Origin of the sequence: Paenibacillus rhizolycopersici (assembly GCF_014947195.2) — a bacterium.
Taxonomy (GTDB): Bacteria; Bacillota; Bacilli; order Paenibacillales; family Paenibacillaceae; genus Fontibacillus; species Fontibacillus rhizolycopersici.
The window spans coordinates 1-57,671 of record NZ_JADCNN020000017.1 but is presented as its reverse complement, the minus strand read 5'-3'; the positions used below and the strand labels follow the sequence as shown (position 1 = coordinate 57,671).

Below are 57,671 nucleotides of genomic sequence, written 5' to 3'. Positions count from 1 at the left end.
TTGGCAGCGAAAGCAAATCTGAAAGGTTATGTCCCGGCGCCGACAGGTACGGAGTACTACAGCAATATCTATTTCGAATAACAGGCGGTATCTTAACGCCTCTGGCAGGTGAACCTCATCTTGAAAGCTTATGTATTGAAACGAATCCTCATCATGGTTCCTGTCCTGATCGGCATGACGATTATCGTATTTTCCATTATCCATGCGATTCCCGGTGATCCTGCGGAAACGATTCTGGGTCAGAAAGCGACCGAGCAGTCCAAAGAGGCGCTTCGCGAGCAGCTTGGCCTGAACAATCCATGGTATCAGCAGTATTTCGCGTACATGGGGGATTTGCTGAAAGGGGATCTGGGGCAATCGATCCGCACAAGAGTGCCGATTGCCCAAGAGATCACTCCGTATCTGGCGGCAACGGCAGAATTGACCGTGGCGGCCATGGCGTTTGCGATTTTCTTCGGCGTGAACGCCGGCATTATCAGCGCCTGGAAGCAAAACTCTTGGTTCGATTACATCTGCATGCTGATCGCGCTCATCGGGGTGTCGATGCCGATCTTCTGGCTAGGGTTGATGGAACAGTGGATCTTCTCGCTCAAGCTCCATTGGCTGCCTTCGATTGGGCGCATGAATCAACGGGATCCGGTAGAAGCCGTCACCAATCTATATCTGATCGACAGCCTCATCGCGGGTCGATGGGATCAGTTATGGACGGTGTGCAAGCATTTGATTTTGCCAAGTGTGGCTCTGGGTACGATTCCGATGGCGGTCATCGCCCGAATGACGCGATCCAGCATGCTCGAAGTCATGAACTCGGATTTCGTTCGTACGGCTAAAGCCAAAGGGCTGTCGCAATTCATCGTCGTTTATAAGCATGCGTTGAAAAATGCCTTTATTCCCGTGCTGACGGTCATCGGTCTACAAACAGGTGCGCTGCTTGGCGGCGCGGTTCTGACCGAAACGATTTTCGCCTGGCCGGGCGTAGGACGGTACATTTACGAGGCAATCAGCTCGCGTGATTATCCGGTCATTCAGTCCGGCATCCTGATTATTGCCTTTCTGTTCGTCGTCATTAATCTGATTGTGGATTTGCTGTATGCAGCGGTGGATCCGCGCATCCGTTACCGGTAAAGGAGGGAAACCATGGCACAAGCAACTACGGCAACATCTAACGGAACTACCTCCATCCCGACCGAGAAGGTTTCCGGACCTTGGCGCGATGCGTGGAGAGCGTTCCGCAAGAATAAAATCGCGATGGTGGGCCTCATCATGATCGGCTTCTTCATCTTAATCGCGCTACTGGCCCCGGTCATCGCCCCTTATGAATACGATACGCAGGCACTGCGTGATCGATTGAAGGCTCCGTCCTCGGCCCATTGGTTCGGGACAGACGATCTCGGGCGGGATTTGTTTACCCGCGTGCTATACGGCGCCCGCATCTCCTTGTGGGTGGGGACGTTTTCCGTGGTGGGATCGATTATTCTGGGGACGCTGTTCGGCATTTTGGCGGGATTCTATGGCAAATGGATCGATATGGTGATCTCGCGCTTATTCGATATTTTGCTGGCGTTCCCAAGCATTTTGCTGGCGATCGCGATCGTGGCCATTCTTGGCCCGTCTCTGCAGAACGCGCTGCTCGCCATCGCTATCGTTAACATTCCGACCTATGGCCGGCTAGTTCGGGCGAAGGTATTGAGTTTGAAAAATGAAGAGTATATTACCGCCGCTCGTGCAATCGGGATGAAGAACAGCGCGATTTTGCTGCGGCACATCCTGCCCAACAGCTTGACGCCGATTATCGTACAGGGCACTTTAGGTATCGCCACAGCGATCATCGAAGCAGCCGCCCTTGGCTTCCTCGGTCTAGGCGCGCAGCCGCCTACACCGGAATGGGGCAAAATGCTGTCCGACTCGCGTCAGTTTATCGCCACCGCTCCGTGGACGGTCGTATTCCCGGGGGTTTCGATCATGCTGACTGTACTTGCGTTTAACCTGATGGGCGACGGTTTGCGCGACGCACTGGATCCTCGGATGAAGAGTTAAGTTGTTAAGAATCGACTGCCGGGAGGTTTCCCGGCAGTTTTTTTGTGTGCTGTGCCTAATATACGGAGTATGAGTTTGCGGGTATAATTTAGGCGTAAGCTAAAGAGAGTGGCAAGGATGAGGAGGCGGCGGGATGGCCAGAAAAGCTAGAAAAGTGACGATCGTCGGATCCGGTCTGGTCGGCACGGCTTGCGCTTATTCCATGATCAACCAATCGGTCTGCGACGAGATCATGATGATCGATCGGACGTACGATCGCGCGGTGGCGCATGCGCTGGATTTATCGCATTGCATGGATTTTACGCAAGCTCGCACGAAAGTTTCAGCCGGCCGGCTGGAAGATTGCCGCGATATGGATGTGGTTGTACTGACAGCGGGGGCGAATCCGAAGCCAGGGCAAACAAGGCTGGACGTCTTGGAAGAGGCGGAAAAAATCACGCGGGATATCGTCAGTCGCATTGTCGGCGGAGGGTTTGACGGGGTATTTGTTGTAGCCGCAAATCCGGTCGATATCGTCACGTACATCGTGCGCGAGGTATCCGGGTTCCCAAGGAATCGAGTGATCGGTACCGGCACCTCAATCGATTCAGCCCGGCTGAAAACGCTGCTGTCGGAGGTGTTTTCGATCGACCCGCGCAGCGTTAACGGGTACGCGATGGGCGAGCACGGCGAATCGCAGTTTGTCGCCTGGTCGCATGTCACGATCGGCGGGAAGCCGCTGTTGCACATTCTGGAGCAGCACAAGGAGCGGTTCCGCCACGTCGATTTGGACGAAATCGCGCAGAAGACCAAGGACGCAGGCTGGGAAATATTTACGCGTAAGGGCAATACGCAGTTCGGGATTGGCAATGCGCTGGCCTATATCGTGCGATCCATATTGAATGATGAGCATAAGATCATCGCCGTCTCCGCTGTATTGGAGGGAGAGTACGGGCAGACAGGCGTCTGCGCCGGGGTGCCCGCCATCATTGGAGATGGTGGGATCGAAGAGGTGCTGGAGTTGAACTTGACTTGGGAGGAACAGCGAAAATTCGCGCATTCCTGCGGGATTATGAAGACGGCGATCGCCAGTCTTCGCGCTTAATCTGCGGCTGCAGGTAATTGGCAGCCTCTGAGCATCGATCCGAACGGATCGGTGCTCTTTTTTTTCGGCTGAAGAGGTGTGTGCCACCATAATGTAAGTTCCGGGAAGGAGCGTTAATTCATCCTCAAGGAGGTTCTGCCGGAAGGCTTCTTCATTATATAGTAGAAAAAAAGCTGAAGGAGGTCCCGGAAACGACGGGGGACATCGTGATATCCATTCTGGCGGAGCTCGGGGACGATGCGGCCAGCCAGGCGATCGGCATTTTTGTGGAGGGATTTTACGACACGCTGCGTATCTTCTCGGTGAACCCGGTTAGATTGGCGAAGGAGGCCCGGTGAAGAGGGGGGCAGTCGGTTAAACGACGAGCTCATTCCTGGCTATGGTGGATGATAATGGAATGTTTAGGACTTTACAGGAACATACATTCGGTTTATGATGAGAGAAGTTAAGCATAGGGAGGGTATTCATATGCCATTTTGCAAGGTAAGCCAAGCAGAACTTTATTATGAAGAGAAGGGTTCGGGGCGCCCGATCGTGATGATTCACGGTTTCACACCCGATCATCGGCTGATGAGCGGCTGTATGGAGCCGGTGTTCGAGAAGCGTGAAGGTTGGCGGCGGATCTACCTTGATTTACCGGGGATGGGGCGCTCACGCAATTATGCGGATATCGAGAGTACGGACGGGATGCTGGACGCCGTGCTGGAACTGATCGACAAGCTGATCCCCGAATCGAACTTCGTGGTAGCCGGCGAGTCATACGGTGGGTATTTGACAAGAGGGATCATTGCCCGTCGGTCTCAGCGAGTCGAGGGTGCGGCGTTGATTTGCCCTATGGTTGTACCGGACAAGGAGCGCGCGTTACCACCGCATACAGTATTTTACGAGGACCCGATGCTAATTGCCGAACTACAACCCGAGGAGTACGCGGATTTTCGCTCGATGGGGGTTGTTTTAGACCGACGCGCTTGGGAAAGGTATGCCGAGGAGATCGTCCCCGGGTGCCGTCTGGCGGATGCGGCTTTTTTGGACAAGATTCGGAAGCGGTATGGGTTTTCTTTTTCCATCGATCAGGAGGCGTTTGCAGCTCCTTCGTTATTCTTGCTCGGCAAGCAGGATGCGACGGTTGGGTATGCCGATGCGCTTCAATTATTGGAGCAGTATCCACGCGGTACGTTTGCCGTCATGGATCGGGCGGGACACAACCTACAGATCGATCAGGAAAATGCGTTTAACGTGTTGGTGAACGAGTGGCTGGATCGGGTTGAAGAAGCTTGGGATAAGGAATGATGAGTTGAGATCGGGTTGTGGGTAGGCAGACTAGAATACGATTTTGACTGACCCGGGTGAAATTTGGTGGAGGTGTTCCGGAACGTATGAGTTCAAGACCAAGCCTTTAACTCGCGCCGGATGATCCTGCCTGAAGAAAAGTCGCCAATATCGATGTGGACGTGTGGCGTGAATGAATCCGGCAGTCGGTCGAGCATTTGCAGAGGGTGAATCCGAACGAGAATAAAGGGGATTAGCTAGTAAACGGCTCTTTCTTTGTGTCGGAAACGGCGCGGGGACGGGGAGTGGGGCGCAGGGTGGCTGCGTTCGTTTGAAATGTATACGAAAAATCGAATAGAATCTGCGGATTCCAGAGCTTTTGGCGAATTATAGCTGATTTTTCATACATATTTGACCTGGCGGAGGCTAAAAGCCCAAAATCTATATGAAATTTCGTATAGAATTCACGATATCTGCCGTTTTGATCTGAATATAATCGAAATTTCGAATAGATTTCGGCGGCAGCAACGACCAGGCTTCGACGAACCCTTAGGGGTTCTCATCCCAACCTGGGATATATCCAAAAAGAGCACCCATATGGGTGCTCTTTTTGTACCAGTCGGGGTACTCTCGCAGCGCTCGAGACTCCGCTCAACCGCCCCGCTTGGGCGGGCGGCTTCGCTTCGACACCCCCCCACCGGGGGTTCTCATCCCAACCTGTGAACGCAAAAACACTCTCCATTTAGGAGAGTGTTTTTTGTTACGTCCCAGGAGGTGTACTCTCGCAGCGCTCGAGACTCCGCTCAACCGCCCCGCTTGGGCGGGCGGCTTCGCTTCGACGCCCCCCCCACCGGGGGTTCTCATCCCAACCTGTGAACGCAAAAACACTCTCCATTTAGGAAAGTGTTTTTTGTTACGTCCCAGGAGGGATTCGAACCCCCGACCGACGGCTTAGAAGGCCGTTGCTCTATCCAGCTGAGCTACTGGGACATCTTTAATATGAAAAACACAAGCAAAAAATATTATATCATATGAGGTGTACAGGATCAAGAACCATAAGATGAAATTGGCAGGAGCACTACAGACGCATGATCTAGGCGCCAGGGCTACCCGCTCAGACATAAGGTTTTTGTCTTCGCCGGGGACTATGCTATAATCTCAATTAATTGCTATTCGGATGAAAGGAGGTGCCCTTATCAGCAGTTTACGACCCGATGAGAAAGACAACATCGTCTTGTTTCCAAAAACACTGGATTACTATCAGATCGAATTGACCCGCATGCTGGAGACGGAAAGATACGGGGAGGCCGTTGAACTTCTGCAGTTCCTGCTTCAGTGCCAGGGTGAGGATCCACGGCATTACGAGGAATGGCAGGCTTTGCTTGACTGGCTGATTGGCGCATTTCCCGCGCTGAAGAACGGCATGACGGATTCGCAGGGTCTCGAGGATGAAGACGAAACCGAAGAAATGTTGGCACGCCGGCTCGCAGAGGCCAAACTGGCTGAAGATGCGGGTTATGCGGACAAATTATTACATACCGTGAGGGACAAACCGCTATCGGAACAGACGTTTCTGGCTCTTGAACAACTCGCTTACCTGGATCGGCCAGAAGTCGACGATGCGCTGATCGGATGGATTAGCCGGGAGGAGCTTCATCCGCTGCTCCAATACCGGGTGCTGCAAACGCTGCGACGCCGTGGTACGACAGGGACGCTGGTATTTACGCGCGGAGGCGAGCGGGTGGAGGTGGAGATCGAAGCCGTCCCGCTTAAACCGGAGGATTTCCCCCCTGCCGTGCAGTCCGTATTGGACCGCGTAGGAGATCTGACGCAGGTTCATGATCCGACTCTTTTTTATTTTGCCCAAGAGTTATGGTCGCAGTTCGTCATGGCTTTATACGGAACGGTGGATTATCGTTCGCTCCTAAGCGAGGAGGATTCGGTGATCGATATCTGGGCGGCGGCATTACATCAAATGGTAGCGGATAGCTTGTCCGGCAGCCAAAGCGATGAGGAAATTCGCGCCATGTACGGGATTACCGATGGGCTGCGGCTTCGGTATGAGCAGATCTGCCGGTTGCTCGGCAAATTCGTCGCTTCGGGACGGCTTCGCGGAATGTAGCGGGTGGGACAAGAAAGAGGATCATTCTATGAAGCTTGTAAAAATCCGTTTGCCGCGCCCAATACCTGGCTGAGGATCGGCTCTTGTAAAAAGATGTTTTGTTGTTTATAATATAATGGTTATTCTGATCGTGCTCATAGAGACAGCTATACTGGAACCCTAATGCAAGATGCCTCGAAATAGCTGCTTTATTCGCGATTCGGTTTCAGTATTTAAAGTATATGTGAAATTTGGAGGGGAAGGCATAAAATGAAAGCAACTTGGGAAAAAATAGAGAAGAACCTCGGCGTACTCGAGGTTGAAGTGGAGGCGGACCGTGTAGCCGTCGCACTGGATAAAGCTTTTCAAAAAGTAGCAAAGAGAGCGAACGTACCTGGCTTCCGTAAGGGTAAAGTGCCTCGGCCGATTTTTGAAGCGCGTTTTGGCGTGGAAAGCTTGTATCAAGATGCCATCGACATCTTGCTGCCTGAAGTGTACAGCGAAGCTGTAGATCAAACGGATATTTTCCCGGTGGATCGTCCTGAAGTGGACGTTGAGCAATTTGCTAAAGGACAACCTTTCAAGTTCAAAGCAAAAATTACAGTTAAACCTGAAGTGAAACTTGGCGATTACAAAGGCGTAGAAGTTCCTGCCGTTACCGTTGAAGTCAGCGAAGACGAACTCAACAGTGAACTGGAGCGTTTGCAACAACGTCATGCAGAGCTTGTTGTGGTTGACGAAGAACCGGCCCAAAACGGGGATACGGTTGTTATCGACTTTGACGGTTCCGTAGACGGTGTGCCTTTCGAAGGCGGTCAAGCAGAACGTTATTCCTTGGAACTCGGAAGCAACACGTTTATTCCTGGGTTTGAGGAACAAGTGGTAGGTCTGGCTACCGGCGACTTTAAGGACGTAACAGTCACTTTCCCGGACACGTACCATGCCGAAGAACTGGCTGGCAAAGAAGCCGTGTTCAAAGTGAAAGTGCATGAAATCAAACGCAAACAACTGCCTGAACTGGACGATGAGTTCGCGAAAGACGTTAGCGAATTCGATACGCTTGCTGAGTTCAAGGAAGATCTGAAGAAACAACTGAGCTCCCGCAAAGAGCAAGAAGCGAAGTCAACCCGTGAAGGGGCACTCGTTGATAAAATCGGCGAGAATGCGGAAGTGGAAATTCCGGAAGCCATGATCAATGGCGAAGTGGATAACATGGTTCGCGACTTCGACAACCGTCTTCGCTCGCAAGGCATGAACCTGGACATGTTCCTGGGCTTCTCCGGCCAAACGGTGGATGACCTCAGAGGACAAATGCAGGGAGATGCCGAGAAACGCGTTCGCAACAACCTGGTGCTTGAAGCGATTGCGAAGGCTGAGAAGATCGAAGTAACTCAAGACGAAATCAACAAAGAACTGAACGATATGGCGGAAGCTTACAAGCGTACGCCGGAAGAAATCCGCAACATCTTGGCGGCGAATGGTTCTTTGGGCAGCTTGAACGAGGAAATTCTGATCCGCAAGACGATCGAGTTCTTGCTGGAGAACAGCAAAGAAGTTCCAGCCGAGCAAGCGGAAGCAAAGTCTAAAGAAGCTAAACCGGCTGCAAAGAAAACGACGAAGAAATCGACGAAAGCTGAATCGAAAGCAGACGCCGACAAAACCGAAGCCGAAGAAGCCCAAGACGAAGAGTAATTCACTCTAGCCTTGAACCCGCTTCTTTGAATACATCACGATAAAAGTTAGGGCACGTATGATAAAATGCGTGCCTTAATTTTTCATCTCCGAACGATACATTTATTTCCATTACGCACGGGACAAGCCTTAGGTTATATAATGTGTAAAAACAAACATAAACTGTACGGGGCGAAAAATGACATGGGGCTTCGAACATGATAGAATGTTTTACGTAAGCGTAAGGGAAATTGATAAGGAAAAGAGGTTGGTCGCATGAGTCTGGTACCTATGGTCGTAGAACAAACGAATCGAGGAGAACGGTCGTACGACATCTATTCAAGACTCCTTAAAGATCGCATTATTTTTCTCAGCAACGCTATTGATGATGAAGTTGCCAATCTCGTGATTGCCCAACTGTTGTTTTTGGCGGCCGAAGATCCTGAGAAAGATATTCACCTGTACATCAATTCTCCGGGTGGTTCCGTTACCGCGGGGATGGGTATATATGATACGATGCAGTTTATCAAACCTGATGTGTCCACCATCTGCGTGGGTATGGCGGCCAGTATGGGATCGCTGCTGCTGACGGCGGGGGCCCCGGGTAAGCGTTTCGCGCTTCCAAACAGCGAAGTGATGATCCACCAGCCGCTTGGCGGCGTTCGCGGTCAGGCGACGGATATTAAAATTCATGCCGACTGGATCATCAAGACGAGACAAAAACTGAACCAGATCTATGTAGATCGTACGGGTCAACCCCTTGAAAAAATCGAGCGCGATACGGACCGCGACTTCTTCATGAGCGCGGATGAAGCCAAGGACTACGGGATTATCGACAAGGTTATCTCCAAGCCCACTAATCTATAAAGGGGTGTTTACATGTTTAAGTTTAACGATGAAAAAGGACAACTGAAATGCTCGTTCTGCGGCAAATCGCAAGAACAGGTACGCAAGCTTGTTGCCGGACCCGGCGTTTATATATGCGACGAATGCATTGAGCTGTGCACGGAAATCGTGGAAGAAGAGCTTGGCCACGAGGAAGAACTGGATCTCAAGGAAATTCCGAAGCCCAAGGAAATCCGCGATATTTTGGACCAGTACGTCATCGGCCAGGAGCAAGCGAAGAAATCGCTGTCCGTTGCGGTTTACAACCACTACAAGCGGGTGAACACGCAAAGCAAGATCGAGGATGTCGAGCTGCAGAAGAGTAACATTTTGCTGCTCGGTCCTACGGGTTCGGGGAAAACCCTCCTTGCCCAAACGATGGCGAAAATCCTGAATGTACCGTTCGCGATCGCCGATGCGACTTCCTTGACCGAAGCCGGCTATGTCGGCGAAGACGTCGAGAATATCCTCCTGAAGCTGATTCAAGCTGCTGATTATGATGTGGAAAAAGCGGAACGCGGCATCATTTACATCGACGAAATCGATAAAGTGGCGCGTAAATCGGAGAATCCTTCGATTACCCGCGACGTTTCCGGCGAAGGCGTGCAGCAGGCGCTGCTGAAAATTCTGGAAGGTACGGTCGCTTCCGTTCCTCCTCAAGGCGGACGTAAACATCCGCATCAGGAATTTATCCAAATCGATACGACGAATATTTTGTTCATTTGCGGCGGCGCGTTTGATGGTCTGGAGCAAATGATCAAACGCCGGATCGGCAAGAAAGTCATTGGCTTTAATGCGGTCAGCGATGGGCAAAAGGATCTTAAACCGGGCGAATATCTGTCGATGGTATTGCCGGAAGACCTGCTGAAATTCGGGTTGATCCCGGAATTCGTAGGCCGTTTGCCGGTCATCTCGACCCTCGAGCCGCTGGATGAGAAGACGCTGGTTCGCATTTTGTCCGAACCGAAGAATGCGCTGGTGAAGCAATACCAGAAGCTGCTCGAGCTGGACAACGTCAACCTGCAGTTTGAACCGAAGGCGCTGGAAGCGATCGCTCAGGAAGCGATTAAGCGTAATACCGGGGCGCGTGGTCTTCGTGCAATCATTGAGGGCATTATGCTTGACGTGATGTATGAAGTACCGTCCCGCGACGATATTTCCGACTGCGTCATCACCGAGAAGGTCGTTCAGGAGAAAACCGTTCCTGAATTGGCTGCTAAGCCAAACAAAAAACAAGAAGAAAGCGCGTAAGCGGGAAACCGTTTGTTCACGCTAAAATAAAGGTCAAGGTTCTCCACCTTTGCGGTTGTCGTGCCCTCAGAAAGCGCGGCTCCTGCGGGGGTGGAGCTTTGATCGTTATGGGAGAGACCAGACATGACATTCTTGAGACAAGATACGCGGCCGGTCAAAGTCGGGAATCTGACGATCGGCGGCAGCAACGAAGTTATCATTCAAAGCATGTGTACGACGAAAACAGCGGACGTTGAAGCGACAGTCGCGGAAATCCTCCGGTTGGAGGAAGCGGGTTGCCAGCTGGTACGCGTGACGGTGAACAATGAGGAAGCGGCTGCGGCGATCAAGGAAATCAAGAAACGGATTCATATCCCTCTGGTTGCGGACATTCACTTCAACTACAAGCTGGCGCTGCTGGCAATCGAAAACGGCATCGACAAGGTCCGGATTAATCCGGGCAACATCGGCCGCCGAGAGAAGGTTGAGGCCGTTGTTAAAGCTTGTAAGGAACGCGGCATCCCGATTCGGATCGGGGTAAACGCCGGCTCGCTGGAGAACCATTTGCTTGAGAAATACGGTTATCCGACCCCGGAAGCGATGGTGGAGAGCGCTTTGTTCCATATTGGCATTCTGGAGGAGCTGGACTTCCATGATATTATCGTATCGCTGAAGGCTTCGGATGTCCCGATGGCAATCGCAGCCTACACCAAAGCGGCTGAGGTGATTCCTTACCCGCTGCATCTGGGTATTACAGAAGCCGGTACCTTGTTCTCTGGTACGGTTAAGAGCGCAGCTGGTATCGGTGCCCTCTTGTCGATGGGCCTTGGCTCGACGGTACGTATCTCGCTAAGCGCCGACCCGGTAGAGGAAGTGAAGGTAGCGCGCGAGCTATTGAAGACGTTTGGGCTGATCACCAACGCTGCGACGCTCGTCTCTTGCCCAACCTGCGGGCGCCTGGATATCGACCTGTTCTCGATCGCCAATGAGGTTGAAGCTTATATCTCGAACCTGAAGGTACCGATCAAGGTATCTGTACTCGGTTGCGCCGTCAACGGCCCCGGGGAAGCACGCGAAGCGGATATCGGGATAGCCGGCGCACGCGGGGAAGGGCTGCTGTTCCGCTACGGAGAAATAATTCGCAAGGTGCCGGAAGCCGAGTTGCTGAACGAGTTGAAGAAAGAGATCGATCATATCGTTGAGGTGTACGAAGCGACCGGTGAAATTCCGGGACGCAAGGAACACCGGGCCCACGTCCAGTCCTAATTCGAGGTTACCCCAAACCGCAATCTGCTTGATGCAGGCTGCGGTTTTTTTGTATTCCCACTTGAAAATCCTTGTTTTACCTTGGAGCGAAAAGGCTATACTACCAAGTATCAGTCCAAGAGGTTGTTCAAAAAGTCGTCCGACTTCTTGAACAAGCAGTATAAGTGTGGGAGGCGTAACGCGTATGGATTTTAATGTTATCCTGATGGCGGTCCAAATGTTCTTTGCCGTAGTCATCGGGCTTTATTTCTGGAATCAACTGCGTAGTCAAAAAGGGAATCGACTCGCGGTGGACCGGGAATCGCGCAAGGAAATGGAAAAATTGCGCAAGCTTCGGGCTGTCTCGCTCACCAAGCCGCTTGCGGAGCGGACCCGTCCGGCTTCGATGAACGACATCGTTGGGCAGAAGGACGGTTTGCGTGCGCTTAAAGCGGCGCTTTGCAGCGCCAACCCGCAGCATGTGATCATTTACGGGCCGCCAGGCGTAGGTAAAACGGCAGCGGCACGCGTCGTGATGGAGGAGGCGAAGAAAAATCCGGTCTCTCCGTTTAAGACCGATGCGAAATTCATGGAAATCGACGCGACCATCGCTCGATTTGATGAACGCGGCATCGCAGACCCGTTGATCGGTTCGGTGCATGATCCGATTTATCAAGGGGCGGGGGCCATGGGCGTTGCCGGCATTCCGCAGCCTAAGCCCGGTGCGGTCACGAAAGCCCATGGCGGCATTTTGTTTATCGATGAAATCGGTGAACTGCATTCGATTCAAATGAATAAACTGTTGAAGGTCTTGGAGGACCGCAAGGTGTTTCTGGAGAGTGCGTATTATAACTCTGAAGATGCAAATACGCCAGCGTATATTCACGATATTTTCCAAAATGGGCTGCCTGCGGATTTCCGACTGGTAGGGGCGACGACCCGTTCGCCGCAAGAGATTCCGGCCGCCCTGCGTTCGCGGTGCATGGAAATCTATTTCCGCCCGCTGCTGCCGGAGGAAATTGCCCAAATCGCCGAGGATGCCGTGAAGCGGATTGGCTTCCAGCCTTGTCCGGAAGCGGTGGAGGTCATCAAGAAATATGCGACCAACGGCCGCGAAGCCGTTAATATGGTCCAATTGGCCGCTGGCCTTGCCCTCACTGAGAAGCGCGACCATCTGTTGGCGTCGGATCTAGAATGGGTGGCAACGAGCAGCCAGCTTGCGCCGCGGCCGGACCGCAAAATTCCGGCTCAACCTGCGGTTGGCGTCGTCAACGGACTGGCCGTGTACGGCGCGAACATGGGCACGCTGCTGGAGATCGAAGCGACGGCCGTTCCGGCTGAAAAGGGCAAAGGCCTTTACAACATTACCGGCGTTGTGGACGAAGAGGAAATTGGCGGAGGCAGCCGTACGTTACGCCGCAAGAGCATGGCCAAAGGGTCGGTGGAGAACGTTCTGACCGTTCTGCAGCGGATCGGCCTGAACCCATCGAATTATCACCTTCATATCAACTTCCCGGGCGGAACCCCGATCGACGGTCCGTCCGCCGGGCTCGCCATTGCCACCGCCATTGCGTCGGCGATCAAGCAAGTCCCGGTGAACCATCAGATCGCCATGACCGGCGAGCTGGGGATCCACGGCAAAGTGAAGCCGGTTGGCGGCGTCGTGGCTAAGGTGGAGGCGGCGTTTCAGGCAGGCGCGACTACAGTGTTGATTCCGAAGGACAACTGGCAAACGTTGTTCGAAGGGTTGGAAGGGCTGCAGGTCATTGCCGTCGAGACATTAGGAGATGTGTTCCGACATGTCTTTGGTCCCGAAGCGGAGAAGAACCTCGAGCTGCCGATTGGCGGAGAATTGTTTGCCCCGGCAACTGCTCCTGCGCCCTTCCTGCATGCGGAGTCTCCTTCGCAAGGCGGGGCGATGTAACCGGGGGAAGATACGAATTCGATAACGTCCGGCTCGTTTGCTTTCCGGGGGGCGGCTGCCTGAAGCGGTCGCTCCTCGTTGGTGTTTTTATGTAACATTTGCTAAAATAGCAATGATATCAACAGAGAACGTTTGGAGGTGCATAAGCGATGGGACCCCATAAATCCAAAGGCCGGCGTTTCCCGCTGCTGCCGCTGCGCGGTCTGCTCGTCTATCCAAGCATGGTGCTGCATTTGGACGTAGGACGAGAGAAATCCGTGAAAGCGCTGGAAAAAGCCATGGTCGAAGATAATCTGATTCTCCTCTGTTCTCAATCGGAAGTGAACATAGAAGAACCGACCCAAGAAGATATCTTTCGCATCGGCACCGTCGCGAAGGTGCGCCAGATGCTGAAATTGCCTAACGGTACCATCCGGGTGCTGGTGGAAGGCATGGAGCGCGCGGAAATTATCGAATATTTGGATAATGACGAATATTATGAGGTTATGGCCAAAGAACGCCCGGAGGAAGAAACGGTCGATCCGGAAGTTGACGCGCTCATGCGCACGGTTTTAACCCAATTCGAACATTATATCAATTTATCCAAGAAGGTTACGCCGGAGACGCTGGCTGCGGTATCGGACATCGAGGAAGCGGGGCGCCTGGCAGACGTCATTACCAGCCATTTGTCGTTGAAGATCAAAGATAAGCAGGAAATCCTTGAAACGATCGACGTCCGCAAGCGGTTGGAAAAACTCCTCGACATCTTGAATAACGAGCGCGAAGTGCTTGAGTTGGAACGTAAAATCAACCAACGCGTCAAGAAACAGATGGAGAAGACACAGAAGGAATATTATTTGCGCGAGCAAATGAAAGCGATCCAGAAGGAGCTCGGCGAGAAAGAAGGGCGAGCTGGAGAAGCGGAAGAACTGCGGTCCCAACTCGAGGAGAAAGGGCTGCCGGAGAACGTTCGGGAGAAGGTCGAGAAAGAAATCGATCGCCTGGAGAAAATGCCGGCGAGCTCGGCGGAAGGCGGCGTTATCCGCAACTACGTGGATTGGCTGCTTAGCTTGCCGTGGAGCAACAAGACCGAGGATGACCTGGATCTCGCCAAAGCGGAACAGGTGCTGAATGAAGACCACTATGGTCTGGATAAGCCGAAAGAACGGGTCCTGGAATATTTGGCCGTACAGAAGCTGGTCAAAAAATTGAAAGGGCCGATTCTTTGTTTAGTCGGACCGCCGGGGGTCGGGAAAACGTCGTTGGCTCGTTCAATCGCTCGTTCCCTGGGTCGAGAATTCGTCCGTATCTCGCTCGGCGGCGTACGGGACGAAGCGGAAATCCGAGGACACCGCCGCACCTACGTTGGCGCCATGCCTGGCCGGATTATTCAGGGCATGAAAACGGCTGGCACGCTGAATCCGGTGTTTCTGCTGGACGAAATCGACAAGATGGCCTCCGATTTCCGCGGCGATCCCTCGTCGGCGTTGCTTGAGGTACTGGATCCGGAGCAAAATAACACCTTCTCCGATCATTTTATCGAGGTTCCGTTTGATCTTTCGAACGTCATGTTCATCACGACGGCTAACGCAGTGCATAATATTCCGCGTCCGCTGCTCGATCGGATGGAAACGCTGTTTATTCCCGGTTATACGGAACTGGAGAAGCTCCAGATCGCGAACCGATATTTGCTGCCGAAGCAAAAACGCGAGCATGGGCTGGAACCGGAGCAACTGGCGATCGGTGAAGACGTGTTGTTGAAAGTCATCCGCGAATATACCCGCGAATCCGGCGTCCGTAACTTGGAACAACAGGTGGCCGCATTATGCCGCAAAGCCGCGAAACAGATCGTATCCGAAGACAAGGAGCAAATCTCAATCACTTCGGACACGTTGAAGGATTACCTCGGCCCAGGGAAGTTCCGTTATGGCATGGCCGAGCTGGAGGACCAGATTGGCACGGTCACCGGGTTGGCCTGGACGGAGGTCGGTGGAGAAACGCTGGTGATCGAGGTGACGGTCGTGCCAGGCGCCGGGAAGCTCACGCTGACCGGCAAGCTGGGCGATGTCATGAAAGAATCCGCGCAGGCGGCTTTCAGCTATACTCGTTCCAAGGCGGCGGAGCTCGGGATTCCGCTTGATTTTCACGAGAAAAACGATATTCACATCCATATCCCCGAAGGGGCCATTCCGAAAGATGGTCCCTCGGCGGGCATCACGATTGCTACAGCGTTGATCTCGGCTTTAACCAACCGCCACGTCTCCAAGGACGTCGCCATGACCGGCGAAATCACGCTGCGCGGACGCGTGCTGCCGATCGGCGGGTTGAAAGAGAAATCGCTTGCCGCGCATCGGGCGGGCTATCGCAAAGTCCTGATGCCGAAGGACAACGAGCGTGATCTGCGCGACATTCCGGACAGCGTTAAGGAAGATCTGGAGTTCGTGCCGGTGTCCCACATGGACCAAGTGCTCGAGCATGCGCTTGTGGAACATCCTGAAGTGCATTAGCATGAAAGGCGCGGCAGAAGCTTACACCGCGTTCAAGAGAGGAATTGAATGATGAAGGTAACTAAGGCTGAATTTATCATCAGCGCCGTCGGCCCCGATCAATATCCTGAGGACGCCTTGCCGGAAATTGCTCTGGCAGGGCGTTCCAATGTGGGCAAATCGTCGCTGATCAACCGAATGATTAACCGCAAAAATCTGGCACGCACGAGCTCGACTCCCGGCAAAACCCAGCATCTGAACTATTACCGGATCAATGATCGGGTTTATTTTGTGGACGTGCCAGGTTACGGGTACGCTAAAGTATCCAAATCGCAGCGCGAGGTCTGGGGCAAAATGATCGAGAAATATTTGCAGGAGCGGGAGACGCTGAAGCTGGTCCTGCAGATTATCGACCTCCGGCATCCGCCGACCAAGGACGACGAGCTGATGTACGATTGGCTGAAGGCGTTCGATCTGCCCGTTTGCGTCGTTGCGACCAAAGCGGACAAGATTCCGAAATCGCGCTGGCAAAAGCATTTGAAGATCGTTAAGGAAGGGCTAGTGCTGCGGGCGGGCGATCCGCTGATTCTCTTTTCCGCGGAAGAGGGGATTGGGAAGGACGAGCTATGGGCGCAGATCGCGCGCTATGCTGAACTTTCGGAGGAGACAGAGGATAGGATTCCGGACGGCGCGGGAGCCGAAAATGGAAAAAGTTAAGAATTCGATGGATGCGGAAGGGATTCGAAGTAGTTTCAGCAGGAAAGTGAGTATGCAGCGAGATAGTTCAGGATAAAAACGGCTTAGTGCCGTTTTTTCTGAAAAATGGCAAGATTTCGCGTTTTGGCAGCTGAGCGTACGGCAGGAATCGTAGTGTATAATTATGATAAAGCGATTTAAGAATTGAGGAGATTTGTATGGCTCAGCGGTTAGCCACAGAGTATGTCAATGCCAGTATGCGTTTAACGGAAGTCCAGATGTCGCAGTTCGTTCACAAAGTATACGATCCTCACGTACGTCAGCGGGTCAAGGTGCTAGACAACGGTGGGCAAGTGGTCGTGCTGGAGGATGACGGCGGAGAAGAAGTGCATCTGCCATTTGAACGTAAGGACGGTTATTATGTCTGCGAAATGTCTTTCCGCTTGGAAAAACCCCATTTAACGAACGTGATGAGACTGCTGTTCGCAGCTTTTAAAGGCTCCGGCATGGTCACTCGAATTTATAACGGATTCATGATGATGTATTATTATCAGGAAGGTCGGGTTCGCAAAATTGTCGAGTATTCCCGAGACTCCTATAAGCTGGTGTTCGAGTTCAAGGATGCAACGGCAGATCTGCAGCAGGTGTACCGGAATAACGATGTCGAGTTGGAAATCGCCCGTATCCGGAAGGATGTGAATGCACTGCTCGATCAACGGTTTATTGCCAGCGAAGCGGACGTGGATCGCATTGACGATGAATTGCGCCATTGCTCGCGCAGATTGTTCGTTCTCGAAGCTTAAGAAATAACACGGTTCACCCCCTTAGTTGGAGTCACCTGTGGGAGGGCGGCAACATAATGTACTAGTGATAACTACCCTGATATCAGGGTAGTTTTTTATTCCAAGTACCGCGGGCGAAAGCGGCTTTTCCACCAGAAAAAATAAGTTGCATTTGTCCTCAAGAGATGTTATTTTTAATCTCGTTGAAAAGAATATAGGAACCAGGATTCACTCAGGACATGGAGATGTTGCGAGAGATTTTTCCCTCGGGAAGTGAATGACGTAGGTCCTAGCGGATGAAATTTTTCAAACATTTTGTTCCTAGGAAGGGGGAGCCGGAAGATGGAATATTCAACTTTCGGAAGACACGTTGCGGTTGATGCTTGGGGAGTCGACTTTGAGGTGCTGAACAACGCAGGGTTGTTGGAAGCTCACCTGGTGGAAGCTGCAGAAGCCTGTGGAGCCACCGTGCTGTCCATTCAGTCCAGACAGTTCGAGCCGCAGGGTGCTACTGTTCTTGTGATGTTGTCGGAAAGCCATCTCTCGATTCACACGTATCCTGAGAGAGGGTTTGCTGCCATTGATTGCTACACTTGCGGGGAAATGGTTGATCCGCAGCTGGCGATCGATTACCTGGTTACCGTCTTGAATCCAGAGAAAACGTACGCGAAAAAGCTGATTCGGGGTTTGGGCGAGCTGGAAGTCGCCGAACCGGACTCCAATCGGGCCGAATTCGTCTAAACATTGATAGATTTTCAGAAATATGGGTAAAATAGGATAACCATGGACCTTCCATGGTTATTTGTTTTGACGGTATGAAATTCATAAATAATTCATAAAAAACTCATAGAAACTGCCGGGGAGTTTGGAACTACTGTGATATAATTAACATAGTTTGTTTTCGGTAAATGCTATTGACATCTTTTTCAAGGCAGGTGAACTTGCAATGCACATCGTCGTAGTTGGGTTAAACTATCGGACGGCGCCTGTGGAAGTCAGGGAACGCTTTTCTTTTGCGGACAAGGATATGCCGCAAGCGCTGCAGGAGCTCTTACGCACCAAGAGTGTATTGGAAGGCGTGATTATCGCCACCTGCAATCGTACGGAAATCTATGTTGTGGTTGATCGTCTACACATGTGCGGGGCATTCATTCGCAGTTTTATGGAACGTTGGTTCGGGGTTCCTCGCGAAGAATTTACCCGTCATTTATATATGTATGAAGATGAACAAGCGATTCGCCATCTGTTCCGTGTCGCTTGTGGTTTGGATTCGATGGTGTTGGGGGAAACGCAAATCCTTGGTCAGGTGAAGAATGCGTTTCTGGTGTCGCAAAGCGAGAAAGGGACCGGAACGTGGTTTAATATGCTGTTCAAACAAGCGGTAACGCTGGGCAAACGGGCCCACTCCGAGACGGCGATCGGTGAAAGTGCCGTCTCCGTCAGCTACGCGGCTGTTGAGTTGGGCAAGCGGATTTTCGGCAGCTTTGAAGGGAAACGCGTATTGATCCTAGGTGCCGGCAAAATGAGCGAGCTAACGGCCAAGCATCTGAGCGGGGCTGGCGCGGAAGAAGTGCTGGTGGCCAACCGGACGTACGCTCGTGCTCAGGAGCTTGCCGCGAAATGCGACGGCGTGCCTTGCACGATGCAGGAAGCGATGGAGCGACTGGAAGAGGTCGATATTCTGATCAGCTCGACCGGTGCGGAAGGATACGTCATCACATCGGCACAGGTTGCCCGGAGTATGAAGGGGCGGCTAAATCGCCCGTTGTTTATGATCGATATTGCCGTGCCGCGGGATATCGAGCCGGCCATTGGCGAGTTGCAGCAGGTATTCCTGTATGATATCGACGATCTTGAAGGGATCGTGGAGAGCAATATGGAGATGCGCCGTGCGGAAGCGGTCAAGATCGAAGGGATGATCGAGGAGGAGATGGCTGCTTTTGCAACCTGGCTGCAAACGCTAGGCGTGAAGCCGGTAATCCGAGCGCTGCAAGAGAAGGCTTCCGATATTCATGAAAGCACGCTGGACAGTCTCTTTAACAAGTTGCCGGAGCTAGATGAAAGGCAACGCAAAGTCATTCGCCGACTTACCAAGAGCATTCTCAACCAAATGATGCATGATCCGATCAACCGGATCAAGGAACTGGCTGGGGAAAGCCAAGGCACGGATGCCTTGGAGCTGTTTACCCAAATCTTTGCGCTCGAGGAACGTTTGGATGCACCTAGTGAAGCGTCTTCCGGCAAGGAGACTTCGGCGTCACTAGAGTCCAAAGAGATTTTGTCAACCCAGGAGTCCGAAGGCTTAACGGATCTCCAAGGTGTGGCCCCAAGCCGAATCCCTTTTGAGCCGGAGCCTTCGCTGCCACTTGCGAAGGTATCCGTGTGAACTTAATAGGTTAAACTGCGAGAACGCCCTGAGCCCTCTGCCGTATGCAACGAATCGCAAGGCTGATTCGACGCTAAAGCGGATGGCACAGGGCTTTTTTTGAAGGGATGAACATGGAAAAATGCGGCAGGGTAGGGTATGCTATTAACGAGTTGAAGATAAGGATCAGGGGGATACGACATGCCTTATTATGTGCCCGTCCTGTTGAATTTGACCGGTCGGCGTTGCGTTGTGATCGGCGGCGGGCCGGTTGCTGAGCGGAAGGCGATGATGCTGGTTGCTGCGGGCGCGGAAACGGTCGTAGTCAGTCCTGCCATAACGGATGGTCTGCTGCGGCTTCTTAAAGAGCAGCGTCAGGGCGTTTGGATCGAACGCGAGTACCGACATGGGGATCTTGCCGGCGCGTTCTTGGCCTTCGCCGCGACGGATCGAACAGAGGTGAACGCCGCTGTTGCCGCCGAAGCTGAAGCGGAAGGCATTCCGATAAATGATGCCGGAGATGGCGCACGAGGAAATATGATTACTCCCGGCGTTCTACGGCGCGGCGGGCTGGTGGTGGCCGTTTCGACCTCGGGAGCGGGACCGGCGGCGGCGCGGGAACTGATTCGGGAGATCGACCAGCATTTTGGAGAAGATTACGAGCAGTATATTGACTTTTTGAGCTCCATGCGAGCTTTCATTAAAGAGCGGGTCAGCGATCCCGGTAGGCGAAAACGTCTGCTTCGAAGATTAGCTGAGTCCGATATTTTGACCTCGATCCGAGGAGGGGGTTTCCATCGGTGGGACGAAGCGGCGATGATCGCCTGGATCGAGGAACAGACGGAGGAATAAGCATGACAAAGCGAACGATTGTGGTGGGAACGAGACAAAGTCAATTGGCACTGACGCAGACGGGACAGGTCATCGATGATTTGAAGGCGCTCTGCCAGGAGCATAACCTGCCGTATGATTTTGAAATCCGAAAGATTGTAACCAAGGGTGATCGGATCCTGGATGTGACGTTATCCAAGGTCGGTGGCAAAGGTCTGTTCGTGAAGGAAATTGAGCAGGCGATGCTGGACAAGGAAATCGACTTGGCGGTACATAGTATGAAGGATATGCCGTCCGTGCTACCGGACGGGCTAATCAACGGCGCCGTGCCGCGGAGGGTAGATCCGCGGGATGCGCTGATATCGAGAAGCGGCCTGAGCCTTGACGAACTGCCTCATGGCGCCAAAGTTGGGACCAGCAGCCTGCGCCGCGCCAGCCAATTAAAGGCTTATCGTCCGGATCTCGTATTGGAGCCAATCCGCGGGAATATCGATTCCCGTTTACGCAAGTTGGAGGAGGAAGGCTTTGATGCGATTATTCTGGCGGCAGCCGGGTTGTACCGGATGGGCTGGGAGAATCGGATTACGGCATATCTCCCGGCGGAGGTTTGTCTTCCGGCGGTTGGCCAAGGGGCGCTTGGGATCGAATGCCGCGAAGACGACGTCGAGGTTCGCCATCTTTTATCCCTTTACAACGATCCGGACACGGCGGTGACGATTGCCGCTGAACGTCGTTTCCTCGGCGTGCTGAATGGCGGCTGCCAGGTGCCGATTGGGGCCTTCGCGACGTTACTGACGAACGAAGGGACCTCTGATCCAAGCGGCCGCCCGCGTTTGCAGTTGACGGGGATGGTTGGCTCAGCGGATGGCGTGAAAATATTAAAGGAAAGCGCTGAAGGGACAGATCCGACTGAACTGGGCGAACAGGTTGCCGGTCGGTTGATTTCCTTGGGAGCAGCCGCATTATTACAAGAAACCGGGGAGTGATGGAGCATGGCCGGTAAAGTTTATCTGGTTGGCGCGGGACCCGGGGATGCGCGATTGATTACGCTGAAAGGGCTCGATTGCCTGGAGAAGGGCGATGTCATTGTGTATGATCGACTTGCCAATCACAGTCTTTTAAAGAGAACGAAACCCGGAGCAGAGAAAATCTACGTTGGCAAAAGAACCGATCGCCACACGATGAAGCAGGAGCATATCAATCAGCTGCTGGTCGATTTAGCGCTTGAGGGCAAAACGGTGGTTCGCTTGAAAGGCGGGGACCCGACGATCTTCGGCCGCGTTGGTGAGGAGGCTGAACTGCTTCGCAAGCATGGTATACCTTATGAGATCGTACCGGGGATCACCGCCGCGATCTCAGTGCCCGCATATGCCGGAATTCCCGTAACTCACCGGGATATGGCTTCGTCCGTGTCGATCATTACGGGTCATGAAAGCCCGGATAAACTGGATCTATCGATCAATTGGGAAAAAGTGACGAACGCAACCGGTACCTTGGTATTTATGATGGGCGTGGCGAATATCGGACATATCAGCAGACAGCTGATTCATTACGGACGTCCGCCCGAAACGCCGGTCGCCCTCATCCGCTGGGGGACAAGAGCGGAGCAGGAGACGCTGATCGGCACGCTTGCCGATATTGAGCGGAAGGTGCGCGAAGCCGACTTCAAACCGCCGGCCGTCACGGTCGTCGGCGAAGTGGTGGCCCAGCGTGAGCAACTCAAGTGGGCAGAATCGCTGCCGCTGTTCGGCAAGCGGATTCTCGTCACCCGCTCGCGTTCGCAGGCGAGCGAGCTGGTGCGCGGCATCGAGGAGCTTGGCGGAGAGCCGTACGAGTTCCCGGTTATCGACATCGTGATGCCGGAGGGGCGCGAGCTGGCCGACACCGACGAAGCACTAGCCCAGCTGGAACGGTACGATTGGGTGTTTTTTACGAGCGTGAACGGCGTGGAGTATTTCTTCTCGCACCTGGAGAGACTGGGGAAAGATGTAAGGGGGCTGCACAAAGCGAGAATCGCGGCTGTAGGGCCGGCGACGCAAGCGGCGCTGCGCCAACGCGGTATCGCTGCGGAAGGTTTGCCGGGCAAGTTCCAAGCCGAGGGGCTGATGGATACTTACGGCAGTGAGCTGCGGCCGGGGCAGCATGTACTGCTGCCGCGCGGGGATCTGGCTCGTGCCTGGCTGCCGGCTGCTTTGCGTGAGCAGGGATTAACTGTCACCGACGCGGTCATGTACCAAACGGTACCGGCCGGGGAAGCGGACGACGAGCTGCTGAAGATGCTTGAGAAAGGCCGCATCCACGCCGTGACCTTTACCAGTTCGTCGACGGTGACGAACCTGCTGGCCGCTCTAAGCGCGATGGGCGTGGCCGATCCGGCTGCGGCGCTGCGGGGCGCGGAGATCGCTTGCATCGGGCCGGTCACGGCGAATACGGCTAAGGAAGCTGGCCTGAACGTGTCCATTCTTGCAGAAGAAGCGACGATCGACAGCTTGCTTCAGTCGTTGTGCGCTTGGAAAGAACGGAGCGGTCCAGCGGAGTGAAATGATTTTTCAACACGGGGGTTGCCCCTGTGCTGCATATTAGGAGGGTATCAAACATGAATTTTCCGATCATAAGACATCGCCGGCTGCGTCAGTCGGCCGCCATTCGCGGCATGGTACGTGAAACCGTTCTGACGGTGGATGACTTTATCCAACCGATTTTCGTGACCTACGGGAGTGGCGTCAAGAGCGAGATATCGTCAATGCCCGGGGTTTTTCATTTTTCGCTCGACACCTTGGAAGAGGAAGTGAAGGAGATCGTTGATCTGGGCATTCCGGCGGTGCTGCTGTTCGGTATTCCAGAGACGAAGGATAGCGTGGGCACCTCGGCTTTCACAGAGGACGGTATCGTACAAGAAGCGACGCGGGTCATTAAATCGCGGTATCCGGATTTGCTGGTCGTTGCCGACACCTGCTTGTGCGAATTCACGGATCACGGGCATTGCGGGATGGTACATACGTTTGAACGGGACGGGCATGTATGCGGTGACGTGATGAACGACGAGTCGCTGGAGCTCTTGGTGAAAACCGCCGTCTCTCAAGCACGTGCAGGCGCTGATATCATCGCCCCGTCCAACATGATGGACGGATTCGTGCAAGCGATCCGTTCCGGGCTCGACGAAGCCGGCTTCAGCCAAGTCCCGATTATGTCTTATTCCGTCAAATATGCTTCCGCTTTTTACGGACCGTTTCGTGAAGCGGCCGACTCCGCGCCGCAGTTTGGCGATCGGAAGACGTACCAGATGGACCCGGCTAACGTCCGAGAAGCTCTGCGGGAAGCGGAATCCGATGTGATGGAAGGCGCGGATATGCTGATGGTCAAGCCAGCGCTGGCCTTTATGGACATTTTGCGCTTGCTGCGCGATCAGTTTGATCTGCCTCTGGTGGCGTATAACGTGAGCGGCGAATATTCGATGGTTAAAGCAGCTGCTCAGCAAGGCTGGATCAATGAGCGAGCGATCGTTACCGAAATGCTGGTTGGCATGAAGCGGGCAGGCGCAGATATCATCATTACGTATTTCGCCAAAGATATGGCACGCTGGCTGCGCGAGAAGCAGTAAGCTTGGATATAGACGGGTTTTGAAGAGTTAAGGAGGGGTATCGATGAGCAAAGACACGATAGGCCGACGGGGCGACGAACGATCGCGGTTGGCTTTCGAAGAAGCGAAGAAGGTTTTGCCCGGCGGCGTCAACAGCCCGGTACGGGCGTTTAAATCCGTTGGCTTGACGCCAATGTATATCGAACATGGGAGCGGTTCCCGGATCTACGACATCGACGGCAACAGCTTTATCGATTATGTGGGTTCCTGGGGCCCGTTGATTATGGGTCATGCTCATCCGGAGGTGGTCCGAGCGCTGCAGGAGACGGCCGCCAAAGGGACAAGCTTTGGAGCGCCGACGCTACTAGAAACGCAAATGGCCCAACTGGTCGCGGAGCGCGTACCCTCGATTGATGTCGTGCGTATGGTCAATTCGGGGACGGAAGCGACGATGAGCGCGATTCGTCTGGCGCGGGGGTATACCGGTCGCAGTAAAATCATGAAGTTCGAAGGTTCTTACCACGGCCATGCCGACAGCCTACTGATTAAAGCGGGCTCCGGCGTTGCTACGTTGGGGTTGCCGGACAGCCCCGGCGTGCCGGAGGGCGTCGCCGCCAATACGATTGCGGTACCATATAACGACCTGGCCTCTGTAGAGCTGGCGTTCGAGCGTTTCGGCGAAGAAATCGCCGGCGTGATCGTCGAGCCGGTGGCCGGGAACATGGGCGTTGTGCCGCCGTTGCCGGGCTTCCTTGAAGGCCTGCGCCGGATCACGGAGCAATACGGCAGCTTATTGATTTTCGACGAAGTGATGACGGGCTTCCGCGTGCATCTGAACTGTGCGCAAGGACGCTTTGGGATTACGCCGGATTTGACCTGTCTTGGCAAAGTGATCGGCGGCGGATTGCCTGTTGGAGCCTATGGCGGGAAACGGGAAATCATGGAGAAAATCGCGCCAAGCGGGCCGATTTATCAAGCCGGGACGCTGAGCGGGAACCCGCTGGCGATGGTTGCCGGTTATACGACGTTGTCGCTGCTCACTCCGGACGTGTACGACCGTCTGGAACGCCTGTCGGCGAAGCTGGAAGAAGGCTTTACGCGCAACGCGAAGGAACGGGGGATTCCATGCACGATTAATCGCGTCGGCTCGATGGTTTGCCCGTTCTTTACCGAAGAGAAGGTCATTAACTACGATACGGCAAAAACGAGCGATCTGGACTTGTTCCGCCGCTATTTTGCGGCACTTCTTGAGCAAGGTATCAACGTGGCACCTTCGCAGTTCGAAGGCATGTTCGTCTCGGGCGTACATACCGATGAAGACATCGAACTTACGATCGAAGCGCACCGGTTGGCGCTGAAAAAGCTGTGAGCCGTAAATTATCGTGGACGCGGCGCGGCGAGTGGTTGGAGTTGATGCCCGGTAAGCTGCCCGCACGTGAAGGGCTGGATCGACTGGATGCAGCAAAGGCCTGGCTGGAGGAGGAGCTGCAGGCTCCTCCCAAGCTACTGCGCAAGCTGCGGGCCGAAGACGGTATCAAGCTTGCCGGAGATCGTTTGCGGTTGCTGGCATTTCCGCCTAGGACTTCGCAGTATGCTCCGTTTGAGGCGGAGCTTCCACTTTTATATGAGGACGATTTTTGCCTTGTCGTGCACAAGCCGGCAGGGCTTAAGGTCCATCCGGACGGCGGCGAAACTTCCGGGGGGGCTTCCGGCCACCCGCTGGCTTCGCCAGACACGCTTGCCAACCGCGTGGCCGGATGGTATGCCTCCCTTGGCGAGCCGATCGCCGCTGCGCATATTCACCGGCTTGATGAAGATACGTCAGGACCCGTGTTATTTGCCAAAAATGAATATGCCCATTTGAAGTTGGACGAAGCGATGAGTCGCAAGGCTATCGACCGTACCTATATTGCGTTCGTACAGGGGATCGTCAGCCCTGAGCTCAAAGTCATCGACCAGCCGATCGGCCGGGACCGGCATCATAACCAGCGGCGCCGGGTTTCTCCTGGCGGCAAAGCGGCTGTAACCCACTTGGAGAGGCTGGAAGTTTATCCGAAACACGACGCAAGTCTGGTACGGCTCACTTTGGAGACGGGGCGGACGCATCAAATTCGCGTCCATCTGAGTGCAGCCGGACATCCGCTCGTAGGTGACGCGCTGTATGGCGGCAATACGAAGTGGCTGTCTCATCAGGCGCTGCATGGGGAGCGACTTTCGTTCCCGCATCCCCTCTCCGGAGAAGCCGTGGAGCTTGAGGATCCATGGCCCCCGGCGATGAACCGTCTGCGAGATCGCTTTAGCTTATGAGCGCCCTTGAACAGCAAGGCTTTGTCTAGCGCGTGGGCAAAAAGCTGGCATGCACTCCTTTTTGAAGCATATAGATTAAACGAGGATGATTTGGATCATGATTCATCGATTTTAAATCACGTTTGGATATGCTGAAGGGAGGTAACGTGTTGGCTGATCAATCCTATGGTCTCAGGTTTGATATTTACGAGCGCATACATCTTTCTGAAGATGTGATCGGCATTGAAGAGTTGGAGGAGATCGAGCTCTATCCGAAAATCCAGGTGATTCCCGGGGAAGAGTATGCCGCGCTGCGCGGCCATTTGCTGTTGTCGGGGTTGTACCGGGGAGAAGGGGAGACACGGGAGCTTGCGCATTATATTCCCGTAGAAATTACGATACCGCTAAGTCGGGTCAACCGGTTAGAGGATATCACGGTCGAAATTGAAAATTTCGATGTTGACCTACTCAGTTCGCGGAGTTTGAACATTACGGGCGTATTGTCGCTTCAAGGAGTTGAAACCTCCTCCTTGTTATCCGAACAAGATGCCTGGAAGGATCGAGAATTTACCACGGCTCATGTTGTACCCGCCATCCGAGGCGAGGAATTGGTATCAGATTTGGATACGGGCACGGCAGAGTTGGAGGCTCTCGAAACGGAGCCGGAATCGGAACGGGATGCACTAAGCCCAGCGCCATTGCTAGCGGATGAGGTGCGTCAAGATCCGGTGTTCTCCTGGAATTCGTTAGCAAGAGAGGATGCGGACAAAGAGCAAGAGCCGGAAACGGAACCGGAACTGGAGTTCGAGTTGGAGCAACAAGACTCACAGGTTCCGCATGTACCTCAATTTGCTTCGTGGCAGGCGTTTCCAGATGATGTGCTGAATGCACAAAAACGAAGTGCGGACGAGCCGCAGGAGGTTCTTTCCTGGACCGAGGACGTTTCGGCATTTCAGGAGTCCGACCCTTGGGCGGACAAGGAATCCGTTGCGAACTTTGGCTCCGCTGCGGAGGCCTTTGCGGATCACGCGGAGGAATCGGACGCCAACATATGGTTTAAGGATGAGGTTCGCCCGACGGACGATTTCCAGGCGACCGAACGTGCCAGTGAGTCCGTAGAAGCGGAAGCTGCGGATTCTGGGGTTGCGTACGAAACAGGCGAGGAAGTCCCTGCAACCCCAAACGAGGCGGTAAGTGAGGTTGCCGATGAGTCTGAAGCGGCGGTCGAGGCGGATTATCAGCCGGAAGAGAAGAAAGAAATGAAGATCGCGCTTGGGTCCAAAAAGAGTGCTGACGAGAGCGGAAGAGAAGGTTTTGGGTTAACGAAGTTGATCTCTTCATCCTCGAGGGTAGCTCGGGAAGCACTGGAGGACGCTTCGGATCTTCCGATTGCCGGCAGTGAACAGGGAGAAGGCGAAGAACTGCGGTGGAAGAACCTGTTTATCAGCAACGAAGATCAAACTCCTTTCCGCAAAGTACGGCTGGTCATCGTGCAGCGCGAGGAAACGCTAGACGATATCGCTCAGCGCTACCACTTGAGCTCGCGGGAGTTGCAGTTGTATAACCGACTCGCTGAGCACCAGGTCAATGAGGGGCAAATCTTGTACATTCCTTAAGACTAGACAGCGAAAAAAGGCGGATGATTGACTCCCGTTCCTTTCCAAGTTATGATAATATAGATTCAATCAATAAGATCTATGTCAAAGACTTGGAACGGGAAGAGTAGGCAGCATACCCTTCAGAGAGCGGAACCCACGGCTGAGAGTTTCCGCAGGACATGTAGCTCGCCGAAGTCGCCCGGGAGTTGTTCGTTTGAGCCGTTTTACGATGGTTAGAACGGACCGGTAGCAGCCGTTATCTGCATGAGTGTCGCATGTCATGGGCCGGATTCCGGAAGGGCCGGATGCCGATGTGCGAAACAAAGGTGGTACCGCGAAAGTAAAGCCTTTCGTCCTTTGAGACGAAAGGCTTTTTTTGTTTTTCTTAGACATCAAGAATAAAGGCGCAAAGCCGACAACAGACGACTATCTTGGGATCGCCAAGGCTATGCTTATTTGTAACGGAGGTTGAATAGGATGACAGAAAATCAAGATCAACAAGCCTTGTCGGCAGAAATGCCGACGACGTACGATCCGAAAGCGGCGGAACAAAAGTGGTACCATTATTGGCTGGAGAGCGGGTTCTTTAAAGCGGGACAACGGCCGGATGCCAAGCCGTATACGATCGTGATCCCGCCGCCAAACGTAACGGGGATGCTGCATATCGGGCATGCGCTCGATTTTACATTGCAGGACATTATGACGCGCACGAAGCGGATGCAAGGTTACGATGCGTTGTGGCTGCCTGGCTCTGACCATGCGGGGATTGCGACCCAAACGAAGGTGGAGCAGAAGCTACGCGAGCAAGGCGTAACGCGGTATGACTTGGGCCGTGAGAAGTTCCTGGAGAAGGTGTGGGAGTGGAAGGACCAATATGCTGCCACCATTCATGAGCAATGGGCTAAAATGGGCTTCTCCCTCGATTACTCGCGTGAGCGTTTTACGTTGGACGAGGGACTTTCTCAAGCGGTTCGCGAGGTTTTCGTTAAGCTCTACGAGAAGGGCTTGATTTACCGCGGGAAATATATTATCAACTGGGATCCGGCAGCACGCACGGCCCTCTCCGATATCGAGGTTGAATACAAAGAAGTCAATGGGCATCTCTACCATCTTCAGTACCCGCTGAGCGACGGGAGCGGCCATATCACGGTGGCGACGACGCGTCCCGAAACGATGCTGGGCGATACCGCCGTCGCTGTTCATCCGGAGGATGAACGGTACCGTCATTTGGTCGGCAAAACGTTACGTCTGCCGATCGTTAACCGTGAAATACCGATTATCGCTGACGAATATGTCGAGAAGGAATTCGGCAGCGGCGCTGTGAAAATCACTCCAGCGCATGACCCGAACGACTTTGAAGTAGGTTTGCGCCATAATTTGCCGCAGATCAACGTCATGGATGAAACCGGCACGATGAACGGTGAAGCCGGTAAATATCAAGGGTTGGACCGCAGCGATTGCCGTAAGCAAATCGTCAAGGATTTGCAGGAGATGGGCGTTCTGATCAAAATCGAGGATCACCTGCATCAGGTCGGCCATAGCGAGCGGACCGGTGCGGTTGTTGAACCGTATTTGTCCACCCAGTGGTTCGTCAAAATGAAGCCACTCGCTGAAGCGGCGATCGAAGCGCAACAATCCGGGAAAGGCGTTAATTTCGTGCCGGACCGTTTTGAGAAGACCTACTTGCACTGGATCGAAAACGTACGTGATTGGTGTATTTCCCGCCAACTCTGGTGGGGCCATCGCATTCCGGCCTGGTATTGTGAGGCAACCGGAGAGATGGTTGTTGCCCGCAGCGAGGAAGAAGCGCGCGCCAAGCTGGGGCGTGATGATCTGAAACAGGATGAAGACGTGCTCGACACCTGGTTCAGCTCGGCCCTCTGGCCGTTCTCTACGCTGGGTTGGCCGGATGAGAATAACGAGGAATTCAAACGGTACTTCCCGACGGACGTGCTCGTGACGGGATACGATATCATTTATTTCTGGGTAGCCCGGATGATCTTCCAGTCCCTGGAGTTTACCGGCGAAATGCCGTTTAAAGACGTGCTGATGCACGGCCTTGTCCGCGACAGCGAAGGACGCAAAATGTCCAAGTCGCTGGGGAATGGCGTTGACCCGCTCGAGGTCATCGAGAAATACGGCACGGACGCGATGCGCTATATGCTGTCTACCAGCAATACGCCGGGGCAGGATTTGCGCTTCCGCTGGGAACGGGTTGAGCAAGCTCGCAATTTCGCCAACAAAATTTGGAACGCTTCACGTTTCGCTTTGATGAACCTGGAAGGCGTGAAGTATGCCGATATTGATATTAGCGGTGATCTGTCTACGTCCGACCGCTGGATTTTGCACCGGATGAACGAGACGGCCAAGGAAATTACCCGCTTGATCGATGCTTACGAATTCGGGGAAACCGGTCGGCTGCTGTACAACTTCATTTGGGACGATCTGTGCGACTGGTATATCGAATTCGCCAAGTTGTCGCTGTACGGGGAAGATGCTGCGGCTAAGCAGAAAACCCAATCGGTACTCGCCTTCGTGCTTGACCGTACGCTGCGCATGATCCATCCGTTTATGCCGTTTATTTCCGAGGAAATATGGCAGCATTTGCCGCATGATGGCGAAACGATCATGCTTGCGGCTTGGCCGGAGTACGACGCTTCGTTAGAAGCGCCGGACGCCGTTCAGGAAATGAATCTGTTGATCGACGTGATTCGTTCGGTACGAAATATCCGTGCCGAAGTGAACGTGCCGATGAGCAAAAAAATCGAGCTGGTGATTAAGCCAAGCAGCACCGACGTGTTGGAAGTGCTGACCCGCAACGAGCATTACGTCCGCCGGTTCTGCAATACGTCCGAGTATGAAGCAGCGCTAAACGCGACCGTGCCTGATAAGGCGATGACCGCCGTTGTGACCGGGGCCGAGCTGTTCCTGCCGCTGTCGGGCCTGATCGACATCAGTCAAGAAATCGAACGGCTAACGAAAGAGCTCGACAACCTGAACAAGGAAGTGGAGCGCGTCGAGAAGAAGCTGGCTAACGAGGGCTTCGTGGCCAAAGCGCCGGCGAAAGTAATCGAGGAAGAACGCGCCAAAATGGCCGATTATTCCGAGAAACGCGACAAAGTGCTGGCCCGGATCGCGGAGTTGAAGGGTTAAGTGAACTTGAGCTTCGTACTCCGAAGGTGATATTTTTTGAACTACCGCTTCGTTGGTACTGCTTCGTGCTCCGAAGATGACTTTTTGAACTACCACTAATTGATGAAGGTGACTGACATGGGGGATCGTACAGAGGAAGGAATACGACCGCTGCCGCTGAATAGCTATACCGAAGCGGTCGATTGGATCAACGGGCTATTGCCGTTTGGCATCCGGCCCGGCTTGGAACGAATCGAGCTTATGATGGAACGCTTGGGGCATCCTGAGCGGAGGCTGAAGTTCATTCATGTGGCGGGGACAAACGGAAAAGGCTCTTCCTGCGCTTTTTTAACTCGAACATTGCGGGAAAGTGGATATCATGTGGGGACGTATACGTCCCCTTACATCACGAAGTTCACCAACCGCTTCCAGTATGACGAGGTGGACATTCCCGAATCGGCACTGCTGGAGATGGCAAACCGCGTTGTTCCGTTGGTAGAAGAAATCGCCGGCACCGACCTGGGCTCTCCGACGATGTTTGAAGTGAGCACGGCGATCGCCATTTTGTATTTTGCGGAGATGTGTTATCCCGATGTAGTAGTATGGGAGACGGGGCTTGGGGGAAGGATGGATGTTACTAATATCGTGACTCCGATCGTCTCTCTGATTACGAATATCGGTTATGATCACATGGACGTTCTTGGGGACACGATTGAACAAATTGCCGCTGAGAAGGCTGGCATTATCAAGGCAGGCGTGCCCGTAGTCAGCTGCGTCGAGCAACCCGAGGCGATCACTGTACTGAAAAATACGGCCGCGTCCAAGCACGCCACCCTTTATCTGATGGGCGAACAGTTCCGTTATGAGCGGCTTAGTGTTGATGCCAAGGAGCAGCATTTGCATTTCAAAGGTCCCTTCCGAGATATGGATTTTACGATTCGCATGCTTGGGGAGCATCAATGCAAGAACGCCGCCGGCGTCATGATGGTATTGGAAGTGCTGCGACAATACATGGCTTTTCTGCTTGAGGATGAGCAGATGCAGGACGGTTTCCGTACCACCTTTTGGGCAGGACGGCTGGAGGTGGTTCGGGAAGCACCGCGTTTGGTGCTGGACGGAGCGCATAATCCGGAAGGCGCCGCTTCGCTGGCACAAAGCCTGCCGGAAGCCTTCCCGTACCGAAAACTGCATTTGATGATGGGGATGCTAGCCAATAAGCATCATCAAGGCTACTTGAAGCATATATTACCAATAGTGGATACGCTTATTCTGACCGAGCCCGACTTTCGCCGGAAAATGGACGCCGAAGCGTTATACGAACTCGTGGCCGAACTACAGGGGACGGAAGCGAAAGCGGATTTGGAAATCATCGTAGAAAGTGACTGGAGAAAAGCCCTTTCGCTTTTGGAGTCACGGACGGAACGGGAAGATCTTGGGGTGGTAACCGGTACGTTGTACCTGATCTCGGACGTGCGGGCGGCCCTTTTGCATCAAACCGATTCTGAAAAAGGCTGGTGACCATTTTGTTGAATACGACCGAACAACATGTACATTTTATCGGCATTGGCGGCTATGGCATGAGTGCCATCGCACGCGTGATGCTGGAAATGGGTTATACCGTCACGGGATCGGACGTTGCCTCCCAAGAATTGACGGAGAAGCTCGCTGCGAAGGGAGCGAAGATATACATCGGCCATACCGCCGAACACGTGCACGGGGCGGATCTGGTCGTTTACTCGACGGCGCTGCCGAAAGATAACGTGGAGCGGCTGGAGGCTCAGGAGCAAGGAATCCCGGTACTGCACCGTTCCCAGATGCTGGCCCGGCTGTTAAATGAACGGACCGGTGTCGCCGTAGCCGGGGCCCATGGGAAAACGACGACCTCATCGATGATCGCACTCGTGATGGAGCATTGCGGGACAGACCCGACCTACATTATCGGTGGGGAAATTATGGACATGGGCACCAATGCGAAAGCCGGGCAAGGAAAATGCGTGGTTGCGGAGGCTGACGAAAGCGACGGCTCCTTCTTGCAGTACCACCCTTCGCTTGGCGTGGTGACCAACATCGAGGCGGATCACCTAGAGAACTACGGCGGGGATTTCGGCAAGCTGAAGGAAGCCTACGTGCAGTTCTTGAACCAGATCAAGCCGGATGGAAAAGCGGTGGTTTGCGGCGACGACCGGAACGTCCGGGAATTGCTGCCTCAGGTTCAGAGCAAAGTCATTACGTACGGCATCGAATCGGGCTGCGACTATACGGCTCACGAGATCGATCTTGGGGACCGCTGCGTCACCTTCAAAATGAATCAAGGCGACCGGGAGCTCGGTATGGTGGAGTTGTCCGTGCCTGGCCGACACAATGTTTACAATGCAATGGCGACCGTAATCGTCTGCTTGGAAGCAGGCATTCCTTTTAACGAAATCGCAGTGGCCTTGCGTCACTTCCATGGTGCAAAACGCCGCTTCCAGGTACTTGGAGAACAAAATGGCATCCTGATCATCGATGACTACGCTCACCATCCGACGGAGATCCAAGCAACGATCGCAGCGGCCAAAGCGACCGGCAAACGGATCATCGCCGTGTTCCAGCCGCAGCGCTATACGCGGACCTTCTTCCTGTTGGATGCATTCAGCAGAGCGTTTGGAGAAGCGGATGAAGTGATCATCACCGACATTTACTCGCCGGCTGGGGAAAAAGCGATCGAAGGAGTGAATTCCTCCAAGCTGGTCGAACTAATCAAGGAGAACAGCAATGCCGGCGCTCGATATTTGCCGACGAAGCAGGATGTGCTTGAAGATCTGCAAAATCGGCTGAAGCCTGGCGACCTTGTGCTAACGATGGGCGCGGGCGATATTTATAAAGTGGGATACGAGCTGGCGAAAGGTTTGTCTAGCTAAAGCGTATATCAAATTTCTCGTAAAAACGGTCTTCGACGGGTCTTGTCTGCCCGGGGAGGCCGTTTTTTGGGTTGCTGAGGTGATCTTTGCTTGCTCGCCTGCAGGCTTGGCATATCGGACGGTCCACGCTCATATGGATAGGTTAGAAGAATGGACAAGGAGCGTGCAGACCGTGAACAAAGCCAAAATGACATTCCGGTTTGATGGGGAAGGCCGGGAAATCCGGCCGGAGCTGCCGCTGGAGATTGCAGAGATGCCGAAGCGGGATGCGGTGCCTCGTTATCGAGCGATCGAAACGGTGGAGGAATGGGGAGATCCTTTTACGGACCATACGGGGATGGGGTTGACCGTATTTCCGGGAGGACGGGATCGCAACCTGAGCCTAGACACGAGAGAGGTCGACCAGATCGGACGTGAAATGGAATATTCGGAGGACTATACTACTTCCACGGCCAATGATTGGGAGGAAATCTACGGAAAGGATCCCTGGCAGACCGAATGGCAGGAGGAGGCTCCTCCGCACTATTCACATCCCCATCGAACTTCATGGTGGAAGGTCGCGGGCTCCTTGACCGGGGCGATTGTTACGGGCGCTTTGTTTGGGTTTGTTGTATTATCCTTATTCAATCAGGATGTGAAGTTTCCGCTTCCGGGCATCGGGGTGCCGCAGCAGACTGATAGGGGTGAGGCGGCGAGTTTACCGGTGATGGGGGATATGGAAGGGGCGACGACGACACCGGAAGAGAACATCCCGCTCATCAGCGTTGCTTTGCCAGAACAAACCTACTATTTTCTACAATACGGCGTGTTCAGCACAGCGCAAGGTGTGCAACTGGCGCAGGAGGAGCTGCAGGCCTCGGGTATTGCTGCCGCGAGGGATACCGTCGACGAGAAACGGGTGTACGCCGGGGTTTCGACGGAGCGTGAGCAATCGAAGTTGCTCAGCGGCCAACTGAAGGCGGCTGGCGTGAATCTTATCTTGCACGAGATTTCGTTCCCGGCGGCGGCCAACGTCGAATTTTCCGGAGAGCGCGAGGCTTTGGCAGGCTTTATGACGCAAAGCGCAGAGCTGGTTCGCCTTCTTAGCACTACGTCTGCTGCGCTGCTGACCGAAGCGGATCCACAGCCGCAGCGACATGCGGAGCTGGAGCAGTTGGAAGCGAAGCACCAAGCCTGGACGGAAGGCGCCTCGGCCATCCGCGGCAAATGGTCGGCAGGGGGAGCACTCCTGGCCGGTGAAATGGAGAAAGCGATCAACGGGGCCGTCGAGGCTATGGGAGAATACCAAAAAAACGGCGCAAAGACGCTGCTCTGGGAAGTACAAAATGAGATGATGCGCTTCATTATGGCTGAGCAGTCTCTAGTTGAGGCCAGAGTCACAAACACAGGCCGCTAATGCAATAAAAGACAGGGAGCTGGAAATAGTTACCCCTGTCTTTTTTGTGTTTGCGCCTGGGGCCAAAATAATCTTATAATAGGTTAGTGTCAAAAAATGGCGGGGATGACAGCATTCACTGTCGAATGTTCACCCATTTTTTGCTAACTTAGGTTTGTAACCAATCAGGACATCAAATCGTCTTTTCAAAGGAGAGTTCCGCATTGGATACCGCGTATTTACGCCGAATCATACTTGCTTCCACTTCACCCCGTAGGCGTGAATTAATCGCGTCACTGGCGATTCCATTTGAGGTGGTACCCAGCCATACGGACGAATCTTATGAGGAGACGTTGTCGCCGGAGCAAATCGTGCAGGAGCTTGCAGGACGTAAAGCGGATGCCGTCTACCGTGGGCTCGACCCAGCGGGAGACCGAAATGCAGTCATCGTCGGCAGTGATACGATCGTGGTCCGGGACGGAGACGTCTTAGGCAAGCCGCGGGACGTGCAAGAGGCCGCGGACATGCTGCGTAGCCTGCAGGGACGAGACCATGTGGTGTATACCGGCGTGGCTTGCGTGGACGCCTTGACCGGCACACGCCTTGTCGACTACCGAGCGACGACTGTAACGATGAAGGCCTTATCCGAAACGCAAATCCAGGCTTATGCCCGAAGCTGGGAAGGATTGGATAAAGCCGGGGCGTATGCCATCCAGGGACTTGGCGCAACGATCGTGACCGGCATCAAAGGCTGTTATTTTAATGTCGTTGGTTTACCTTTATCGCTGCTCGTCGACATGCTGGAGGATTTTGATATTCGGGTATTGTAAGCAGGTAGCAAGGCTTGCCGCGATGGCAGGTCATCAGGAAGTGATAAAGCATATCCTTCCGAACTCAGGACGGGCCTACCGGTATCGCCGGAAGTCGCCCGAAACCATTCGGAAGCGGGGGATAACGATGGAACAAGCTCCCTATATGCTGCGTGATCTGCCTTCTGAGGAGCGGCCAAGGGAACGAATGATCAAATATGGAGCAGGTGCGCTCAGCCATGCTGAACTGCTGGCCATCCTGCTGCGCACGGGAACACGCCAGGAGTCGGCGGTTCATGTGGCACAGCGGCTGCTGTCCGGCGTAGGCGGACTCCGCGGGCTGGTGGATGTCAGTTTGGACGAAATGACCAAGCTGAAAGGCATCGGACCGGCTAAAGCGATCCAGCTGAAGGCGGGGATCGAAATGGGACAGCGATTAGCCAAAACGCGGCTGCCGGAACAAGGTACGATTCGCAGCCCGGAGGATGCGGCCGAATTGCTGATGGAGCAAATGCGCTATTTACAGAAAGAGCATTTTGTTTGTCTTTTTTTGAATACGAAAAATCATATCATAGCTCAGGAGACGCTTTCCATCGGAAGTCTGAACGCTTCGATCGTGCATCCGCGGGAGGTGTTCCGCGCCGCGATCAAATGCAGCAGCGCTTCCGTCGTATGTGCCCACAATCATCCCAGCGGCGATCCCAGCCCGAGTCCGGAGGATATCCGGATGACGCGAAGGCTTTGCGAAGCGGGAGAGATCGTAGGCATCGACGTGCTTGATCACATCGTCATCGGGGATGGGAAGTTCGTCAGTTTGAAGGAGCGGGGATTGATGTAGCGTAGGCGGATCTACGTGAGAGGGCGGAAGACCCGGCTGAATGCAAGATTCGCTGTCGTGAATCACTTCTGTGATGGGCTTCGTGATCGGAAGATGACTTTTTGAACAACCGTTTCAATGAAGGTTCAACAAGTCAGGTTTCGAGCACCAAGAAGGTTGGATGTTGCTAGGGGCTGAGTAGCGGAGCGTAGGCGGATCTACGTGAGCAACGGAAGACCCGGCTGAATGCAAGATTCGCTGTCGTGAATCACTTCTGTGATGGGCTTCGTGATCGGAAGATGACTTTTTGAACAACCTCTAATATAATGGGTTAGATACAGAAGGAAAGGAAGAAGCAGCATGTTAGGTGGCTTTACTAAAGATTTGGGTATTGACTTAGGGACGGCAAATACGCTGGTATATACGAGAGGCAAGGGCATCATCGTCCGGGAACCTTCCGTGGTAGCGATTCATACCGACACGAAGAACATCGTGGCCGTCGGCGAATCCGCCAAGAAGATGATCGGCAGAACCCCTGGCAACATTCGGGCGATCCGTCCGATGAAGGACGGCGTGATCGCCGATTTCGATACAACGGCAACGATGATTAAATATTTTATCAGCCAAGCGCAAAAGCAGCGTTCGCTGTTTCAACGCCACCCGAACGTAATGGTTTGCGTTCCGTCGGGGATCACGGCCGTTGAGCAGCGGGCCGTAGAAGATGCGACGAAGCAAGCCGGCGCACGCGAGGCCTACACGATCGAGGAACCGTTCGCTGCAGCGATTGGCGCGGATTTGCCGGTTTGGGAACCAACCGGCAGCATGGTCGTGGATATCGGCGGCGGGACGACGGAGGTCGCGGTAATCTCTCTTGGCGGGATCGTCACCAGCAAATCCGTCCGCGTCGCGGGCGACGAAATGGATGAGGCGATTATCCAGTACATCAAACGCCAATATAACCTGATGATCGGCGAGAGAACCTCCGAGCAGCTCAAAATGGATATCGGTTCCGCGCTTGCGTTGGAGAAGGTCGAAACGATGGAAATTCGCGGACGCGATCTCGTGTCGGGGTTGCCGAAGACGATCACGATCACCTCTGACGAAATCTCCGACGCGCTTAGCGATACGGTAGGCGCTATCGTCGATGCGGTGAAGGTAACTTTGGAGAAGTGCCCGCCGGAATTGGCCGCCGACATTATGGACCGTGGAATCGTGTTGACCGGTGGCGGCGCGTTGCTGCGCAACCTGGATAAACTGTTGGCCAGCGAAACCGGCATGCCGGTGATCGTTGCGGAGAATCCGCTGGATTGCGTGGCGATTGGTACGGGCCGCGCCTTGGATAATATTCATTTATTCAAATCAAAAAGTAGTTCAGCCCTTCGTTCCAAACGATAATGTTCGCGCGGGAGAAGGCACCCCTGATATGAATGCGGCGCCGTCCTGAATTGGACGGCCTATGCCGTTTTTCCAAGAAAAATGTATGGTTGGAGGGTGCGGAAACTGTTTAAGCTGCTTGGCAACAAAAGATTATTTATTTTGTTGATGGGACTTATTTTGTTTATTGCGGTGATGGGATTTACGCTAGGGCCAAGAACTAACTTGTCCTGGCCCGAGAAATTCGTGAAGGACACGGTTGGCTTCGTGCAATACGTGTTTTACAAGCCCGCTAGCTATGTAGCGGGCTTGTTTGAAGATATTTCGAACCTCCGCGCGCTGCAGGAGGAGAACGAACAGCTCAAGATCGCACTGGCGCATTATACCCGTGACAAAGCGACCTATAACTGGATCGAGCAGGAGAATGAGCGGCTGAAGGATAAGCTTGAATTTACGGAAGCTCAGAAAAGAATCTACGATTACACCTGGAAGATCGCTCAAGTAGTTAGCGTTAACGACGACCCCGTCAATCGCACAATCGTCGTCAACCTCGGGGCTCGGGAAGGCGTCAAGGAGGGGATGGCCGTCTCTTCCGAGAAAGGTCTGGTTGGTGTAATCAGCCATGTCAGCAACTTTACGTCCACCGTCCGGCTCGCTACGGCGATGGATGCCAAGGACCCGAATTCCAATGGCATTGCCGTTACGGCGCAAGGGAAGGAGAACGACGTCTTCGGCATGATCGAAACGTTTGATCGCGAGCAGGGGATGTTCCTGATGACACGGATTGAAGATGCCGCCCCATTGAAGGAAGGGGATTTGATCGTCTCTTCGGGGATCGGCGGCGTATTCCCTCGGGGGATGGTCGTGGGTACCGTGAAGGACATCCAGGTTGGTGAATACGGCTTAACCTATACCGCCACAGTGGAACCTGCGGCTAACTTCACGGACTGGAAGGAACTATTTATCGTGTTTACACCGGAAGGTGAAGGCGAGTGAACAAGCGAAAATTGATTCTTTTCCTGCTGATGTTCCTGTTGTTCATTCTGGAGGGGACGCTGGTTCCCTGGCTGGTTCCATCGGCTTGGCAGTCGAGGATAGCTCCTCATCTGGTTTACGTGGTCATTCTTTATTTCTCGGTATATGAGAATCGGCATACGGGACTCATTCTTGGTCTAGCATTTGGGATGCTGCACGATATCGTTTTTTATGGCGCATTGATCGGAACCTACTCCTTCGCCATGGGGCTGTCCGGCTATCTGCTCGGGCTCTTGTCCCGCAACCAACGGGCGCCCCTGCCACTGATGATGATCATTGTATTGCTCGGCAGCCTGCTTCTGGATTCGATCCTGTTCGGTACGTATTCGTTATTCGAACTGATCCACCAGCCTTATACGTGGGCGCTAAAAAGCAACATCATCCCGAATGTATTCGTGCAGTTCGTGTTTGCGCTGGCGATATACGTCCCGCTAAGGCGTCAACTCGAAATCATCACTCGCAGACGATCTCCCGAGGAGAACGCTTGACTTCCCGCTTATTTTGCTTGCCGTAAGCAGGAACTTTCCCGCCTCGGCGCGAATTGATTAGGGGGGAGGGACAGGCTAATGACAGTGAAATCCAACCACGTGACGATTAAAGGCATAAAAGATGGCCTGGTTTTCCTGCTGGACGACAAATGCGATTTTTCAAGTCTTCTGGAGGAATTGAAGTATAAATTGGAATTTAGCCATCAACATATTTTGACCGGACCGATCATCCATGTTGATGTGAAGCTGGGGATGCGTCTCGTCACCGACGATCAGAAGGATATGATTCTTGATATATTGAAGCAAAAAGGCAATTTGCTTGTACGCTCCTTCGAAATGCCGGAGATCGTCCGCGCCGATGGCCCGCAGGCTCTGACTACGATTGCGGGCATCGTCCGTTCGGGACAGGTGCTGCATCATGAGGGCAATCTGCTGTTTATCGGGGACGTTAATCCGGGAGGGACAATCCAATGTACCGGCGACATTCTGATTCTTGGAGCCCTTCGGGGAATGGCCCATGCGGGAATCGAGGGCAACGAGAATTCGATCATCGCGGCTTCGTACCTGTCTCCGACACAGCTTCGGATTGCGGAGACGATCAGCCGGCCTCCCGATGAATGGGAGAACCGGGAAACGAGCATGGAGTTCGCTTTTCTTCGAGAAGGGAAGATGCAGATCGACAAAATCATCAATATGACCCGGGTGAGACCGGACCTTAACGTGTTTAAAGGGGTGTGAATCATGGGACAAGCTATCGTAATTACATCCGGTAAAGGCGGGGTCGGCAAAACGACCACCTCGGCCAATATCGGAACGGCGCTTGCGCTGTTGGGGAAAAAAGTCTGCTTGGTCGATACGGACATCGGTTTGCGAAATTTGGACGTGGTCATGGGACTGGAGAATCGGATCATCTATGATTTGATCGACGTCGCGGAAGGTCGCTGCCGGTTAAATCAGGCGCTGGTCAAGGATAAGCGGTTCGATGAGCTTTATATGCTTCCGGCGGCGCAAACGAAAGACAAAAATGCGATTTCACCAGAGCAGGTCAAAGATATTATTCTGGAGCTGAAGAAGGAGTTCGAATTCGTCATTATTGACTGCCCGGCCGGGATCGAGCAAGGCTTCAAGAACGCCATCGCCGGTGCGGACCAGGCCATCGTCGTTACGACGCCGGAGCATGCCGCGGTGCGAGATGCGGATCGGATTATCGGCTTATTAGAGAACTCGCATATCAGTTCGCCGAAGCTGGTGGTGAACCGGATTAAGATCAATATGATGAAATCCGGGGACATGCTGGATATCGAAGGGATTTTACAGGTGCTGAACATCGATTTGATCGGGATCGTGCCGGATGACGAACTGGTCATCAAAGCCGCGAACAGCGGCGAGCCTACGGTGATGAATCCGGATTCCTCGGCAGCGATCGCTTACCGCAACATTGCGCGGCGGATATTAGGCGACACCGTGCCGCTCATGCTGCTGGATCAGAAGAAGGGCGTATTTACGCGCTTCAAGAAGTTTTTTGGAATGGGTGGATAATCGTTGTTTTTTAAACTTAAAAGAGTGGACTGGCTCATGGTGGGGATACTCGCCTTGTTCATGCTGTTCAGTACCCTCCTGGTACGCAGTGCCATTGCTCCCTATGAGACGGAGTTCCAGGGTTATGATGTAAAGACGATCCTATTTTATTTGCTGGGATTCGTTGTCGTGTTTGGTATGGCCTTGGTTGATTATCGTACGTTGCTTCGTTATAGCTGGTATGTTTACGCCACAGGTTGCGTGCTTCTGGTGATGGTATATCTGTTTGCGCCGGAAATCAATGGGGCGCGAAGCTGGTTTCGGATCGGGGGACTGCAATTTCAACCGGCCGAACTGGTGAAGGTCATCCTGATCTTGACGACGGGGTATTTACTTGGCAAAAAAATGGGGCAGCCGCTTCAATTCCGTCGAGACATCATTCCGATTACGCTGGTGACGCTGCTGCCGTTTGTTCTGGTGCTGATTCAGCCGGACTTGGGGAATGCCATCATTTATCTGGTCGTGCTGGTAGGAATGCTCTGGATCGGCAACGCCAGGTATAGCCATGTCTTAATCGCATTAACCGCCGCGGTTGCGGCATTAATCCTGTTCGTTACGTTGTTTAACGCCTACAACACGCAGATTCAGGACTATTTGGAGAAGCACCAGAAGCTCCACTGGTACCAACGGATCAATACGTTCATTAACCCGGATCAAGCGTCGAGTGACGACAGGCACCAATCGAACTACGCCAAGATTGCCATCGGCTCCGGGGGACTGCTCGGCGACGGTTACATGAAAGGCGACTTGAAAAACAAAAAATTCGTTCCGTATCCATATTCGGACTCGATCTTTGTTGTCGTTGGCGAGGAGTTTGGGTTTATCGGGGCTTCGGTGCTGCTGCTGCTCTACTTCTTATTTATCTATAGGATGATCTTAATCGCCCTGCATTGTATCGATAAACGGGGAGCTTACATCATCGTCGGAATCGTGGCGATGTTCCTGTTCCAGATCTTCGAGAACGTTGGGATGATGATCGGCCTGATGCCGATCACCGGGATTACGTTGCCGTTCATCAGCTATGGGGGAACCTCGCTCTTAATCAATATGTTATGTATCGGACTGGTGTTCAGCATTAAGCTGCATCAGGAGAAATATAAGGTGGAATAGGATAAACCGGTGCCGAGTGGCATCGGTTTTTTTGCATCGTAGGGGGCTGTGGCGGTCTATTCGTACGTTCATATTCCACTCCAGCGGTTCATAAGTATAAGTACAGGCCAAGGACAAACCGTGCATTGGACCGGAGGGATGAAAGCATGGACGTGAAATCAAATGTAAAGAAACGGAGGGCGGAGCGGATTCGCCAGCTGACGTTGGAAGACGCCGTGGGTCCAGGCCCGCTGCGTCCGGAACGAGGATGGGAATCGGCACCAGGTCAGGCCGCGGTTCCGCAGAGGGAACAAACGGGGCGGAACGCGAAGGGGGAGCGCGCAGACTTCACCGTATCCGATCCCGATCCCGAGCTGTTGTGGAAGCGTGGACAAGGCCGTTGGCAAGATCCTTACGGAGGGGCTTACGGAAGCCGTACCGAGGATCCCATCGTTCCCGGGCCTAGAAAAAGATCTACCTTTTGGACCGCTTTGTTCGTCCGACTCGTGATTAGCTCACTCTTGTTTGCAGCAGTCTGGGGCATGAACCGCTATGAGCCGTCCTGGGCGACTCCGATTCGAGCATTTATTGCCAAGTCGCTTACCGTGGAGATGGATTTTCAAGCCGTAGAGGCCTGGTATACGCGTTATTTCGGCGGAGCCCCGTCGTTTATTCCGATATTCAAAACCAACGAAGATAGCGGACTTCGAGTTGGAGCGGCAGCCGGATTCTCGTCGCCGATCGCCGGCCATTTGGCCAGCCCATTTGCCCTAAGCTTAAAAGGGATCGAGATTATCCCCGACACCGGCAGTTCGCAGGTAAAAACGATCGAGACCGGACGGGTGCTCCGCGTTGCCCGGGATGCCGTTACCGGACAGACGGTGACGGTACAGCATGCTGGCGGTTACGTCTCCGTGTACGGCCATTTGGAGCAGATCTCCGTCGAAAAGGGGGACTGGCTGGAAGGGGGCGATGTTCTGGGCAGCCTTCCTCCGCGAACGCAGTCCCCATTGCCGACGCTCTACTTTGCAATCCAAAAAGATGACCGGTATATCGATCCGGCGGATGTGATTCCGTTTGATTAAATGGCGAGGCATCGCGTTTTCTTTTCATCCTTTGTTCGTCATCATCATGCTTACGTCGGTGCTGACCGGTCATTTTCTGGAGTTGCTTGCTTTATTCGCCATCGTGTTCGTTCATGAGATGGGCCATGTGTTCGCGGCCCGCATGTACGGCATCAAGGTATTGTCCGTTCAAATGCTTCCGTTTGGGGGCGTGGCGGTCCTGGAGGCGGGGGATATGACAGCCGGACGGGAGATTGCCATCGCCTTGGCGGGACCGCTGCAGAACGTCCTGCTGATCGGCGCCTCTCTGTTGCTGCATGCCGCCGGGATGTGGGACGGGCCTTTTTTGGACTATTTTATCCAAAGCAACCTGCTGATTGCCCTATTTAACCTGCTACCCATCCTGCCGCTGGACGGCGGGAAAGTCTCACAGGCCTTATGCAGCCTGACGATGCCTTACTACGCCACGCTGATTTGGTCTTACCGCATCAGCCTGCTGTTCAGCGCCTTGCTGCTGGTGTATTCCTTCTTGCCGTTGCTGCTGGGGCTCGGGGGGATGCAGCTGAATCTTCTGATGATCGGCTTATTTCTGCTTTATTCCAACCTGACGGATTATCGGAACATTCCTTATCGTTTCTTGCGTTTTCTGGTGAACCGGGATCGTAGCTTCGCAAGACATCTGTTGACCGGGACTTTGGCCCAGCCGATCGTTGCCGAAAAAACGAAACCTTTGGATCATATTTTACGTCTATTTAAAAGAGAAAAATACCATTTTATTTATGTGATGAACCACCAAGGGCATATCGTAGCGGTCGTGCCGGAACAGCGAGTCATTTCCTCTTTCTTACAGGGGGGTTCCGGGGCTTGAAGCGCGAAAGTCGTGATATAATGAAACGGGCATGTGACTGGATAAGGCGAGTTCATGATCCATGGATGACGAACGTATGAAGGGTGAAATCATGAAAAGGATGATGGTTCACTGCGGACCCGGCTCTACCGAGATCGCGCTTCTGGAAAACGGCAAACTGGTGGAGTATGCGGCAGAGCGTTCTCAGCATAGAGGACTGGTTGGCAGTTTCATTAAAGGCAAGGTGGTTAATGTCATTCCGGGCATGCAGGCCGCTTTTGTGGATATCGGTCAGAAAAAGAACGCGTTTCTCTATATCGACGACGTGCTGCATCCTCATTTGGAAAAGCAGCCAAAGCAGAAGCCGTCGATTGCGCAACTGCTGAAGCCCGGCCAAGAGCTGGTTGTTCAGGTTGTAAAGGAAGCGATTGGCAATAAAGGGGCTCGGGTAACAACGCATTATTCTTTGCCGGGACGCTGGATTGTTTATATGCCGACTTCCGGTTATGTCGCCGTTTCCAAGAAGATCGGGCGCGAAGAGGAGAGATACCGCCTTAAGATGCTCGGTGAGGAATTGCGCGAGGAAGAGGAAGGGCTGATCCTGAGAACGGTTGCCGATGAAGAAGACGGTGAAGCGATCGGGGATGACCTCACACAGCTGCGCAAACAGTGGACCGCCATTCTGGAGAAGGCGAAGCACGCTGCGGCGCCGGTCGTGTTGCACCAGGATCTAAGCATGATCCAGCGACTGATGCGCGACGTGTACAGCCCGGAAACGGACGAGCTAATCATGGATTGTCCGGAGCAGGCGGAGGAGGCGCAAGCCTTTCTACAGGCGATGCTGCCGGGGGAGACGCCGCGCGTCATCGTGCATGAAGGCGCTGTCCCTTTATTTGATTACTATGAAGTGAAGCCGCAGCTGGAGAAGGATTTTCAACGCAAGATCTGGCTGCCTGGGGGCGGCTATCTCGTGTGGGATACGACAGAGGCACTGACCGTCATCGACGTGAACACCGGCAAATTTACCGGAGGCGACAGTTTGGAGGACACGGTGTTCCGCACGAATCTGGAGGCCGCGCAGGAAATGGCTCGGCTGATTCGGCTGCGGGACACCGGCGGAATTATCATCGTCGATTTTATCGACATGGACAGCGACGAGCATCGCTCAGCCGTTTGCGAACGGTTGGAGCAAGCGATGTCCGGCGACCGGACGCAGCATCATATTTTGGGCTGGACGAAGCTTGGTTTGCTGGAAATGACGCGGAAAAGAATGAGAGAAGAGAATACGGTAATCAGTTGATTTTTAACGGGGCCCATGATAGTATATTAGGGTATGTGTCATAAGTTAGCTTGTGCACATGCTGCAACCGCTCCGATCGGGTTACAAGTCCGCTGGACCTAGCGTCTATCGGCACCTGAATCAGGCGAGTCTGAGACATGAGGAGGTGCAAGCAAATGTACGCAATTATCGAAACTGGCGGTAAACAATACCGTGTTCAAGAAGGCGATGTGCTTTACATCGAGAAATTGAACGCTGAAGACGGCGCAAGCGTAACGTTCGACCGTGTGTTGGCAGTATCCAAAGGCGAAGGATTGGTAACGGGAGCTCCATTGGTATCCGGTGCTAGTGTAACGGCGAAAGTCGAAAAACACGGCAAAGGCCAAAAAGTGATCGTTTACAAATACAAACCGAAGAAGAACTACCACAAGAAGCAAGGTCATCGTCAACCTTACACGAAAGTAACCATCGAGAAAATCCAAGCGTAAGAAGGTGCGGTAATTTGATTATCGTCTCCATATTGCGCCGGAAGGATAACGGCATCGCAGGTTTTGAGGTGGAAGGCCATGCCGGCTACGCCAAGGCTGGGGAGGACATCGTCTGTGCGGGCGTTTCAGCCGTGACCGTAGGAACGGTCAATTCGATTGAAGCGTTGACTGGCATTGTCATGGACTCCAGGATGAAGAACGGCTTTCTTAGCGCGGATCTTCCTGCTACGGCCCGGACGGAAGCCGAAGAACAAGCGCAATTGCTGCTTGCCTCGCTTGTCGTTATGCTAAAGAGTATCGAAGAATCATACGGGAAGTATATTCAGATACAGGACGTCATTATTTGAAGAAGGAGGTAGACTACAATGTTGAAATTGGATCTCCAGTTATTCGCTTCCAAAAAGGGCGTAGGCTCCACGAAGAACGGACGCGACAGCATCGCGAAACGCCTTGGCGTGAAACGTGCTGACGGTCAAGTCGTAACGGGCGGAAGCATTCTCGTTCGTCAACGCGGAACGAAAATTCACCCAGGTACGAACGTAGGCATCGGTTCGGACGATACGCTGTTTGCTAAAGTCGACGGCGTTGTGAAATTCGAACGTTGGGGTCGCGATCGCAAAAAAGTGAGCGTCTACCCTGTGGAAACCGCTCCTGTAGCGGCTACAGTCGAAGCTTAAGAGCTTATAAGCAAGAGCCCTGGCACGTTGGTGTCAGGGCTTATCTTTTTTTACATACATAACGAGAGCGAACTTGATTTAGGTATGTTATACTGGGTAGTGATGCCAGGGTGAGGACTTCATTTCACCCAATTTGTTAGAGGAACGGGGAAAATATGAAACATCGGTTCATGGTGAGGGCGATGTTCGTGCTGCTTGCGGCCGTTAGCCTGACACTTGCTTATTTCCTGAAATCGCCGATCGGACAGGTCCTCCTGTGCGGGGCTCTTTTCGTGTTGTTTTGGGTATATGTTCGGCATCTTCGGAAGGCGGCCGAAACCGAGCGGAAGCAGTTGCTGGAGTCGATCCAAAGAACCGCCTCCGCCACTTTAGGTCATCATCGCCATGATTGGATGAACGATCTGCAGATTTTGTACGGATATATCCAGCTTCGGAAAATTGATAAACTGGCCGATTGCGTGGAAAGAATAAAAGGACGAATGGCCGTGGAGAGCAAAATCGCAAGGCTTGGCATTCCGGCTTTGGTCTTCTACTTGCAATCGTTCCGCGAGGTGAACGGTTCGGTGCAACTTGAGGTTGATATTGAGGACGAGCTGCAGTTGGACAGTTTGCTTACCATCGAAGAAGCGGAAGAATTGACGGAAGCTATCGTGGAATCGGTACGGGTGTTTCAGTTTAACGGGCGGTCTTCGTGGGGTGAGACTCTGCAACTGAAAATATCGATGTACCGCGAAGGCGGCGAAGTGTTGGTTCGGTTTGAACAGATCGGTTCTACAGGGAATCAGGAGGCACTTGCTCGTCACATCGATGAAGGAATTACAGGAATGCGAATACGGGCTGACCGAGGCGATGCGGAGAACGGTTCGCTGCGGCTTCGGGTGTCTTGCGGAAAAATAAACGAGGTGAACGCATGTTTGTAGATAAAGCGAAAATTTATGTCAAAGGGGGCGACGGCGGCGATGGGCTCGTAGCCTTTCGCCGAGAGAAGTACGTACCCGAGGGCGGTCCGGCCGGCGGTGACGGAGGGAAAGGCGGCGACGTGATCTTTCGCGTCGACGAAGGCCTAAGAACGTTGATGGACTTTCGATATCAGCGGCATTTTAAGGCGCAGCGTGGGGAAAAAGGGCGGAATAAGAGCCAGCACGGGGCGAATGCGGAGAATATGATCGTACGGGTTCCTCCGGGAACGGTCGTCATCGACGATGACTCCCAGGAGGTAATTGCCGATTTGACGCGCCATGGGCAGCAAATTGTTGTCGCCCGCGGCGGGCGGGGCGGACGCGGCAACATCCGTTTCGCTACGCCAAGCAATCCGGCTCCCGAGCTCGCAGAGCATGGCGAAGAAGGCCAAGAGCGCTGGGTTGTGCTGGAGCTGAAGGTGATGGCCGATGTCGGACTAGTTGGATTCCCGAGTGTCGGGAAATCAACGTTGTTGTCGGTCGTATCGGCAGCCAAACCGAAAATCGGCGCCTACCATTTCACAACGATCACCCCGAATCTTGGTGTCGTTGAGGTGGGCGACGGGCGCAGCTTCGTGATGGCGGATTTGCCCGGGTTGATCGAAGGCGCCCATGAAGGCGTTGGCCTCGGCCATGAATTCTTGCGTCACGTGGAGCGGACAAGGCTTATCGTTCATGTCGTCGATATGGCCGGTTCGGAAGGACGCGACCCGTTTGACGATTGGCAGAAGATCAACGACGAACTGCGGCAATACAACGCGGATTTGGAGAAACGTCCGCAGATCGTGGCCGCGAATAAGATGGATATGCCCGAAGCGGCGGAGTATCTGGAGAGATTCCGCGAGGAAGTCGCAAAGGTACGCGGGGATCTGGAGATCATGCCGATTTCCTCTCTGACCCGTCAGGGCATCCAGGAACTGTTGTACCGCGTGTCGGATCTGCTGGATCAAATTCCGGAAGCACCGGCGATCGAGGAAGTCACCGAACTCGCGGAGCGTAAAATTTTCAAATTGGACAAGACGGAAGACGAAAGCTTTACGATTCGCCGCGAGAACGAGACGTTTGTGGTGGAAAGCGTGAAAATCGAGCGGATGATGAAACGGATGCAGCTGAATTCCCATGATGCAATTCTGAAGCTGGCCCGCACGCTGCGGCATATGGGCGTTGACGAAGAGCTGCGTAAGCGGGGCGCTAAGGACGGGACACTGGTTCGTATCGGCGACTTCGAATTTGAATTTGTCGAAGGCAGCAGCTACTATTATTGATGTGAAAAAGCACCTTTTGGGTGCTTTTTTTAATATAAGGCGGGATAAAAAGCATTGCCACTCTGCCTGATTTCCGTTATAATGTCCACTATACGAAAACAAAGGTCTCTAAGGAGAGGACGTTCGTGAAAGAGCACTACTATTTGGTACGCGAGGATATTTTGCCTGAAGCGGTGGTTAAAACGTTGCAGGTGAAGCAACTGCTGGCCTCCGGCGATGCGAAAACAGTGCATGAGGCCGTAGCTCAGGTGGGCTTGAGCCGCAGCGCCTTTTACAAGTACAAGGACGGCATTCATCAATTAAATCAAATTGAACGGGAAAGCATCGTGACGATTTCGTTTGACCTGGAGCACCGGTCGGGAATTTTGTCGAAAGTGCTTGCGCTGATCGCCGGGTCTGGCGGTAACGTTTTGACGATAAACCAAAGTATACCGCTTCAAGGCAAAGCGAATGTCGTGATTTCCGTGGAAACCTCGCGCTTAACCGAGGAGCTGGATGTGATGCTGAACTCGCTGCAAGGCATCCCGGGAGTTAGGAGAACGCAGATCGTTGGGCAAGGATAAGAGAAGAAGCCATGCGGGAATACCCGCGATTAGATAACGGGAGGGGACGGCTGTGAAGCCTGTGAAAGTAGGACTGCTCGGACTCGGCACGGTGGGGACTGGCGTCGTCCGGATCTTGGAAGGACATCAGGAGGATCTCAGCAGTCAGGTTGGTTCGCCGATCGTCATCGAGAAAATCGCCGTTAAGACGTTAGCAAAAACACGCAGCATCGATGTGGATCCGCGCAAGCTGACGGAGGATCCCTGGTCGGTCATCCGTGACCCGGAGATCGATGTTATCGTGGAAGTGATGGGTGGCGTCGATCAGACGAAAGCTTATATTCTGGAGGCGCTGGAACGCGGCAAGCATATCGTGACCGCCAACAAGGATTTGATGGCGCTGTACGGCTCAGAGATTCTGGCTAAGGCGATGGAGCATCAATGCGATGTGTTTTACGAGGCAAGCGTGGCTGGCGGCATTCCCATCATCCGCACGTTGATTGAAGGGTTTTCCTCCGATCGAATCATGAAGATCATGGGGATCGTGAATGGGACGACCAATTATATTTTGAGCAAAATGAGCCAGGAAGGCGCCTCCTACGAGGATGTGCTGAAGGAAGCGCAACAGCTTGGTTATGCAGAGTCGGATCCGACCTCCGACGTGGAAGGATTGGATGCGGCCCGTAAGATGACGATTCTTGGGACTCTGGGGTTCCGTACGAACGTGGAACTAAATGATGTGCATGTTCGGGGGATTTCATCGGTGTCGAGGGAAGATATTTTATATGCTAAGCGTCTCGGTTACGAGATGAAGCTGCTTGGCATCGCCGAACGGCAGGATGACGAATTCAGCATTACGGTGCAGCCGACCATGGTCAAGAAAACGCATCCGATCGCGGCTGTAAACGGCGTATACAACGCGGTGTACGTGCACGGGGAAGCCGTTGGCGAAACGATGTTCTATGGTGCAGGCGCCGGGGAGATGCCGACCGCCACCTCCGTGGTGGCGGACCTGGTTGCCGTCGTCAAGAACCTTAAGCTTGGCGTCAACGGTTTGAAGGCGATCGTCCCATATAAACCGAAGAAGCTCAAAACGGACGAACAAATCGCCTACAAGAATTTCCTGTTGCTACACGTCGACGACAAAGCTGGCGTCTTGGCGCAAATCACTCAGGTGTTCGCCGAATACGAGGTCAGCCTGGAATCGGTCGTGCAATCGCCGAACACGAATTTGGCCGGTGCTGAGATCATGATCGTGACGCACAACGCTAGCAAGGCCAGTATGAATAAGGTTCTGGCCCATTTCGAATCGCTGGACGTCATCCATCGGATCAAAAGCGTGTACCGCGTAGAGGGATAATCACATTAATCAGATAAAGGAGTTCTTATTGGATGAGATATCTTGGATTGCTGGAAACGTACAAGGAATATTTGCCGGTGAACGACAAGACGCCGAAGCTGACACTGCAGGAAGGCAATACCCCGCTGGTTCGCGCAGAGAACCTCTCGAAGGAGCTGGGGCTTGACCTTTACTTCAAATATGAAGGGTTGAACCCGACCGGCTCGTTTAAGGATCGCGGCATGGTCATGGCCGTCGCCAAAGCGGTCGAGGAAGGCAGCCAGACAATCATGTGCGCGTCTACGGGGAATACTTCAGCCGCTGCTGCGGCCTACGCCGCCCGTGCAGGGATCGATTGTATCGTATTGATTCCCAATAACAACATTGCTCTCGGCAAGCTCGCTCAGGCGATGATCTACGGCGCGAAAGTGATCGCGATCGAAGGAAACTTCGACCGGGCGCTCGAGATTGTGCGCGACATTACCGCTAAGCATCCGATCACGTTAGTGAACTCGGTGAACCCGTACCGCATCGAAGGCCAGAAAACGGCGGCATTCGAAGTGTGCGACCAACTAGGGAAGGCCCCTGATGTACTCGCCATTCCGGTCGGCAACGCCGGTAACATCTCGGCTTACTGGAAAGGCTTCAAGGAATATCATGAGCGTGGCAAATCGACTTCCTTGCCGCGGATGGTCGGTTTCGAAGCCGAAGGTGCGATGGCGATTGTCAAAGGCGAACCGATCTTGGAGCCGGAAACCATTGCGACCGCCATCCGGATCGGTAACCCGGCAAGCTGGAAGACGGCTGTTGCTGCAGCGGAAGAGTCCGGCGGGCAGATCAATTACGTAACGGATGATGAAATTCTCGATGCATATCGGATCATAGCCGCGAAGGAAGGCATTTTTGCCGAGCCCGCTTCGGCGGCTTCCATCGCCGGCGTTTATAAGCTGAAACGCGAGGGATATTTTAAAGGCGGAGAGACAGTGGTCTGCGTTCTGACAGGGCATGGCCTGAAGGATCCGAATATCGCCATCAAGAGCATCGGCGGCGAACCGCTCGTCGTTCAGGACACGGAAGAAGCGGTGCTGGATGCGATCGCCAAGCTGCAAGGAGCCCAGGCATGATTCGCCAAGAAGGCGTTCGGGTCAAGGTGCCGGCAAGCACGGCGAACTTAGGCCCTGGCTTCGATACGCTAGGTATGGCGCTGAATCTCTATTCTTGGATCGAAATGAAACCGGCCGATTCCACGGTTTTCCGCCTACATGGGGAGAACCTGGAGGGGCTGCCGACCGATAAAAGCAATCTGGTGTATCAGGTCGCGCAAACGGTGTTTGCGGAAGCCGGCGTGACTTTGCCGGAGTTGGAAATCTCGATGAAATCGGATATTCCGCTGACCCGCGGGCTTGGCAGCAGCGCTTCGGCGATCGTCGGGGCGCTGTTTGCCGCCAATCTGCTGATCGGCGAGCCTTTGAGCCAAGCGAAGCTGTTCGATATGGCGACGGCGCTGGAGAAGCATCCGGATAACGTGGGCGCCTCCTTATTCGGCGGGATCATTACCGCCGTCTGGGACGGAACGCACGCCGATGTGCTGCGCATCGAGCCGCCAGCGGATCTCGAGGTGCTTGTGGCCATCCCTGATTTTCAGTTGTCCACCTCCAAGGCTCGCGAGGCATTGCCTAAGCAGATTAGCCTGCAGGATGCGGTATACAACGTCAGCCACTCTTCGCTGCTGACCGCGGCGCTGACCTCGGGTCGGTTGGACCTGATCCCGGTCGCAATGCGCGATCGGCTGCATCAACCCTACCGGGCATCGCTGGTGCCGGGCATGGCTCGGATCCTTGAGGAAGCGACGGCCCATGGAGCGTTAGGCGCCGCCTTGAGCGGGGCCGGTCCGACGCTGCTCTGTTTGACGGACCGCCGTAAGGGAGCGGAAGATCAGCTTGAGGGGTTCCTCCTTGAGGTGCTTGGCGAGCAGGGCATCACCACGCAGACGATGCGATTGAAACCTTGCACATTGGGGGCCGTGGCGCTTACTATGGAGAGTGAAGGTTCATTTTTGGATTATATTCAGGCTTAGAGGGCGGGTAGACCGGCTGCATTCAATAGAATTGGAGCACCGAGACCGTTGGATGAAGTTAGGGAGTGAGTAGTAGAGATGAAACGAATAGCATTGCTGCCGGAAGGCTCGGTGTCCCATGAAGCAGCGCTGCACCTGTTCGGCGATGAGCCGGTGGAGCTGCTTCATTTCAAGCAGATATCCGACGTATTCTTAGCTACGGCCAGCGGTCACAGTGATTACAGCGTCATCCCCATGGAGAATACGATCGAAGGCTCTGTTAGCCTCCATATGGACTGGCTTGTCCATGAGGTGGATATTCCGATGCAAATTGAATGGGTATATCCTTCCGTGCAGAATTTGATCGGCAATCGGGAGGAGTTCCAATCGGGGGATCAACCTGGCGATATCGATTATTCCAAAGTGACGAAGGTGTTGTCACATCCGGTTGCAATGGCCCAGTGTCTGCAATTTATCCGCTCAAGGATGCCGCGAGCGGAATTGGAGCATGCGGGCAGCACTTCGGAAGCGGTGGAACTGGTGAAGAAGAATCCGGGACAAGGTTGGATGGCGATCGGTACGGCACTCGGGGCCAAGCGGTACGGTTTGGATGTCCTGGCCCGTCAAGTGACGGATCACGACAACAACTATACCCGGTTTGTTCTAATCGGCCCTCAGCCGCTGGAACTGGCAATCCCGGCAGCCCAGAACAAAACGAGCCTGCTTGTGACGCTGCCGGAGGATTTTCCAGGTGCCTTGCATCAGGTATTGTCCGCGTTCGCATGGCGTAAACTGAATTTGTCGCGAATTGAGTCGCGTCCCACCAAGAAACGGCTTGGCAATTACTATTTTATTATGGATGTGCTTGAATCTCTCGATGCCGTGCTGCTCAGCTCAGCGATTGGAGAAATCGAAGCATTGGGATGCCAAGTACGCGTGCTGGGGAGTTATCCCAGCTTATCGTTTGGAGAACAAAAAGCGGAGGTGCCAAAATAATGGCAGAACAATGGATTTACTTAGATGGACAATACGTAACCAAAGATCAAGCAAAGGTTTCCGTATATGATCATGGTTTTTTGTACGGAGACGGCATTTTCGAAGGCATCCGCATTTATAACGGAAATATTTTTAAATGCAAAGAGCATTTGGACCGTCTTTACGATTCAGCTAAATCCATCATGCTGGAGATTCCGCTGACGTATCAGGAAATGGAGAACGCGCTAGTGGAGACGCTTCGTCGCAATGAGCTTCGCAACGGTTATATCCGTCTGGTTGTTTCCCGCGGCGCCGGTAACTTAGGTCTCGATCCGAACCGTTGCCCGAAAGCATCGGTCGTCATCATCGTGGAGCAACTCGCGATCTATTCGGAAGAAGCCTACAAAACCGGGCTGAAAACCGTCTCCGTATCGACGCGGCGCAACATCCCCGATGCCCTGAATCCGAAAATCAAATCGCTGAACTATTTGAACAATATTTTGGTGAAAATTCAATCGAACCTGTCCGGTGCGGGCGAAGCGATCATGCTGAACGCACAAGGGTACGTGACCGAGGGCTCGGGCGACAATATTTTCATCGTCAAGAACGGAATGATCACCACCCCTCCATGTTATTTGGGGGCGTTGGACGGAATTACCCGCCAGGCGATCATCGAGATTTGCCGCAAGAGAGGCTACAGTATCCAAGAACAGCCGTTTACGCTTCACGATGTGTATGTCGCTGACGAAGTGTTCCTGACAGGGACGGCTGCTGAGGTCATCGCCGTACGTGAAGTCGACGGCCGCATCATCGGAGAGGGACATGCCGGTCCAATCACGCTGAAGCTGCTGGAGGAATTCCGTGCGATCGTAGATCAGGACGGAGTGAAGGTTTGGTAAGAACGCGCGAGAGCTAGCATGAATCCTATTTTCCTTGACCTAAGAGGGAGATAGGATTTTTTCTTTTCCTGGATGTCAAAAACCGGGCGCCTGCATAGGATGTAATAAATGGGCCCCGGGCGATCATCACGTACCGGAGAAGAAACCTAGGAGGTCTTTATCGCGTGAAAATCCATATTGTGAAAAAAGGCGATACTTTGTTTGAGCTCTCAAAAAAGTATAACGTGCCTCTGGAGAAACTGATCGAAGCTAACCCGCAGTTCGCCAATCCGGATCAGTTGAACGTCGGCGACAAAGTGAAGATTCCAGCCGTGGCTGTGCCGATCGGCGGTGAATCGGGCAATATCTACAAGCACGTCGTGAAGCAAGGGGACACGTTGTGGAAGTTGTCCAAAGCCTGGGGCTTGCCTTTACAGACCCTGATCGCGGCAAATCCTCAGCTTAGCGATCCGAACCAGTTAAAGGTAGGGGATGTTGTAAACATTCCGACGGGTATGGGATCGCCCGCCGGCGGAGCCGCCAACCCGCCAGGACCTAACATGGGGTTGTCGCCGGCGCAAACCGGTAAGAAAAACACGGCCCCCATTGCCGGTACGGGCACGAAAGCTCCGACAGGCGTCAAGCCGGAAATGACGGCGCCGAAGCCGCCGAAGATGGAAGTCCCTAAGGTTCAACCTATTCAAACGGAAAAACCGAAACCGAAAGAAGAGCCGGCGAAGGTTGAACCAGCGAAGGTAGAACCAATCAATGTTGTGCCGCCGAAACAGCAACCGGTACATGTCGAACCGCCCAAAACAGTACCCATGGAGATCAAAATTGAAGTGGAGCAAATACAATATGAATCCACGAAACTCCAGCCGATTCAATATCAGCCGCAAAAGCAGGAGCCGGTTAAAGTTGAACCCTATAACTATCAACCGCTGAATGTCGCACCAGCCAATTATGGGCCGACGAACGTCAGCCCTGCGGCCAATGTCCCGATGAAAGGGGAACCTTCAGGTGTCAGCCCTTATGGATATGAGCCGATGAAAGGTGAACCTACGGGAGTTAGCCCTTATGGATATGAGCCGATGAAAGGTGAACCTACGGGAGTTAGCCCTTATGGTTATGAGCCGATGAAAGGCGAACCTATGGGTGTCAGCCCTTATGGATATGAGCCGATGAAAGGTGAACCTACGGGAGTTAGCCCTTATGGGTATGAGCCGATGAAAGGCGAACCTATGGGAGTCAGCCCTTATGGATATGAGCCGATGAAAGGCGAACCTATGGGAGTTAGCCCATATGGATATGAGCCGATGAAAGGCGAACCTATGGGAGTTAGCCCTTATGGATATGAGCCGATGAAAGGCGAACCTATGGGAGTTAGCCCTTATGGATATGAGCCGATGAAAGGCGAACCTACGGGAGTCAGCCCTTATGGATATGAGCCGATGAAAGGCGAACCTACGGGAGTCAGCCCTTATTCTTATGGGCCGAATGTGCAACCTATCCAATACGCAAACCCTGCCTATCCGAGTCACGGTATGTCGCAGTTCTTCCCAACACAACCATCTCCGACTGTACTTCCGGCCATGGGTTACGCCCCTTCACCTTGTGGATGCTCGGGAGCTACCCCGTATTCGTATACGGCTCAAGAAGCCTATCCTCCTTTTTATCAATATCCGGTGGCAGCCGAACCTGTATCCGCTCTTTACGACAACACTTCAATGCCACAGCAACCAACAGCACTCTCCCCGACGGAAGGGGAGTATCCGGGGATTTCAAACGTTAACGCTCCCGTGTCGCAAATGCCCAATTTGGGAGGGGTGAGCCCATACGCCAATCAAGCCCCCAATGCGGGATATCAGCCGCTTGGAATTTCGCCACAGGCCGTATCCCCTGAATCGTACGGTAATAGCTTCTACCCTCAGACCATGGATTGGGGTCATCAGCCTGGATATATGCCTTGTTACGGTCCTCCCGTTCCAGGCTACCCAACTTCGGTATTGCCGGCTGCTTATTCCGTTCCGCCGATGCCTGGGTACCCGATGGCCTATCCTGGGGCGAACAATTTGGCTCCGATCGCAAACGAACCATTAAAAGGGGAAGTTGGCGGGATTGAAAATATGAAGAGTCACCTTGATCGTGAGGCACAGGCCTCGGGCTCCAACGACGGATTGGAGGATAACGGGCAAAAAAAAACGGAAACCAAATCCAAAACGCTAAATCCCTCAAAGAAAAACGTGAAAATTTCAGGCAGCCTTGACTCGCAGTCGACCACGAGTAAGCCAAGTAAATCCGGAGCAGGAACGGTAACCAAAAAAACTCGGCAACGTGCCAACAAAACGAGTGGACGACGGAATCCATGGATTAACGATTAAAGGCAAATCGGAGCGGGGGGAGATAGATCCCCCTGCTTTGTGTTTTGTCAGAACTTGTTGCACTTCCTCTAGAGAAAGGACTTGAGCCTGTGCGCTGAATATGTTATATTAGACGTCCCCCGAAAACTAGAAGCTTGGTTTGAAGGGGAGGTTCAATTGAGAAAGAGATGTGCCAATTACCTGGAATTAAATGCTTAGAAAAAAAGTGCTTGCTATCCCGTTCCGGGTATGTTATATTATTTAAGTCGCCGCTGAAACGCAGCGATGAACGAAAG

51 protein-coding genes, 1 tRNA gene and 2 other annotated features (1 of these 54 running past the window's edge) are annotated in these 57,671 nt (G+C 53.5%); of the genes, 51 read left to right on the top strand and 1 reads right to left on the bottom strand.

From position 1 onward, the window contains the following. The 6 genes from IM700_RS16855 to IM700_RS16835 form a co-directional block, all read left to right on the top strand. On the top strand, positions 1-81 hold the 3' end of the coding sequence (locus IM700_RS16855; protein ID WP_193418110.1) for an ABC transporter substrate-binding protein. 1,584 nt of this gene lie to the left of the window's left edge; 81 of the gene's 1,665 nt are visible here — the last part of the coding sequence; its start codon lies beyond the left edge, outside the window; it ends in the stop codon at positions 79-81. A gap of 39 nt (positions 82-120) precedes the next feature. Further along, on the top strand, positions 121-1,125 hold the full coding sequence (locus tag IM700_RS16850; RefSeq protein ID WP_193418108.1) for an ABC transporter permease: 1,005 nt from the start codon (positions 121-123) through the stop codon (positions 1,123-1,125). Between the two features lie 12 nt (positions 1,126-1,137). Beyond that, positions 1,138-2,037: a nickel transporter permease gene (nikC, locus tag IM700_RS16845; protein WP_193418106.1), complete on the top strand. Its 900-nt coding sequence runs from the start codon at positions 1,138-1,140 to the stop codon at positions 2,035-2,037. 133 nt (positions 2,038-2,170) lie between these two features. After that, positions 2,171-3,121, top strand: a complete 951-nt coding sequence (locus IM700_RS16840; protein WP_155606326.1) for an L-lactate dehydrogenase — start codon at positions 2,171-2,173, stop codon at positions 3,119-3,121. Between the two features lie 206 nt (positions 3,122-3,327). Next, entirely contained in the window at positions 3,328-3,459 is a 132-nt protein-coding gene (locus tag IM700_RS23405) for a hypothetical protein (protein ID WP_272491468.1), read from the top strand. A gap of 130 nt (positions 3,460-3,589) precedes the next feature. Next, positions 3,590-4,411: an alpha/beta fold hydrolase gene (locus IM700_RS16835; RefSeq protein ID WP_193418104.1), complete on the top strand. Its 822-nt coding sequence runs from the start codon at positions 3,590-3,592 to the stop codon at positions 4,409-4,411. A gap of 895 nt (positions 4,412-5,306) precedes the next feature. Here the strand turns inward: IM700_RS16835 and IM700_RS16830 are convergent. Beyond that, positions 5,307-5,380 (bottom strand) — tRNA-Arg (locus tag IM700_RS16830). A 187-nt stretch (positions 5,381-5,567) separates the two neighbouring features. On the opposite strand from IM700_RS16830, the gene IM700_RS16825 reads away from it, so the two are divergent. The 45 genes from IM700_RS16825 (at position 5,568) to IM700_RS16605 (ending at position 57,396) form a co-directional block, all read left to right on the top strand. Then, positions 5,568-6,512: a hypothetical protein gene (locus IM700_RS16825; protein ID WP_193418103.1), complete on the top strand. Its 945-nt coding sequence runs from the start codon at positions 5,568-5,570 to the stop codon at positions 6,510-6,512. Between the two features lie 249 nt (positions 6,513-6,761). Beyond that, positions 6,762-8,183 carry a trigger factor gene (gene tig, locus IM700_RS16820; protein ID WP_193418101.1) on the top strand — a complete coding sequence of 474 codons (1,422 nt, stop codon included), beginning with the start codon at positions 6,762-6,764 and terminating at the stop codon, positions 8,181-8,183. 255 nt (positions 8,184-8,438) lie between these two features. Further along, entirely contained in the window at positions 8,439-9,029 is a 591-nt protein-coding gene (gene clpP, locus IM700_RS16815; RefSeq protein ID WP_155608615.1) for an ATP-dependent Clp endopeptidase proteolytic subunit ClpP, read from the top strand. 12 nt (positions 9,030-9,041) lie between these two features. After that, positions 9,042-10,298 (top strand): ATP-dependent protease ATP-binding subunit ClpX, encoded by a 1,257-nt coding sequence (gene clpX / locus IM700_RS16810; protein ID WP_155608616.1) that lies wholly within the window; start codon positions 9,042-9,044, stop codon positions 10,296-10,298. A gap of 123 nt (positions 10,299-10,421) precedes the next feature. Beyond that, positions 10,422-11,543 carry a flavodoxin-dependent (E)-4-hydroxy-3-methylbut-2-enyl-diphosphate synthase gene (gene ispG / locus IM700_RS16805; protein WP_193418099.1) on the top strand — a complete coding sequence of 374 codons (1,122 nt, stop codon included), beginning with the start codon at positions 10,422-10,424 and terminating at the stop codon, positions 11,541-11,543. A gap of 184 nt (positions 11,544-11,727) precedes the next feature. Beyond that, entirely contained in the window at positions 11,728-13,446 is a 1,719-nt protein-coding gene (lonB, locus tag IM700_RS16800) for an ATP-dependent protease LonB (protein WP_193418096.1), read from the top strand. Between the two features lie 149 nt (positions 13,447-13,595). Beyond that, on the top strand, positions 13,596-15,932 hold the full coding sequence (gene lon / locus IM700_RS16795; protein WP_193418094.1) for an endopeptidase La: 2,337 nt from the start codon (positions 13,596-13,598) through the stop codon (positions 15,930-15,932). Between the two features lie 51 nt (positions 15,933-15,983). Beyond that, the gene (gene yihA / locus IM700_RS16790) at positions 15,984-16,628 is read left to right on the top strand and encodes a ribosome biogenesis GTP-binding protein YihA/YsxC (RefSeq protein WP_193418170.1); all 645 of its coding nucleotides are present in this window, start codon (positions 15,984-15,986) and stop codon (positions 16,626-16,628) included. A gap of 197 nt (positions 16,629-16,825) precedes the next feature. Beyond that, the gene (locus IM700_RS16785; protein WP_193418092.1) at positions 16,826-17,410 is read left to right on the top strand and encodes a non-ribosomal peptide synthetase module; all 585 of its coding nucleotides are present in this window, start codon (positions 16,826-16,828) and stop codon (positions 17,408-17,410) included. A gap of 321 nt (positions 17,411-17,731) precedes the next feature. After that, the gene (gene speD, locus IM700_RS16780; protein WP_155608621.1) at positions 17,732-18,130 is read left to right on the top strand and encodes an adenosylmethionine decarboxylase; all 399 of its coding nucleotides are present in this window, start codon (positions 17,732-17,734) and stop codon (positions 18,128-18,130) included. Positions 18,131-18,335: 205 nt separating this feature from the next. Continuing rightward, positions 18,336-19,775, top strand: coding sequence for a glutamyl-tRNA reductase (gene hemA / locus IM700_RS16775; RefSeq protein ID WP_193418090.1), 1,440 nt, complete (start codon positions 18,336-18,338; stop codon positions 19,773-19,775). A 180-nt stretch (positions 19,776-19,955) separates the two neighbouring features. Then, complete coding sequence (locus tag IM700_RS16770; protein WP_239483988.1) at positions 19,956-20,606, top strand: precorrin-2 dehydrogenase/sirohydrochlorin ferrochelatase family protein; 651 nt, start codon at positions 19,956-19,958, stop codon at positions 20,604-20,606. Between the two features lie 2 nt (positions 20,607-20,608). Continuing rightward, positions 20,609-21,571, top strand: coding sequence for a hydroxymethylbilane synthase (gene hemC, locus IM700_RS16765; RefSeq protein WP_193418088.1), 963 nt, complete (start codon positions 20,609-20,611; stop codon positions 21,569-21,571). 6 nt (positions 21,572-21,577) lie between these two features. Next, positions 21,578-23,125: a uroporphyrinogen-III C-methyltransferase gene (gene cobA, locus IM700_RS16760; protein WP_193418086.1), complete on the top strand. Its 1,548-nt coding sequence runs from the start codon at positions 21,578-21,580 to the stop codon at positions 23,123-23,125. A gap of 56 nt (positions 23,126-23,181) precedes the next feature. After that, positions 23,182-24,186: a porphobilinogen synthase gene (gene hemB / locus IM700_RS16755; RefSeq protein WP_193418084.1), complete on the top strand. Its 1,005-nt coding sequence runs from the start codon at positions 23,182-23,184 to the stop codon at positions 24,184-24,186. A gap of 43 nt (positions 24,187-24,229) precedes the next feature. Next, complete coding sequence (gene hemL / locus IM700_RS16750; protein ID WP_193418082.1) at positions 24,230-25,534, top strand: glutamate-1-semialdehyde 2,1-aminomutase; 1,305 nt, start codon at positions 24,230-24,232, stop codon at positions 25,532-25,534. Further along, entirely contained in the window at positions 25,531-26,472 is a 942-nt protein-coding gene (locus IM700_RS16745; RefSeq protein WP_193418080.1) for an RluA family pseudouridine synthase, read from the top strand. The genes hemL and IM700_RS16745 overlap by 4 nt, the downstream gene beginning before the upstream one ends. A 149-nt stretch (positions 26,473-26,621) precedes the next feature. After that, complete coding sequence (locus IM700_RS16740; protein ID WP_193418078.1) at positions 26,622-28,067, top strand: LysM peptidoglycan-binding domain-containing protein; 1,446 nt, start codon at positions 26,622-26,624, stop codon at positions 28,065-28,067. Between the two features lie 84 nt (positions 28,068-28,151). Then, positions 28,152-28,410, top strand: a binding site (T-box leader). A 116-nt stretch (positions 28,411-28,526) separates the two neighbouring features. Beyond that, on the top strand, positions 28,527-31,202 hold the full coding sequence (locus IM700_RS16735) for a valine--tRNA ligase (protein ID WP_193418076.1): 2,676 nt from the start codon (positions 28,527-28,529) through the stop codon (positions 31,200-31,202). Positions 31,203-31,319: 117 nt separating this feature from the next. Continuing rightward, a complete protein-coding gene (locus IM700_RS16730; RefSeq protein WP_239483987.1) occupies positions 31,320-32,699 on the top strand; it encodes a bifunctional folylpolyglutamate synthase/dihydrofolate synthase in 1,380 nt (459 codons plus the stop codon). Between the two features lie 59 nt (positions 32,700-32,758). Continuing rightward, positions 32,759-34,081: a UDP-N-acetylmuramate--L-alanine ligase gene (gene murC, locus IM700_RS16725; RefSeq protein WP_418888792.1), complete on the top strand. Its 1,323-nt coding sequence runs from the start codon at positions 32,759-32,761 to the stop codon at positions 34,079-34,081. 172 nt (positions 34,082-34,253) lie between these two features. After that, positions 34,254-35,477: an SPOR domain-containing protein gene (locus tag IM700_RS16720; RefSeq protein ID WP_336244908.1), complete on the top strand. Its 1,224-nt coding sequence runs from the start codon at positions 34,254-34,256 to the stop codon at positions 35,475-35,477. 203 nt (positions 35,478-35,680) lie between these two features. Further along, a complete protein-coding gene (locus tag IM700_RS16715; protein WP_193418070.1) occupies positions 35,681-36,286 on the top strand; it encodes a Maf family protein in 606 nt (201 codons plus the stop codon). 127 nt (positions 36,287-36,413) lie between these two features. Then, positions 36,414-37,103: a RadC family protein gene (gene radC, locus IM700_RS16710; RefSeq protein ID WP_193418164.1), complete on the top strand. Its 690-nt coding sequence runs from the start codon at positions 36,414-36,416 to the stop codon at positions 37,101-37,103. Between the two features lie 339 nt (positions 37,104-37,442). Then, positions 37,443-38,477 (top strand): rod shape-determining protein, encoded by a 1,035-nt coding sequence (locus IM700_RS16705; protein ID WP_193418068.1) that lies wholly within the window; start codon positions 37,443-37,445, stop codon positions 38,475-38,477. A 96-nt stretch (positions 38,478-38,573) separates the two neighbouring features. After that, positions 38,574-39,452, top strand: coding sequence for a rod shape-determining protein MreC (mreC, locus tag IM700_RS16700; protein WP_193418066.1), 879 nt, complete (start codon positions 38,574-38,576; stop codon positions 39,450-39,452). After that, the gene (mreD, locus tag IM700_RS16695) at positions 39,449-39,979 is read left to right on the top strand and encodes a rod shape-determining protein MreD (protein ID WP_193418064.1); all 531 of its coding nucleotides are present in this window, start codon (positions 39,449-39,451) and stop codon (positions 39,977-39,979) included. The genes mreC and mreD overlap by 4 nt, the downstream gene beginning before the upstream one ends. A gap of 78 nt (positions 39,980-40,057) precedes the next feature. After that, on the top strand, positions 40,058-40,717 hold the full coding sequence (minC, locus tag IM700_RS16690) for a septum site-determining protein MinC (RefSeq protein ID WP_193418062.1): 660 nt from the start codon (positions 40,058-40,060) through the stop codon (positions 40,715-40,717). 3 nt (positions 40,718-40,720) lie between these two features. Then, on the top strand, positions 40,721-41,518 hold the full coding sequence (gene minD / locus IM700_RS16685) for a septum site-determining protein MinD (protein WP_193418060.1): 798 nt from the start codon (positions 40,721-40,723) through the stop codon (positions 41,516-41,518). Between the two features lie 3 nt (positions 41,519-41,521). Further along, on the top strand, positions 41,522-42,667 hold the full coding sequence (locus tag IM700_RS16680; protein ID WP_193418058.1) for an FtsW/RodA/SpoVE family cell cycle protein: 1,146 nt from the start codon (positions 41,522-41,524) through the stop codon (positions 42,665-42,667). Between the two features lie 146 nt (positions 42,668-42,813). Then, positions 42,814-43,731 carry a M23 family metallopeptidase gene (locus IM700_RS16675; RefSeq protein ID WP_193418056.1) on the top strand — a complete coding sequence of 306 codons (918 nt, stop codon included), beginning with the start codon at positions 42,814-42,816 and terminating at the stop codon, positions 43,729-43,731. Beyond that, positions 43,724-44,578 carry a M50 family metallopeptidase gene (locus IM700_RS16670; RefSeq protein ID WP_193418054.1) on the top strand — a complete coding sequence of 285 codons (855 nt, stop codon included), beginning with the start codon at positions 43,724-43,726 and terminating at the stop codon, positions 44,576-44,578. The genes IM700_RS16675 and IM700_RS16670 overlap by 8 nt, the downstream gene beginning before the upstream one ends. A gap of 91 nt (positions 44,579-44,669) precedes the next feature. After that, a complete protein-coding gene (locus IM700_RS16665; RefSeq protein ID WP_193418052.1) occupies positions 44,670-45,857 on the top strand; it encodes an Rne/Rng family ribonuclease in 1,188 nt (395 codons plus the stop codon). A gap of 55 nt (positions 45,858-45,912) precedes the next feature. Beyond that, positions 45,913-45,999, top strand: a sequence feature (ribosomal protein L21 leader region). Positions 46,000-46,012: 13 nt separating this feature from the next. Beyond that, entirely contained in the window at positions 46,013-46,324 is a 312-nt protein-coding gene (gene rplU / locus IM700_RS16660) for a 50S ribosomal protein L21 (RefSeq protein ID WP_059040908.1), read from the top strand. Between the two features lie 14 nt (positions 46,325-46,338). Next, on the top strand, positions 46,339-46,671 hold the full coding sequence (locus tag IM700_RS16655) for a ribosomal-processing cysteine protease Prp (RefSeq protein WP_193418050.1): 333 nt from the start codon (positions 46,339-46,341) through the stop codon (positions 46,669-46,671). A gap of 18 nt (positions 46,672-46,689) precedes the next feature. Further along, positions 46,690-47,001: a 50S ribosomal protein L27 gene (gene rpmA / locus IM700_RS16650; RefSeq protein WP_036620517.1), complete on the top strand. Its 312-nt coding sequence runs from the start codon at positions 46,690-46,692 to the stop codon at positions 46,999-47,001. Between the two features lie 155 nt (positions 47,002-47,156). After that, the gene (locus tag IM700_RS16645; protein WP_193418048.1) at positions 47,157-47,921 is read left to right on the top strand and encodes a Spo0B domain-containing protein; all 765 of its coding nucleotides are present in this window, start codon (positions 47,157-47,159) and stop codon (positions 47,919-47,921) included. Further along, positions 47,912-49,225 carry a GTPase ObgE gene (gene obgE, locus IM700_RS16640; RefSeq protein WP_193418046.1) on the top strand — a complete coding sequence of 438 codons (1,314 nt, stop codon included), beginning with the start codon at positions 47,912-47,914 and terminating at the stop codon, positions 49,223-49,225. The genes IM700_RS16645 and obgE overlap by 10 nt, the downstream gene beginning before the upstream one ends. A 125-nt stretch (positions 49,226-49,350) precedes the next feature. Beyond that, complete coding sequence (locus tag IM700_RS16635; protein WP_193418044.1) at positions 49,351-49,788, top strand: ACT domain-containing protein; 438 nt, start codon at positions 49,351-49,353, stop codon at positions 49,786-49,788. Positions 49,789-49,840: 52 nt separating this feature from the next. Then, positions 49,841-51,127 carry a homoserine dehydrogenase gene (locus IM700_RS16630; protein WP_193418042.1) on the top strand — a complete coding sequence of 429 codons (1,287 nt, stop codon included), beginning with the start codon at positions 49,841-49,843 and terminating at the stop codon, positions 51,125-51,127. A 32-nt stretch (positions 51,128-51,159) separates the two neighbouring features. Next, the gene (gene thrC / locus IM700_RS16625) at positions 51,160-52,230 is read left to right on the top strand and encodes a threonine synthase (protein WP_155608647.1); all 1,071 of its coding nucleotides are present in this window, start codon (positions 51,160-51,162) and stop codon (positions 52,228-52,230) included. Further along, the gene (gene thrB / locus IM700_RS16620) at positions 52,227-53,183 is read left to right on the top strand and encodes a homoserine kinase (protein ID WP_193418040.1); all 957 of its coding nucleotides are present in this window, start codon (positions 52,227-52,229) and stop codon (positions 53,181-53,183) included. Before thrC ends, thrB begins: the two co-directional genes overlap by 4 nt. 78 nt (positions 53,184-53,261) lie before the next feature. Beyond that, the gene (pheA, locus tag IM700_RS16615; protein ID WP_155608649.1) at positions 53,262-54,158 is read left to right on the top strand and encodes a prephenate dehydratase; all 897 of its coding nucleotides are present in this window, start codon (positions 53,262-53,264) and stop codon (positions 54,156-54,158) included. Continuing rightward, complete coding sequence (ilvE, locus tag IM700_RS16610; protein WP_155608650.1) at positions 54,158-55,036, top strand: branched-chain-amino-acid transaminase; 879 nt, start codon at positions 54,158-54,160, stop codon at positions 55,034-55,036. The genes pheA and ilvE overlap by 1 nt, the downstream gene beginning before the upstream one ends. 164 nt (positions 55,037-55,200) lie before the next feature. Continuing rightward, positions 55,201-57,396 carry a LysM peptidoglycan-binding domain-containing protein gene (locus IM700_RS16605; protein ID WP_193418038.1) on the top strand — a complete coding sequence of 732 codons (2,196 nt, stop codon included), beginning with the start codon at positions 55,201-55,203 and terminating at the stop codon, positions 57,394-57,396. Positions 57,397-57,671 lie beyond the last annotated feature (275 nt).

Excerpts from the sequence above, each read along its gene's own strand:
- nikC (WP_193418106.1), top strand. The coding sequence starts at position 1,138 with ATGGCACAAGCAACTACGGCAACATCTAACGGAACTACCTCCATCCCG.
- IM700_RS16840 (WP_155606326.1), top strand. The coding sequence starts at position 2,171 with ATGGCCAGAAAAGCTAGAAAAGTGACGATCGTCGGATCCGGTCTGGTC.
- IM700_RS16835 (WP_193418104.1), top strand. The coding sequence starts at position 3,590 with ATGCCATTTTGCAAGGTAAGCCAAGCAGAACTTTATTATGAAGAGAAG.
- IM700_RS16825 (WP_193418103.1), top strand. The coding sequence starts at position 5,568 with ATGAAAGGAGGTGCCCTTATCAGCAGTTTACGACCCGATGAGAAAGAC.
- tig (WP_193418101.1), top strand. The coding sequence starts at position 6,762 with ATGAAAGCAACTTGGGAAAAAATAGAGAAGAACCTCGGCGTACTCGAG.
- clpP (WP_155608615.1), top strand. The coding sequence starts at position 8,439 with ATGAGTCTGGTACCTATGGTCGTAGAACAAACGAATCGAGGAGAACGG.
- clpX (WP_155608616.1), top strand. The coding sequence starts at position 9,042 with ATGTTTAAGTTTAACGATGAAAAAGGACAACTGAAATGCTCGTTCTGC.
- ispG (WP_193418099.1), top strand. The coding sequence starts at position 10,422 with ATGACATTCTTGAGACAAGATACGCGGCCGGTCAAAGTCGGGAATCTG.
- lonB (WP_193418096.1), top strand. The coding sequence starts at position 11,728 with ATGGATTTTAATGTTATCCTGATGGCGGTCCAAATGTTCTTTGCCGTA.
- lon (WP_193418094.1), top strand. The coding sequence starts at position 13,596 with ATGGGACCCCATAAATCCAAAGGCCGGCGTTTCCCGCTGCTGCCGCTG.
- yihA (WP_193418170.1), top strand. The coding sequence starts at position 15,984 with ATGAAGGTAACTAAGGCTGAATTTATCATCAGCGCCGTCGGCCCCGAT.
- IM700_RS16785 (WP_193418092.1), top strand. The coding sequence starts at position 16,826 with ATGGCTCAGCGGTTAGCCACAGAGTATGTCAATGCCAGTATGCGTTTA.
- speD (WP_155608621.1), top strand. The coding sequence starts at position 17,732 with ATGGAATATTCAACTTTCGGAAGACACGTTGCGGTTGATGCTTGGGGA.
- hemA (WP_193418090.1), top strand. The coding sequence starts at position 18,336 with ATGCACATCGTCGTAGTTGGGTTAAACTATCGGACGGCGCCTGTGGAA.
- IM700_RS16770 (WP_239483988.1), top strand. The coding sequence starts at position 19,956 with ATGCCTTATTATGTGCCCGTCCTGTTGAATTTGACCGGTCGGCGTTGC.
- hemC (WP_193418088.1), top strand. The coding sequence starts at position 20,609 with ATGACAAAGCGAACGATTGTGGTGGGAACGAGACAAAGTCAATTGGCA.
- cobA (WP_193418086.1), top strand. The coding sequence starts at position 21,578 with ATGGCCGGTAAAGTTTATCTGGTTGGCGCGGGACCCGGGGATGCGCGA.
- hemB (WP_193418084.1), top strand. The coding sequence starts at position 23,182 with ATGAATTTTCCGATCATAAGACATCGCCGGCTGCGTCAGTCGGCCGCC.
- hemL (WP_193418082.1), top strand. The coding sequence starts at position 24,230 with ATGAGCAAAGACACGATAGGCCGACGGGGCGACGAACGATCGCGGTTG.
- IM700_RS16735 (WP_193418076.1), top strand. The coding sequence starts at position 28,527 with ATGACAGAAAATCAAGATCAACAAGCCTTGTCGGCAGAAATGCCGACG.
- IM700_RS16730 (WP_239483987.1), top strand. The coding sequence starts at position 31,320 with ATGGGGGATCGTACAGAGGAAGGAATACGACCGCTGCCGCTGAATAGC.
- murC (WP_418888792.1), top strand. The coding sequence starts at position 32,759 with ATGAGTGCCATCGCACGCGTGATGCTGGAAATGGGTTATACCGTCACG.
- radC (WP_193418164.1), top strand. The coding sequence starts at position 36,414 with ATGGAACAAGCTCCCTATATGCTGCGTGATCTGCCTTCTGAGGAGCGG.
- IM700_RS16705 (WP_193418068.1), top strand. The coding sequence starts at position 37,443 with ATGTTAGGTGGCTTTACTAAAGATTTGGGTATTGACTTAGGGACGGCA.
- minC (WP_193418062.1), top strand. The coding sequence starts at position 40,058 with ATGACAGTGAAATCCAACCACGTGACGATTAAAGGCATAAAAGATGGC.
- minD (WP_193418060.1), top strand. The coding sequence starts at position 40,721 with ATGGGACAAGCTATCGTAATTACATCCGGTAAAGGCGGGGTCGGCAAA.
- IM700_RS16675 (WP_193418056.1), top strand. The coding sequence starts at position 42,814 with ATGGACGTGAAATCAAATGTAAAGAAACGGAGGGCGGAGCGGATTCGC.
- IM700_RS16665 (WP_193418052.1), top strand. The coding sequence starts at position 44,670 with ATGAAAAGGATGATGGTTCACTGCGGACCCGGCTCTACCGAGATCGCG.
- rplU (WP_059040908.1), top strand. The coding sequence starts at position 46,013 with ATGTACGCAATTATCGAAACTGGCGGTAAACAATACCGTGTTCAAGAA.
- rpmA (WP_036620517.1), top strand. The coding sequence starts at position 46,690 with ATGTTGAAATTGGATCTCCAGTTATTCGCTTCCAAAAAGGGCGTAGGC.
- IM700_RS16645 (WP_193418048.1), top strand. The coding sequence starts at position 47,157 with ATGAAACATCGGTTCATGGTGAGGGCGATGTTCGTGCTGCTTGCGGCC.
- obgE (WP_193418046.1), top strand. The coding sequence starts at position 47,912 with ATGTTTGTAGATAAAGCGAAAATTTATGTCAAAGGGGGCGACGGCGGC.
- thrC (WP_155608647.1), top strand. The coding sequence starts at position 51,160 with ATGAGATATCTTGGATTGCTGGAAACGTACAAGGAATATTTGCCGGTG.
- thrB (WP_193418040.1), top strand. The coding sequence starts at position 52,227 with ATGATTCGCCAAGAAGGCGTTCGGGTCAAGGTGCCGGCAAGCACGGCG.
- pheA (WP_155608649.1), top strand. The coding sequence starts at position 53,262 with ATGAAACGAATAGCATTGCTGCCGGAAGGCTCGGTGTCCCATGAAGCA.
- ilvE (WP_155608650.1), top strand. The coding sequence starts at position 54,158 with ATGGCAGAACAATGGATTTACTTAGATGGACAATACGTAACCAAAGAT.